This is a genomic window from Terrabacter sp. R4-6 (assembly GCF_057529065.1).
The window spans coordinates 853,496-911,166 of record NZ_CP197224.1 but is presented as its reverse complement, the minus strand read 5'-3'; the positions used below and the strand labels follow the sequence as shown (position 1 = coordinate 911,166).

50 protein-coding genes and 1 tRNA gene (2 of these 51 running past the window's edge) are annotated in these 57,671 nt (G+C 71.6%); 39 read left to right on the top strand and 12 right to left on the bottom strand.

The window, feature by feature from the left end; all coding sequences use genetic code 11:
* The 8 genes from ACSSS0_RS04270 to pruA form a co-directional block, all read left to right on the top strand.
* Window positions 1-1,061: the 3' portion of a WS/DGAT/MGAT family O-acyltransferase gene (locus ACSSS0_RS04270; protein ID WP_435985155.1), read on the top strand. It extends 361 nt beyond the left edge of the window; 1,061 of the gene's 1,422 nt are visible here — the last part of the coding sequence; the start codon falls outside the window, past its left edge; it ends in the stop codon at window positions 1,059-1,061.
* Window positions 1,061-1,501: a DUF6912 family protein gene (locus ACSSS0_RS04265; RefSeq protein WP_435985156.1), complete on the top strand. Its 441-nt coding sequence runs from the start codon at window positions 1,061-1,063 to the stop codon at window positions 1,499-1,501. Before ACSSS0_RS04270 ends, ACSSS0_RS04265 begins: the two co-directional genes overlap by 1 nt.
* 7 nt (window positions 1,502-1,508) lie before the next feature.
* Complete coding sequence (locus ACSSS0_RS04260; protein ID WP_487230173.1) at window positions 1,509-2,828, top strand: phosphotransferase; 1,320 nt, start codon at window positions 1,509-1,511, stop codon at window positions 2,826-2,828.
* 51 nt (window positions 2,829-2,879) lie between these two features.
* Window positions 2,880-3,482 carry a TetR/AcrR family transcriptional regulator gene (locus ACSSS0_RS04255; RefSeq protein ID WP_435985158.1) on the top strand — a complete coding sequence of 201 codons (603 nt, stop codon included), beginning with the start codon at window positions 2,880-2,882 and terminating at the stop codon, window positions 3,480-3,482.
* A 144-nt stretch (window positions 3,483-3,626) separates the two neighbouring features.
* A complete protein-coding gene (locus tag ACSSS0_RS04250) occupies window positions 3,627-4,556 on the top strand; it encodes an alpha/beta hydrolase (protein WP_487230172.1) in 930 nt (309 codons plus the stop codon).
* Between the two features lie 60 nt (window positions 4,557-4,616).
* Window positions 4,617-5,330, top strand: a complete 714-nt coding sequence (locus ACSSS0_RS04245) for an SGNH/GDSL hydrolase family protein (protein ID WP_435985160.1) — start codon at window positions 4,617-4,619, stop codon at window positions 5,328-5,330.
* A gap of 183 nt (window positions 5,331-5,513) precedes the next feature.
* Window positions 5,514-5,912 carry a DUF4870 domain-containing protein gene (locus ACSSS0_RS04240; protein WP_435985161.1) on the top strand — a complete coding sequence of 133 codons (399 nt, stop codon included), beginning with the start codon at window positions 5,514-5,516 and terminating at the stop codon, window positions 5,910-5,912.
* A gap of 124 nt (window positions 5,913-6,036) precedes the next feature.
* Window positions 6,037-7,665, top strand: a complete 1,629-nt coding sequence (gene pruA, locus ACSSS0_RS04235; RefSeq protein ID WP_487230171.1) for an L-glutamate gamma-semialdehyde dehydrogenase — start codon at window positions 6,037-6,039, stop codon at window positions 7,663-7,665.
* Window positions 7,666-7,751: 86 nt separating this feature from the next.
* Here pruA and ACSSS0_RS04230 read toward each other — a convergent pair whose 3' ends face one another.
* From ACSSS0_RS04230 to ACSSS0_RS04220, 3 genes are all read right to left on the bottom strand, one after another.
* On the bottom strand, window positions 7,752-8,249 hold the full coding sequence (locus tag ACSSS0_RS04230) for a DUF2505 domain-containing protein (protein ID WP_487230170.1): 498 nt from the start codon (window positions 8,247-8,249) through the stop codon (window positions 7,752-7,754).
* Between the two features lie 96 nt (window positions 8,250-8,345).
* Entirely contained in the window at window positions 8,346-8,837 is a 492-nt protein-coding gene (locus tag ACSSS0_RS04225) for a hypothetical protein (protein WP_487230169.1), read from the bottom strand.
* The gene (locus tag ACSSS0_RS04220; RefSeq protein ID WP_435985165.1) at window positions 8,834-9,142 is read right to left on the bottom strand and encodes a hypothetical protein; all 309 of its coding nucleotides are present in this window, start codon (window positions 9,140-9,142) and stop codon (window positions 8,834-8,836) included. The genes ACSSS0_RS04225 and ACSSS0_RS04220 overlap by 4 nt, the downstream gene beginning before the upstream one ends.
* A gap of 236 nt (window positions 9,143-9,378) precedes the next feature.
* Between ACSSS0_RS04220 and ACSSS0_RS04215 the strand changes: the two genes are divergently transcribed.
* Entirely contained in the window at window positions 9,379-14,553 is a 5,175-nt protein-coding gene (locus ACSSS0_RS04215) for an NAD-glutamate dehydrogenase (RefSeq protein ID WP_487230168.1), read from the top strand.
* A 131-nt stretch (window positions 14,554-14,684) separates the two neighbouring features.
* Here the strand turns inward: ACSSS0_RS04215 and ACSSS0_RS04210 are convergent, their stop codons facing one another.
* Window positions 14,685-15,920, bottom strand: a complete 1,236-nt coding sequence (locus ACSSS0_RS04210) for an IS30 family transposase (RefSeq protein WP_487228385.1) — start codon at window positions 15,918-15,920, stop codon at window positions 14,685-14,687.
* Window positions 15,921-16,010: 90 nt separating this feature from the next.
* On the opposite strand from ACSSS0_RS04210, the gene ACSSS0_RS04205 reads away from it, so the two are divergent.
* Entirely contained in the window at window positions 16,011-17,498 is a 1,488-nt protein-coding gene (locus ACSSS0_RS04205; RefSeq protein ID WP_487230167.1) for a sensor histidine kinase, read from the top strand.
* Between the two features lie 98 nt (window positions 17,499-17,596).
* On the opposite strand, the gene ACSSS0_RS04200 is transcribed toward ACSSS0_RS04205, so the two are convergent.
* Complete coding sequence (locus ACSSS0_RS04200) at window positions 17,597-17,845, bottom strand: WhiB family transcriptional regulator (protein ID WP_020142976.1); 249 nt, start codon at window positions 17,843-17,845, stop codon at window positions 17,597-17,599.
* A gap of 343 nt (window positions 17,846-18,188) precedes the next feature.
* Here ACSSS0_RS04200 and ACSSS0_RS04195 point away from each other — a divergent pair, with 343 nt between their 5' ends.
* Entirely contained in the window at window positions 18,189-18,626 is a 438-nt protein-coding gene (locus ACSSS0_RS04195; protein WP_435985168.1) for a hypothetical protein, read from the top strand.
* On the opposite strand, the gene ACSSS0_RS04190 is transcribed toward ACSSS0_RS04195, so the two are convergent.
* The 5 genes from ACSSS0_RS04190 to ACSSS0_RS04170 all read right to left on the bottom strand — a co-directional run bounded on the left by ACSSS0_RS04190 (window position 18,619) and on the right by ACSSS0_RS04170 (window position 25,759).
* Entirely contained in the window at window positions 18,619-19,470 is an 852-nt protein-coding gene (locus ACSSS0_RS04190) for a GDSL-type esterase/lipase family protein (RefSeq protein WP_487230166.1), read from the bottom strand. The genes ACSSS0_RS04195 and ACSSS0_RS04190 overlap by 8 nt on opposite strands.
* A gap of 3 nt (window positions 19,471-19,473) precedes the next feature.
* On the bottom strand, window positions 19,474-19,650 hold the full coding sequence (locus ACSSS0_RS04185) for a DUF6104 family protein (protein ID WP_020142973.1): 177 nt from the start codon (window positions 19,648-19,650) through the stop codon (window positions 19,474-19,476).
* A 187-nt stretch (window positions 19,651-19,837) separates the two neighbouring features.
* Window positions 19,838-23,752: a multifunctional oxoglutarate decarboxylase/oxoglutarate dehydrogenase thiamine pyrophosphate-binding subunit/dihydrolipoyllysine-residue succinyltransferase subunit gene (locus ACSSS0_RS04180; RefSeq protein ID WP_487230165.1), complete on the bottom strand. Its 3,915-nt coding sequence runs from the start codon at window positions 23,750-23,752 to the stop codon at window positions 19,838-19,840.
* Between the two features lie 157 nt (window positions 23,753-23,909).
* Window positions 23,910-24,713, bottom strand: coding sequence for an ABC transporter permease (locus ACSSS0_RS04175; protein ID WP_435985171.1), 804 nt, complete (start codon window positions 24,711-24,713; stop codon window positions 23,910-23,912).
* Entirely contained in the window at window positions 24,710-25,759 is a 1,050-nt protein-coding gene (locus ACSSS0_RS04170) for an ABC transporter ATP-binding protein (RefSeq protein ID WP_435985172.1), read from the bottom strand. The genes ACSSS0_RS04175 and ACSSS0_RS04170 overlap by 4 nt, the downstream gene beginning before the upstream one ends.
* A 258-nt stretch (window positions 25,760-26,017) precedes the next feature.
* Between ACSSS0_RS04170 and ACSSS0_RS04165 the strand changes: the two genes are divergently transcribed.
* Complete coding sequence (locus tag ACSSS0_RS04165; protein WP_487230164.1) at window positions 26,018-27,406, top strand: hemolysin family protein; 1,389 nt, start codon at window positions 26,018-26,020, stop codon at window positions 27,404-27,406.
* The gene (locus ACSSS0_RS04160) at window positions 27,403-28,440 is read left to right on the top strand and encodes a hemolysin family protein (RefSeq protein ID WP_487230163.1); all 1,038 of its coding nucleotides are present in this window, start codon (window positions 27,403-27,405) and stop codon (window positions 28,438-28,440) included. The genes ACSSS0_RS04165 and ACSSS0_RS04160 overlap by 4 nt, the downstream gene beginning before the upstream one ends.
* Before the next feature lie 27 nt (window positions 28,441-28,467).
* Here the strand turns inward: ACSSS0_RS04160 and ACSSS0_RS04155 are convergent, their stop codons facing one another.
* Entirely contained in the window at window positions 28,468-29,163 is a 696-nt protein-coding gene (locus ACSSS0_RS04155) for an ASCH domain-containing protein (RefSeq protein ID WP_487230162.1), read from the bottom strand.
* 156 nt (window positions 29,164-29,319) lie between these two features.
* On the opposite strand from ACSSS0_RS04155, the gene ACSSS0_RS04150 reads away from it, so the two are divergent.
* The 11 genes from ACSSS0_RS04150 (at window position 29,320) to ACSSS0_RS04100 (ending at window position 42,810) form a co-directional block, all read left to right on the top strand.
* Window positions 29,320-29,394: transfer RNA gene (locus ACSSS0_RS04150), tRNA-Arg, on the top strand.
* A 174-nt stretch (window positions 29,395-29,568) separates the two neighbouring features.
* Complete coding sequence (locus ACSSS0_RS04145; RefSeq protein WP_487230161.1) at window positions 29,569-30,363, top strand: DALR anticodon-binding domain-containing protein; 795 nt, start codon at window positions 29,569-29,571, stop codon at window positions 30,361-30,363.
* Window positions 30,364-30,365: 2 nt separating this feature from the next.
* On the top strand, window positions 30,366-31,784 hold the full coding sequence (gene lysA / locus ACSSS0_RS04140) for a diaminopimelate decarboxylase (protein ID WP_435985177.1): 1,419 nt from the start codon (window positions 30,366-30,368) through the stop codon (window positions 31,782-31,784).
* An 84-nt stretch (window positions 31,785-31,868) separates the two neighbouring features.
* On the top strand, window positions 31,869-33,185 hold the full coding sequence (locus ACSSS0_RS04135; protein WP_435985178.1) for a homoserine dehydrogenase: 1,317 nt from the start codon (window positions 31,869-31,871) through the stop codon (window positions 33,183-33,185).
* Window positions 33,185-34,279 carry a threonine synthase gene (thrC, locus tag ACSSS0_RS04130; RefSeq protein WP_435985179.1) on the top strand — a complete coding sequence of 365 codons (1,095 nt, stop codon included), beginning with the start codon at window positions 33,185-33,187 and terminating at the stop codon, window positions 34,277-34,279. The genes ACSSS0_RS04135 and thrC overlap by 1 nt, the downstream gene beginning before the upstream one ends.
* A gap of 4 nt (window positions 34,280-34,283) precedes the next feature.
* Window positions 34,284-35,261, top strand: a complete 978-nt coding sequence (locus ACSSS0_RS04125) for a homoserine kinase (protein WP_487230160.1) — start codon at window positions 34,284-34,286, stop codon at window positions 35,259-35,261.
* A 272-nt stretch (window positions 35,262-35,533) separates the two neighbouring features.
* Complete coding sequence (gene rho, locus ACSSS0_RS04120; protein ID WP_487231184.1) at window positions 35,534-37,651, top strand: transcription termination factor Rho; 2,118 nt, start codon at window positions 35,534-35,536, stop codon at window positions 37,649-37,651.
* A gap of 117 nt (window positions 37,652-37,768) precedes the next feature.
* The gene (locus ACSSS0_RS04115; protein ID WP_051535183.1) at window positions 37,769-38,170 is read left to right on the top strand and encodes a response regulator transcription factor; all 402 of its coding nucleotides are present in this window, start codon (window positions 37,769-37,771) and stop codon (window positions 38,168-38,170) included.
* Window positions 38,171-38,183: 13 nt separating this feature from the next.
* On the top strand, window positions 38,184-39,242 hold the full coding sequence (locus tag ACSSS0_RS04110) for a HEAT repeat domain-containing protein (protein ID WP_487230159.1): 1,059 nt from the start codon (window positions 38,184-38,186) through the stop codon (window positions 39,240-39,242).
* Window positions 39,239-40,687, top strand: a complete 1,449-nt coding sequence (locus tag ACSSS0_RS04105) for a glycosyltransferase family 2 protein (protein WP_435985183.1) — start codon at window positions 39,239-39,241, stop codon at window positions 40,685-40,687. The genes ACSSS0_RS04110 and ACSSS0_RS04105 overlap by 4 nt, the downstream gene beginning before the upstream one ends.
* On the top strand, window positions 40,684-42,810 hold the full coding sequence (locus tag ACSSS0_RS04100) for a sensor histidine kinase (RefSeq protein ID WP_487230158.1): 2,127 nt from the start codon (window positions 40,684-40,686) through the stop codon (window positions 42,808-42,810). The genes ACSSS0_RS04105 and ACSSS0_RS04100 overlap by 4 nt, the downstream gene beginning before the upstream one ends.
* A gap of 26 nt (window positions 42,811-42,836) precedes the next feature.
* Here the strand turns inward: ACSSS0_RS04100 and ACSSS0_RS04095 are convergent, their stop codons facing one another.
* Window positions 42,837-43,880, bottom strand: a complete 1,044-nt coding sequence (locus ACSSS0_RS04095; RefSeq protein ID WP_487230157.1) for a hypothetical protein — start codon at window positions 43,878-43,880, stop codon at window positions 42,837-42,839.
* A 253-nt stretch (window positions 43,881-44,133) separates the two neighbouring features.
* Here ACSSS0_RS04095 and rpmE point away from each other — a divergent pair, with 253 nt between their 5' ends.
* The 15 genes from rpmE to atpD all read left to right on the top strand — a co-directional run.
* The gene (rpmE, locus tag ACSSS0_RS04090) at window positions 44,134-44,349 is read left to right on the top strand and encodes a 50S ribosomal protein L31 (protein ID WP_435985186.1); all 216 of its coding nucleotides are present in this window, start codon (window positions 44,134-44,136) and stop codon (window positions 44,347-44,349) included.
* Between the two features lie 89 nt (window positions 44,350-44,438).
* The gene (gene prfA / locus ACSSS0_RS04085; protein ID WP_435985187.1) at window positions 44,439-45,527 is read left to right on the top strand and encodes a peptide chain release factor 1; all 1,089 of its coding nucleotides are present in this window, start codon (window positions 44,439-44,441) and stop codon (window positions 45,525-45,527) included.
* On the top strand, window positions 45,524-46,393 hold the full coding sequence (prmC, locus tag ACSSS0_RS04080) for a peptide chain release factor N(5)-glutamine methyltransferase (protein ID WP_487230156.1): 870 nt from the start codon (window positions 45,524-45,526) through the stop codon (window positions 46,391-46,393). The genes prfA and prmC overlap by 4 nt, the downstream gene beginning before the upstream one ends.
* An 80-nt stretch (window positions 46,394-46,473) precedes the next feature.
* Window positions 46,474-47,436 carry an L-threonylcarbamoyladenylate synthase gene (locus ACSSS0_RS04075; RefSeq protein ID WP_487230155.1) on the top strand — a complete coding sequence of 321 codons (963 nt, stop codon included), beginning with the start codon at window positions 46,474-46,476 and terminating at the stop codon, window positions 47,434-47,436.
* A gap of 48 nt (window positions 47,437-47,484) precedes the next feature.
* Window positions 47,485-48,762, top strand: coding sequence for a serine hydroxymethyltransferase (locus ACSSS0_RS04070; RefSeq protein ID WP_487230154.1), 1,278 nt, complete (start codon window positions 47,485-47,487; stop codon window positions 48,760-48,762).
* 44 nt (window positions 48,763-48,806) lie between these two features.
* Complete coding sequence (locus ACSSS0_RS04065; protein WP_435985191.1) at window positions 48,807-49,904, top strand: glycosyltransferase family 4 protein; 1,098 nt, start codon at window positions 48,807-48,809, stop codon at window positions 49,902-49,904.
* 144 nt (window positions 49,905-50,048) lie between these two features.
* A complete protein-coding gene (locus ACSSS0_RS04060; protein WP_487230153.1) occupies window positions 50,049-50,558 on the top strand; it encodes a Cg1360 family ATP-synthase-associated protein in 510 nt (169 codons plus the stop codon).
* 14 nt (window positions 50,559-50,572) lie between these two features.
* Window positions 50,573-50,875, top strand: coding sequence for a hypothetical protein (locus ACSSS0_RS04055; RefSeq protein WP_487230152.1), 303 nt, complete (start codon window positions 50,573-50,575; stop codon window positions 50,873-50,875).
* A gap of 148 nt (window positions 50,876-51,023) precedes the next feature.
* Entirely contained in the window at window positions 51,024-51,806 is a 783-nt protein-coding gene (gene atpB / locus ACSSS0_RS04050) for a F0F1 ATP synthase subunit A (protein ID WP_435985194.1), read from the top strand.
* Between the two features lie 125 nt (window positions 51,807-51,931).
* Complete coding sequence (gene atpE, locus ACSSS0_RS04045) at window positions 51,932-52,141, top strand: ATP synthase F0 subunit C (RefSeq protein ID WP_020142944.1); 210 nt, start codon at window positions 51,932-51,934, stop codon at window positions 52,139-52,141.
* A 56-nt stretch (window positions 52,142-52,197) separates the two neighbouring features.
* Window positions 52,198-52,800 carry a F0F1 ATP synthase subunit B gene (locus ACSSS0_RS04040; protein ID WP_256792623.1) on the top strand — a complete coding sequence of 201 codons (603 nt, stop codon included), beginning with the start codon at window positions 52,198-52,200 and terminating at the stop codon, window positions 52,798-52,800.
* Window positions 52,800-53,612, top strand: coding sequence for a F0F1 ATP synthase subunit delta (locus ACSSS0_RS04035; protein WP_487230151.1), 813 nt, complete (start codon window positions 52,800-52,802; stop codon window positions 53,610-53,612). The genes ACSSS0_RS04040 and ACSSS0_RS04035 overlap by 1 nt, the downstream gene beginning before the upstream one ends.
* Before the next feature lie 69 nt (window positions 53,613-53,681).
* A complete protein-coding gene (gene atpA, locus ACSSS0_RS04030) occupies window positions 53,682-55,313 on the top strand; it encodes a F0F1 ATP synthase subunit alpha (RefSeq protein WP_020142941.1) in 1,632 nt (543 codons plus the stop codon).
* 105 nt (window positions 55,314-55,418) lie between these two features.
* Complete coding sequence (locus ACSSS0_RS04025; RefSeq protein ID WP_487230150.1) at window positions 55,419-56,357, top strand: F0F1 ATP synthase subunit gamma; 939 nt, start codon at window positions 55,419-55,421, stop codon at window positions 56,355-56,357.
* A gap of 27 nt (window positions 56,358-56,384) precedes the next feature.
* A protein-coding gene (gene atpD / locus ACSSS0_RS04020; protein ID WP_435985198.1) for a F0F1 ATP synthase subunit beta crosses the window boundary here: on the top strand, window positions 56,385-57,671 show its 5' portion. The gene runs 174 nt beyond the window's last position; 1,287 of the gene's 1,461 nt are visible here — the first part of the coding sequence; its start codon is at window positions 56,385-56,387; the stop codon falls past the right edge of the window.

Genomic DNA, 57,671 nt, shown 5'->3' with positions numbered 1-57,671 from the left:
TCGTCGAGGGGCTGCACGACGGCCGGTTCGCGATCGTCACGAAGACCCACCACGCGCTCATCGACGGGGTCAACGCCCTCGACATCGCCCACGTCATCGTCGACGCCGTCAAGGGCGAGGACCAGGACGACGTCGTCGTGCCGTGGGAGCCCAGCCGGTCGCCGTCATCGGTCGAGCTCGTCACCGGTGCCGTCATCGACGCGGTGCGGCGCCCGACCCAGGTCGTCGACCTCGTGCGCGGCGGCCTCAACGACGCCCTCAACGTCGGCCTGCGTGCGGTCGAGTCGGCCGGTCAGGTGCTCTCGACGGTCGCGCGCACCGCGGCGCGCCCTGCGCCGGACTCACCCCTCAACGCCGAGATCGGCTCGGCCCGTCGATGGGTCATGATCGCGACCGATCTCGAGGACTACCGCCTCGTGCGCAAGCGGCTGGCCCGCGGTGCCTACGCCGAGGACGTGACGATCAACGACGTCGTGCTGGCGACGATCGCCGGCGGCTTCCGGGCGTGGCTGCTCGGGCGCGGCGAGGCGGTGAGCCCCCACACGTCGGTGCGCGCCATGGTGCCGGTGAGCATCTACGGCGACGACCCGGCCGGGATGTACGCCAACCAGGTCATGGCCTGCGTCGTCAACCTGCCGGTCGGCGAGCCCGGGGCCTCGATGCGTCTGCACCAGATCGCCTTCGCCATGCGCCAGCAGATGGAGGGTGGCCAGGCCGTCGGCGCGACGTCGCTCGCCAACCTCGCGGGCTTCGCCCCTCCGACGCTCCACGCGCTCGGTGCGCGGCTCGGCTCGGCGATGTCGCGCCGGCTCTACAACGTCATGATCACCAACGTGCCGGGCCCCCAGACGCCGCTCTATGCCGGTGACGCCGAGATGCTCTCGACCTACCCGGTGACGCCGCTCGCCAAGGGCCAGGCCCTCTCGATCGGGATCACGTCGTACAACGGCGGCGTCTACTTCGGTCTCAACGCCGACCGCGACGCGATGCCCGACGTCGACGTGCTCGGCCAGTCCATCGTCGAGTCGCTCGCCGAGCTGACGAGCGGGAGGGAGTCCTGATGCCGGTCGTGCGCGTCTACGTGCCGCTGGGACGGGCCGGCCTCGAGGAACTCGCCACCGCAGGCGCGCTCGCCGCCGGCCCGGGTGCCCCACGGACGGCGTATGCCGTCACGTCGGGTCTCGAGCAGGCCGCGCCGGGTCTCGACGTCGAGGATCTCGAGTACGCCGCCTTCAGCGACGCCGTCGAGGCGGCGGCCGGGCTCCGGTCGGCGCGCTCGGACCGGAGGGTCGTCGCGTCCGCCGACGCGGACGCGGCGTGGGTCTCACCGCGCGACGGCGCCCCCGTGTCGAAGGTCGTGCTCACGTCTCCGGTGCCGCTCTCGCGGGTCGCGTCCTTCCACGTCGACGACGAGGTGACCGGCGCGGTCGACGAGGAGGCCGACGAGCTGCTCTGGTACGACGTCACCGAGCTCGACGACGTGCGCTCCTTCTTCGGCTGACCCCGTCATGGCCGACGACGAGGTGGTCGCGCTCTACGACGAGGCCGGCCAGGTGTCCGGGTCGGCGCCGCGCTCGGTCATGCGGGGGCGCAACCTGCGCCACGCGGCGTCGTCGGTCGTCGTGCGCGACCCTCTCGGGCGGGTCTACCTGCACCGCCGCACGACGACGAAGGACGTCTACCCGGGTCTGCTCGACCTCGCCGCCGGTGGCGTCGTCCTGGCGGGGGAGGACCCGGCCCTCGGCGCGGTGCGCGAGGTCGAGGAGGAGCTCGGGGTCTCGGGCGTCCGGCTCGAGCCCCTCGGCGTCGCGGACTACGCGGACGCGCACACGCGCTACCGCGCCTTCCGCTTCGTCGTGACGTGGGACGGCCCGATCCGGTGGCAGCCGGAGGAGGTGTCGTGGGGAGAGTGGGTCACCGTCGAGGAGCTCGTGCGCCGCTTCGACGACGAGGCCGACAGCATCGTGCCCGACAGCGTGGCGGTGTGGTCGCAGATCGTGCGCGGGTGGCACGCCGACCGGGTCCCGCTGCGGCAGGGTTGGGACAGCGTGACGACGCTCGTGGAGCAGCGCTGGATCGACCGCACGGCGCGCCGGCCGGAGGTCGGGACGGCACTGCTCGCCGAGGCGGTCCTGCTCCCCGCGATCGCGGACGGGTTGCCGCTGGAGGTGCCCCGCCCGGTCGTGCTCGACCGTGAGCCGCTGCGGGTGCGGCACGTCGTCGTGCCCGGCGAGGCGGTCGACCCGGCACGCCTCACCTCCGCCGACGGAGAGGTCTTCGCCGCCTTCCTCGCGGCGCTCCACGCCGTGCCCCTGCCCCTGGCAGCCGGCGCGGGCTGCCCGTCGGCCGTCGACGACCACGCCGGACGGGCCGCTCAGGTCGAGCGCTTCCGGCACGTCGTGCTGCCGCTGCTGCCGCCCGAGCACCGGTCCACGGGGGAGGCGCTGCTCGAGCGGGTCGGCGCCGTGGGTGAGCAGGCACTGTGCCACGGCGACCTCGTGACCGAGCACGTCCTCGCCCACGAGGGTCGGCTGTCCGGTGTCATCGACTGGGGCGACGCCCGGGTCACCGACCCGGCCCTCGACCTCGCGTGGGCGCTCAACGCGACGTCACCCGCGTTCGCCGAGACCGTCGCGTCCACCGTGGACGACGACACGGGGGCCAGGGCCCGGGCCTGGTGGGCGCTCGCACCGTGGTTCGACGCCCACCGGGGCGCGACGTACCCCGATGCGGTGGACGGTGGCGACCCGTCAGGTGTGCTCGCGCACGACCTGGAGGTCGTGGCGGCGCGGCTGCGCTCGTGGCGCGAGCGTGACGACGGTGCGTGACGGAGGCGTCGACCTCTTGTCACGACCGAACGATCGTGCTTTTATGGTCACATGAGCAAGGGTGACGACACGAGGACGGCCATCCTCGACGAGGCGACGGGGCTCGCGTCGCTCGTCGGGCTCGGAGGCCTGACCATCGGCACGCTCGCCGCGGCGACGAAGCTGAGCAAGAGCGGGCTCTATGCGCACTTCGCGTCCAAGGAGGCGCTGCAGGTCGAGGTGCTCCAGCACGCCCGCGACCGGTTCACCGACGTCGTCATGCGCCCGACCGTGGCCGCTCCCCGGGGTGAGCCGCGCGTGCGCGAGTTCTTCGACCGCTGGATCACGTGGCAGTCCACGGCCTTCGACGGCGGCTGCATCTTCGTCGATGCAGCAAGCGAGTTCGACGACCAGGAGGGCCCGGTGCGTGACGAGCTCGTGCGTGCCGAGCGCGACAAGCTCGAGTCGCTGACCCTCATCGTCGGCACCGCCGTCAGTGAGGGGCACTTTCGCGACGACGTCGACGCCGAGCAGTTCGCCTACGAGCTCGAGGGCATCGTGCTCGCGCACCACCACGCGCGCCGGCTGATGCGCGATGGTCGGGCCGAGGAGCGCGCGCGCCGCGCCTTCGACCGGCTCGTCGACGACTGCCGCCCCGCCGCCCGGTCGGCCTGACCACCCACACGCCTGGTCCGTCCGGACCGCCAGTCCCACCCGCAAACCCGAGGAGGAGTCATGGTCAGCCCATCTCCGCAGAAAAGCACGAACGATCGGTTTATTCAACGTCGCGCCTGCCCGGCGGTCTTCCGCGCGGCCGAGGTGCTCGCACCCCCTCTCGGAGCGCGAGTCGCCGAACGCCTCTGGTTCCGGCTGCCGACGGCCCGCCCCTCGGCTGACGCGGCCGCCGGGGCCCCGCCGATCGGTGAGCTGCTCGGCTCGGCCTTCGAGGTCGGCCTGCGCGGGTACGCCGTGCGGGGCTGGGTGTGGGGCGAGGGACCGGTCGTCTACCTCGTGCACGGCTGGGGCGGGACGCTCGAGCAGCTGACGCCGCTCGTCACACCCCTGCTCGACCGGGGCCTGCAGGTCGTCGCCTTCGACGGCCTCAGCCACGGTCGCTCGGACCCCGGTGTCCACGGCGCCGACTCCTCCGACGCCGTCGAGCTCGGTCGCTCCCTCGACGCCGTCGCCGCACGCTTCGGGCCCGCCCGGGCCGTCGTCGCGCACTCGATGGGCGCGCTGTCCACGCTCCTGGCGATCCGTGACGGCTGGGTCGCCGCAGAGCGGCTCGTGCTCGTCGCCCCGCCGAGCGGCATACCCGATCTCCTCGTCCACCTCCGGAGCGAGCTGGGGCTGGGCGAACGGACGACGCAGCGGCTCGTCGAGCGTGTCCGACGCCGCACCGGCTACGCGCCCGACGATCTCGACCTCGTGACGATCGCGACCGCCCTCGAGCTGCACGAGCGGCCCGAGCTGCTCGTCGTCCACGACCTGCTCGACCGGGAGGTGCCGCACGCGCCGTCGGTCCGCCTCGTGCAGGCGTGGCCGGGCGCGGCGCTGCTCTCCACCGCCGGGCTCGGGCACCGCCGGGTGCTCGCGGACGCCGCGGTCGGGGGAGCCGTCGCCCGCTTCGTCGACCGCCTGCCGGTGGAGGCCAGCCTGCACGGCGACGACCGACCCCAGCCATGGCCGGGCGAGGCCGCCGACGCCGGCTCGGCCGCCGCCGCCGAGGCCCGCGCCGGGGCGGCCTGACCGTCCCACGTGCTGGTCCGGGGGAGTCGCGGGCGCGTCATCCCTTGTTACGTTGCGCGGATGGACTTCACCGCTGACGAGTACGCCCGCCGCGATGCCGACCGCCTCCGCGAGATCCTCTCGGGACCACCCGTGACGTGGGTCTTCCTCGGCGACAGCATCACGCAGGGTGTCGTGCACACGCACGGCCACCGCGGCTACGTCGAGCACTTCGCCGAGCGCGTCCGCGGCGAGCTCGGTCGGCGTGGTGACGCCGTCATCAACTCCGGAGTGTCGGGCGCCACGACGGAGGACCTCCTGCCCGAGTTCCACTGGCGTGCAGGGCGTTTCGCGCCCGACGTGGTCTTCGTGATGTTCGGCACCAACGACATCCTGGCGGGCGACGACGGGGTGCGCGCCTTCCGCTACCGCCTCGACCAGATCGTCCAGCGCTCCCGAGACGTCGGCGCCACCGTCGTGCTCCAGACGCCGCCGCCGGTGCTCGAGGACGGTGGTCGCGGCCCTCGCCTCATCGCGCTCTACGCCGAGGCGGTGCGCGAGGTCGCACGCGACCTCGGGGTCCTCGTCGTCGACCACGCCGCCGCGTGGGAGTCGGCCGCGTCCGCCGCCGGTGAGGACGTGGCCCCCGCCGGCTGGCTCGACGACACCTTCCACCCCGGCGCGCGAGGGCACCACGAGCTCGCCCTGACCCTCCTGTCGACCATCGACATCGCCGACTCGACGAGCGAGGTCTGCTCCCTCGTCGTCGACGACACCGTGGGCGCCCACGCCTGACCCTCCGGCCGACGGTGCAGCCACCCCCCGCACAACCTTCGGCGCCGCCGTCACCCCCCTGACCCCCCGTCAGGACCCCTGACCCCACCCCGACGCCGGTCATCGCGGGTCAGGGGTGGGTCAGGGTCCGGTCAGGGCGCTCCCCAGCAGCGGAACGGGCCACGGTCACGACACCATGGGGTCATGACACAACCGATCCCCAACCCGTCCGGCCAGTCCCTGACCCCGACGAGCGACGAGCGCACGTGGGCCGTCCTCGGCCACCTCGCCGCCATCGTCGCCGCCGTCATCTCGGTCGGCTGGCTCAGCTTCGTCGGCCCGCTGCTCATCTGGGCCGTCTACAAGGACCGCAGCGCCTTCGTCCGCAAGGCCGCGGCCGACTCCTTCAACTTCAACCTCGCCGTCTGGGCCGCGATCATCGTCGGCTGGGTCATGCTCTTCACGGTGATCCTCATCCCGGTCGCCATCATCGTGTGGATCGTCGCCGTCGTGGCCGCGCTGTGGTTCCACATCCGGGCGGCGATGGCGGCGAGCCGCGGCGAGTCCTTCCGCTACCCGTGGAGCATCCCCGTCCTGCACTGAGCACGGAGGCGGCACTGACGGGCACCGCGGGAGGCATGGAACGATGGGGTGGCCCCGCCCACGAGGCGGGCCACCCCGCTCGCCTGCACCGGGCGAGACCCCGTGCCAACCGCAGGAGAACTTGATGGACGCCGTGACCCACGTGCCCGCACCGGCCAACGAGCCGGTGCTCGACTACGCGCCGGGCTCGCCCGAGCGAGCCGCGCTCGAGGTCGCCCTCGCCGAGCTCGGGTCGGCCCAGACCGAGCTGCCCCACACGATCAACGGCGAGCGCGTCACCGGCACCGGTCGCACGATCGCCGTCCGCCAGCCGCACGCGCACCGCAAGGTCCTCGGTACCCTGCGCAACGCCACCGTCAAGGAGGGCCAGGCCGCCGTCGACGCCGCCAAGGCCGCTGCCCCGATGTGGCGCGAGCTCTCCTTCGACGACCGTGCCGCCATCCTCCTCAAGGCCGCCGAGCTGCTCTCCGGTCCGTGGCGCGCCCGGCTCAACGCGGCGACGATGCTCGGGCAGAGCAAGACCGCCTACCAGGCCGAGATCGACGCCGCGTGCGAGCTCATCGACTTCTGGCGCATCAACGTGCACTTCGCCCGCCAGATCCTCGAGCAGCAGCCGCCGCTCAACGCCAAGGGCATCTGGAACCGCTCCGACTACCGCTCGCTCGAGGGCTTCGTCTACGCCATCACGCCGTTCAACTTCACCGCGATCGCCGGCAACCTGCCGACCGCCCCGGCGCTCATGGGCAACACCGTCGTGTGGAAGCCGAGCCCCACCCAGCAGCTCGCCGCGCAGCTGACGATGGAGCTGCTCGAGGAGGCCGGCATGCCCCCGGGCGTCATCAACATGGTGACCGGCGACGGCATCAACGTCAGCAAGGCCGCGCTGCGCGACGAGGACCTCGCCGGCATCCACTTCACCGGCTCGACGCCGACGTTCAAGCACCTCTGGCAGGAGGTCGGCACCAACCTCGACCGCTACCGCACCTACCCGCGCCTCGTCGGCGAGACCGGCGGCAAGGACTTCATCCTGGCCCACCCGAGCGCCGACCCGGCCGTCCTGCGCACCGCGATGATCCGGGGCGCCTTCGAGTTCCAGGGCCAGAAGTGCTCGGCCGCCTCGCGCGCCTACGTCCCGGCCTCGGTGTGGAAGCAGATCAAGGGCGACCTCGTCGACATCACGAACGGCCTGACGCAGGGCGACGTCACCGACCTGTCCAACTTCATGGGTGCCGTCATCGACGACCGCGCGTTCGCGAAGCACAAGGACGCCATCGACCGGGCCCATGCGACCAAGGGCATCGACGTCGTGGCCGGCGGCACCTACGACGACTCGGTCGGCTACTTCGTGCGGCCGACGGTCCTCGAGATCAAGGACGCCACCGACGAGTCGTTCCGCACCGAGTACTTCGGCCCGATCCTGTCGGTCCACGTCTACCCCGACGCGCAGTACGACGCGGTGCTCGACCAGATGGAGCGCTTCGCGCCGTTCGGCCTCACCGGCTCGATCATCGCCCAGGACCGTCGCGTCATCGCCGACGCCACGAAGCGCCTGCGCTTCGCCGCCGGCAACTTCTACGTCAACGACAAGCCGACCGGCGCCGTCGTCGGCCAGCAGCCGTTCGGTGGCGGCCGCGCGTCCGGCACGAACGACAAGGCGGGCGCCGCACAGAACCTGCTGCGCTGGACGAGCGTCCGCTCGATCAAGGAGACCTTCGTCCCGCCGACCGACCACACCTACCCGCACATGGGCTGACCGTCCCGAGCACGTATGCCGCTGGGCCCGTCTCCGTCAGGAGGCGGGCCCAGCGGCTTGTCGGGTCCGGGTGCCCGGTGTCGGGATCAGGCGCGCTCGGAGAGCCACGCGTTGCCGGTGCGCTGCTCGCTGCGGATCGCGTCGATGACGGCCGGCGCGGCCGCCTTCTCGACCTTGCCGCCGAAGAGCGGGATCGACGCCTTGAGGTCGCCGTCGATGGTGATCTGCGTGCCGCCACCGGCCGGGGCGAGCCGGATCGTCGACCGCATCGCGACCGGGGCGCCTGCCACCTCGACCGTGAGGGTGCCGGTGCGCGTGCCGTCAGCGGCAGTGGCACCCCACTCGTAGGTCTCCGTCACCGAGAGGGTCGAGCCCACGATCGACTTCGCGAAGTCGGGGAGGTCGTCCGCCGGCAGGTCGCGCTTGGTGACGACGCGGGCGCCGTCACCCGCCGGGCTGACCGCGGCCTCGTGCCGGTGGGCGTGGGCCTCGACGCACTTGCGCTCCTGGAAGGCCACGTCGGTGACCATGGCGTAGACCGTCTCGGGCGGGGCGGCATACGTGATCGTCTCGGAGATCTTCATGGCCGACACGGTATTGCACCACCCACCGGACCCCGAGGACGCGTGCCGTCCGTGTGCCGTCCCACCGGTTCAGCCGTCCGGACACCGGGGTGCAGGTCAGGGACCCGACCGGGCGCGGTCGGACAGGGCCGCGAGTGTCGTGCCGGACGCCTCGAGCTCCCGGCGGAGGCGGGCCAGCTCGCGCGAGCGCACCGCGCTCACGCGGTTGAGCAGCTCCTGGAGCCGGTCGCGCTCGGCGAGGCGCTCGCCCGGTTCGACGCGGCTCGGTCCCGAGCGCTCGACGACGAGCCGGCCGTCGATGACGAGGTCGCAGCGCCTCAGGGCCGGCTCGAGGGCACGGACGCGCGCTGCCGACTCGACGGCGGTCGTGGTCCACGACTGGAGGAGGCCGCCGACGCGGTCGAGCTCGGTGGCGGCTCGGGTCACGAGGTCTCGCTCGTGCCCGGTGGGGTCGGGCGCCCCGGTGCGACCCGCCCGACGCGCGGCCGCATCGAGGTCGACGACGAGGTCGGCGAGCTGGTGCGCCTGGGTGCGCAGTGCCCCGCCGAGCGCCGACGTCGACCCGGGGTCTCCGGGGGAGAGGCTCACCGGGCGTCACCCGCCTGCGTGGGCGGTCCGGCGGCTCCCGAGGTGCGGTCGTCGGCGCCCTCGTGCGGCCGCCCCGGGGCGCCGAGGTCGAGCAGCCGCTCCTCCAGCGCCTCCGAGAGGGCCCTGAGGGTGTCGGCGGCCTGCTCGACCCACGTGTCGAGCGCGCGCTGCGTCGGGAGGTCGCCGAGGTCGGGCAGGTGCGTCAGCAGGTCGTCGGAGAGAGCGCGCGTCGTCGACCTGCCGGCGGCGAGGGCCCGGAGCGTCGCAGGGTCCGCAGCGCCCGCCACCCGGCTCCCCTCGGTCATGGCACCACTCTAGGGACTGCCCGGACCGGCGCCCGGAGTTCTCCACCGGCTGTCCCGTCCGTCACTCGCGTCCCAGCGGCGGAGTGTCCGGCGGGGGTGGTTCGGGCTCGGACGCCGACGGGGATAGGCTCACATGGTGAGATGGGCGGCACAACGACGTGTCGCCGTACGGGCCACACGGTGAGGAATCCGACGACCGCATGTCAGCGTCACTCGAACAGACTCGAATCGACGTCATGAAGGCCGCTGCCGCGGCCGTGGCGCCTCCCCCTCGACGGGGTCGAGGCCGATCCGGCCAGGCGGCCTCCCGCGATCTCGAGGAGTTCCTCCTCGCCTACTACCGCCTCGTCGCGACCGAGGACCTCCTGGCCCGCCCGGCGCGTGAGCTCGCGACGATCGCCACCGAGCACCGCGCCTTCGCCGAGGAGCGCCAGGACGGCACGTTCAACGTGCGCGTCTTCAACCCGACGGCCGACGACGAGGGCTGGTCCACCGGGCACTCGGTCGTCCAGATCGTCGTCGACGACATGCCGTTCCTCGTCGACTCCGTCGTCGCTGCGCTCGGCGGCTTCGACCGAGGCGTGCACCTCATCGTGCACCCGCAGATGACGGTGTCGCGCACCATCACCGGCGAGCTCAAGTCGGTCATCACCGACGGCTCGACGACCGTCCGGTCGAGCTCGCTCGGTCTCGTCCGCGAGTCGTGGATGCACCTCGAGATCGACCGCCTGCCGGCCGACGCCCTGCCCGACGTCGAGGCCCGACTGCGCCACGTCCTCGAGAACGTCCGCGACTCCGTCGAGGACTGGCCCAAGATGCGCGCGCACGCGCTGACCATCGCCAGCGAGCTCCGCTCGGCGACGCCGCCCGGCACCGACCCGCACCAGGCGCGTGAGGCCAGCCGCTTCCTCGAGTGGCTCGCGCACAACAACTTCACCTTCCTCGGCTACCGCGAGTACTCCCTCTCGAACGAGAACGGCAAGGACGTCTCGCGCCAGGTGCCCGGCACCGGTCTCGGCCTCCTGCGCTACGACCGGCCTTCTGCCGGAAAGGGACTCGTGCTCACGCCGGCAGCCAGCCGAGCAGCTCGCGACTCCACGATCCTCATCATCACCAAGGCCAACTCGCGCGCGACGGTCCACCGCGACGTCTACCTCGACTACATCTCGGTCAAGCGCTTCGACGCCCGCGGTGAGTGCGTCGGCGAGCAGCGCTTCCTCGGCCTCTACGCCTCGGCCGCCTACAACGACACGATCCACGACATCCCGCTGCTCGACGTGCGCGCCCAGGAGGTGCTGCGCCTCACCGGGCTCAGCGCCGACAGCCACTCGGGCAAGGACATCCTCCAGATCCTCGAGACCTACCCGCGGGACGAGCTCTTCCAGACGAGCTCCGCGCAGCTGGCCGAGATCGCGACGAGCGTGCTGCACCTGCAGGAGCGCCGCAAGACCAAGCTCTTCCTGCGCCGCGACGAGTTCGGCCGCTTCGTCTCGTGCCTCGTCTACCTCCCGCGCGACCGCTACAACACGACGGTCCGCCTGCGCATCGAGGCGATCCTGCTCGAGGCCTTCGGCGGCGAGAACATCGACAACACGACCCGCGTCAGCGAGTCGACGCTCGCGCGCCTCCACTTCGTGGTGCGCATGCCAACGGGCACCGACATCCCCGACATCGACGAGGCCGACCTCGAGAAGCGCGTCATCGACGCGACCCGCACGTGGGACGAGGACCTCTCCGAGGCGCTCGGCCAGGCGCGTGGCCTCGAAGGGGCGGCACGGACGATGGCGGCGTACGCCAAGGCCCTGCCCGAGGCGTACAAGGAGGACTTCGGCGTCGAGACGGCGGTCGAGGACCTCGACCGGATCGACGCGCTCGGCGACGGCGACCGCACGACCGGCCTGCACCTCTACGACGACCCCGCCTCCGACGACCCGCGCGAGCGGCGCTTCAAGCTCTACCGCCGCGCCGACCTGTCCCTGACGCAGGTGCTGCCGCTCTTCACCCACCTCGGTGTCGAGGTGACCGACGAGCGCCCCTACGAGGTGCCGGGTCCCGACGGCCGCACGCTGCACATCTTCGACTTCGGCCTGTGCGCCGACGCCCGCACGTGGGGGTCCGGCGACGCTGCCCTCTCGGCCGACGTCCGCGAGCGCTTCGAGGAGGCCTTCCGGGCCGTCTGGGACGGCCGGGCCGAGTCCGACGGCTTCAACGCGCTCGTGCTCGCCGCCGGCCTCACGTGGCGCCAGGTGGTCATCCTGCGCACCGTGGCGAAGTACCTCCGCCAGACCGGCTCGACGTTCTCGCAGGACTACGTCGAGTCGGCGCTCGCCGCCAACACCGGCATCGCCCGGAGCCTCGTCGAGCTCTTCGAGGCGCGCTTCGACCCCGACGCCTTCCCCGAGACCGAGGCTGGCCACGACAAGCGCGCGTCGCGCCAGAAGCAGGTCGTCACGCGCATCAAGGAGGCGCTCGACGACGTCGCGAGCCTCGACCACGACCGCATCGTGCGAGCCCTGCTCGGGGTCATCCAGGCGAGCCTGCGCACGAACTTCTACCAGCCCGACGACAACGGCCGCGACAAGTCGTACGTCTCGCTCAAGCTCAACCCCAAGAAGGTCCCCGACCTGCCGGCCCCGCGACCGATGTTCGAGATCTGGGTCTACAGCCCCCGGGTCGAGGGCGTCCACCTGCGCTTCGGCAAGGTCGCCCGCGGCGGCCTGCGCTGGTCCGACCGACGCGAGGACTTCCGCACCGAGGTCCTCGGTCTCGTCAAGGCGCAGATGGTCAAGAACGCCGTCATCGTGCCGACCGGCAGCAAGGGTGGCTTCTACGCCAAGCAGCTGCCCGACCCCTCTGTCGACCGCGCGGCCTGGATGGACGAGGGCATCGCGTCCTACAAGCTCTTCATCTCCGGGCTGCTCGACCTCACCGACAACCTCGTCTCGGGCGCGGCCGTGCCGCCCCACCGGGTCGTGCGCCACGACGAGGACGACACCTACCTCGTCGTCGCCGCCGACAAGGGCACCGCGAAGTTCTCCGACATCGCCAACGGCCTCTCGGCCGACTACGGCTTCTGGCTCGACGACGCCTTCGCGTCGGGCGGCTCGGCCGGCTACGACCACAAGGGCATGGGCATCACGGCGCGGGGCGCGTGGGAGTCGGTCAAGCGCCACTTCCGCGAGATCGGCGTCGACACCCAGACCCAGGAGTTCACCGTCGTCGGCGTCGGCGACATGAGCGGCGACGTCTTCGGCAACGGCATGCTCCTGTCCGAGCACATCCGCCTGCTCGCGGCCTTCGACCACCGGCACATCTTCGTCGACCCCTCCCCGGACGCCGCCACCTCGTATGCCGAGCGCCGGCGGATGTTCGACCTGCCGGGCTCGTCGTGGGCCGACTACGACGAGACGCTCATCAGCAAGGGCGGCGGCATCTTCCCGCGCTCGGCCAAGTCGGTGCCGGTGAGCCCCGAGATGGTCGCGGCCCTCGGGCTGCGCTCGGGCACGAAGTCGATGACGCCGGCCGAGCTCATGAAGGCGATCCTGCTCGCGCCGGTCGACCTGCTGTGGAACGGCGGCATCGGCACCTACGTCAAGGCCGCCGCCGAGACCAACTCGGAGATCGGCGACCGTGCCAACGACGCCATCCGCGTCAACGGCAGTGACCTGCGCTGCAAGGTCGTCGGCGAGGGAGGCAACCTCGGGGCGAGCCAGCTCGGTCGCATCGAGGCCGCGCTGGCGGGCGTCCGGATCAACACCGACGCCATCGACAACAGCGCCGGCGTCGACACCTCCGACCACGAGGTCAACATCAAGATCCTGCTCACCGAGCTGACCCGCTCCGGCGAGCTGACGACGAAGCGCCGCAACACGCTCCTCGCCTCGATGACCGACGAGGTCGCCGAGCAGGTGCTGCGCGACAACTACGAGCAGAACGTCCTCCTCGGCAACGCCCGCGCGCAGCAGCACGCGATGCTCGGCGTGCACGAGCGCCTCATCCAGTTCCTCGAGGCCAACGGCGACCTCGACCGCTCGCTCGAGTTCCTCCCGAGCGACGCCGAGATCGCGCGCCGCCAGAAGGACGGGCTGGGCCTCGTGTCCCCGGAGTTCTCGGTGCTCGTCGCCTACGCGAAGCTCTACCTCAAGAACCAGCTCATCACGACGGCCCTGCCCGACGACCCGTGGTTCGAGTCGACCCTCGCCGAGTACTTCCCGAAGCCGTTGCGGAGCAAGTACGCCGACGAGATCGCCGCCCACCCGCTGCGCCGCGAGATCATCACGAACTCGGTGGCCAACTCCATGGTCAACCGTGGCGGCATCACCTTCGCCTACCGGGCGGGGGAGGAGACCGGCGCCACCCCCGAGCAGGTCGCCCGCGCGTACGTCGTCTGCCGTGAGGTGTTCGACCTCGCCGGCTTCGTGCGGGGCGTGGAGGCCACCGACAACGTCGTGAGCACCGGGGCGCAGACGGCGCTCTACCTCGAGTTCCGCCGGCTCATCGACCGCTCGGTGCGCTGGTTCCTCACCTCGCGTCCCGCGACGCTCGACATCGCGGCCGAGGTGGCTCGCTTCCGCCCCGGCATCGAGGCCTTCTCCGGCCGCATCGCCGAGCTGCTCCAGGGCAGCGAGCGCACCCGCCTGCAGCGGCGGGCCCGCGAGCTCGAGGGCAAGGGCGTGCCGGAAGAGCTCGCGCTGTCCGCGGCCTCGCTGCTCGACCTCTACTCGCTGCTCGACTGCATCGAGATCGCCGAGGACACCGGTGAGAAGCTCGACGACGTCGTCGGGGTCTACTTCCTGACCTCCGAGACGTTCTCGATCGACGCGATGCTGACGCGGGTCACGATGTTGCCGCGCGACGACCGCTGGGACGCCATGGCCCGCGGTGCGCTGCGCGACGACCTCTACGCCGTCCTCGAGAGCCTGACCCGGTCGGTGCTCGAGGTGAGCAACCCGCGGCACGACGCCGTCGCCCGGCTCGCCGAGTGGTCCGAGCTCAACGCCGACGCGCTCGGTCGGGCGCGGGCCGCGCTGGGCGGGATCGAGCGGATGAGCCACGCCGGCATCGCGGCACTCTCGGTCGCCCTGCGCACCCTGCGCACCGTGACGAAGCCGGCCTCCTCGGGTGCTCCCGCTCCCGCCCCGACGGCCTCCTCGGACCAGCCCGCCCTGACGAAGCAGGCCGCGACGAAGAAGGCCGCCACCAGCAAGGCCGCCACCAGGAAGGCCGCCGTGAAGGCGACGACGAAGAAGGCGGCGACGAAGACCGCGAAGAAGACCGCTACGAGGAAGGCGGCGCCGAAGCTCGAGGTCAAGCAGCCCGCGACCAAGACGGCGGCCAGCAAGAAGGCGCCGGCGACGAAGCAGGCGGCGCGCGCCCGGGCAGCTCGAGTAGCCGCGGAGACCCGCAGCTGACGCACCGCCTCGTCGAGTGAGCGGCTGACCCCACACGCGTGAGCGCGTCGTCCCACCTGTCACGCGGCAGGTGGGACGGGGCGCTCACTGGTGCGGGGCGCTCACTCGACTGGGACGAGGGCACGGCGGTTTCAGGGCGTGTGCGCAACGGTGAGTAGTTCGTTGAGTTTAGAGGCGGGGGTCTGGAAGCCGAGGGTGGCTCGGGGCCGGGTGTTGAGCAGCTGCTCGACGCGGGTGATCTCCTCGTCGGGGACGGTGGTGAAGTCGGTGCCTTTGGGGAAGAACTCGCGGATCAGGCCGTTGGTGTTCTCGTTGGTGCCGCGCTGCCAGGGCGAGTGCGGGTCGCAGAAGTAGACCGTGCAGTCGGTGGCGACGGTGAACCGGGCGTGGTCGGCCAGTTCGGCGCCTTGGTCCCAGGTCAGGGTCTTGGCCAGGTGGGCCGGGAGCGTGGTGATCATCGTGGTGAGCCGGTCGGTGACGGTGGCAGCGTCGCGCCGGCCCGGCAGCCGCGCGAGCATCAGGTACCGGGTGGCCCGCTCGACCAGCGTGATCACGGCGCTGGAGCCGCGGGCGCCGATGACCAGGTCGCCTTCCCAGTGCCCGGGAACGGCGCGGTCGGCCGCTTCGGCCGGGCGGGCGGTGATCGCGGCGTCCCCGACCCAGGACTTCCCCCGGGGCCGGGCGGCCAGCTTCGAGGCCGGCACCCGCGAGGTGCGCCCGCTGCGCAGCGCCTTCTCCCGGGCCAGCTCGGCGCGCAGGCTGCCGCGGCCCTGCACGTAGAGGGCCTGGTAGAGAGTTTCGTGACAGATCCGCATGGACTCATCGTCCGGGAAGCGCAGGACCAGCTCGCCCTGGATCTGCTGCGGGGACCAGTGCGAGGTCAACCCGTGCAGGACGACCGCGCGTAGCGCGGCGTGCTCGGGCCGGTCCAGCTTCCGCGGCTGGGGACGGGCCCGGTTGGCGCGGGTGCGGGCCTGCGCGACCCGCACCGAGTACACCCCGGCGACGCGGTTGCGGTGCAGCTCCCGGGTCACGCTCGAGCGGTGCACGCCCAGCTCGGCCGCGATCCGGGCCGGGCACCGGCCCTCACGCAGCCGCAGCGCGATCAGGCCCCGACCGGCCTCGGTCAACCGGCCCCGCGGGTCGGTGAAGTCACCGCGCACCGACGGCGCCGCCAAGGTCGGGTTGACCATCCCACCGACCGGTCCGATCCGCATCCTCATGCCGGCCACCTTGGCCCACCGGGCCACCGCGAACCGGTCCACCCCGACCTGCCGGGCGACCTCCAGCCCCGACAGCCCCTGCTCGAGCAGCCCCAACGCCTGCTCCCGCTGAGATAGCGAATACCTCCTCAGTCCACCAGCCATCGTCCCGCCTCCACACGACATCCGTGTTGCGCAGACGATCTGAGACCGCCCACTCGACGGACGAGCAGGCCGGCTCACTAGGCTCGAGACGTGGCAACCCTGAGCGAGCTCCTGCGCGGCCGGACGAACCTGCCCGACCACGACGTCGAGTGGCTGCAGCTGCTCGTCGGTGACTGGCAGCTCGTCGCCGACCTCTCGTTCGCCGACCTCGTGCTCTGGGTCCGGTCGATCAGCGACCGCTGGGAGGCGGTCGCGCACGTGCGTCCGACGACGGGCCAGCTCGTCTTCGTCGAGGACCAGGTGGGCCGCATCGCCGATCCCGGCCGCACCCGGGACCTGCTCGACGAGGCCGCCGCCGAGCAGCGCATCCTGCGGGTCCGCCAGGTCGTCGTCCCCCACGAGCACGGAGCCGACCAGTCGGTGCGCGAGGAGTACATCCCCGTCGTCCGCGGCGGTCACGTCGTCGCCGTCCTGACCCGCCACACGAACCTCTGGACGACTCGCACGCCCAGCCGCCTCGAGCTGACCTACCTCGCCACGGCCGACGCCCTGTGCCGCATGGTCACCGGGGGCGAGTTCCCGCACAGCGGCGCCCCGACGGGCCTGCGGCGTGGTGCGCCGCGCGTCGGCGACGGCGTCATCCGGCTCGACGTCGACGGCATCGTCACCTACGCGAGCCCGAACGCCGTCTCCGCCCTGCACCGCCTCGGGCACCTCGGCGAGGTGGTCGGGGCGAGCCTGGCCCAGATCGTCACCGACAACGTCCGTGAGTCCTACCCCGTCGACGAGGGGCTGCCGCTCGTCGTCACCGGCCGACAGCCCTGGCGCACCGAGGTCGTCGCGGGCGGCACGACCGTCTCCATGCGCGCCATCCCGCTCACCGAGGCCGGGCAGCGGTTCGGCGCGATCGTGCTCATGCGCGACGTCGGTGAGCTGCGCCGGCGCGAGCGTGAGCTGATGACGAAGGACGCGACGATCCGCGAGATCCACCACCGGGTCAAGAACAACCTCCAGTCCGTCGCCGCCCTGCTGCGTCTCCAGTCGCGCCGGCTCCCCGACGGCGAGGCCAAGATCGCGCTCGCCGAGGCCGAGCGTCGGGTCGGGACCATCGCCATGGTGCACGACCAGCTGAGCCAGGGCTTCGACGAGACCGTCGAGTTCGACACGATCGCCCAGCGCGGCCTCAACGCCGTCGTCGAGGTCTCGGCGAACGGCGCGCCCGTCCACACCGTCACGCAGGGCTCGTTCGGGCGCCTGCGGGCCGAGGACGCGACGTCCCTCGCGATGATCATGAGCGAGCTCGTCCAGAACGCCATCGAGCACGGTCTCGGCGACGCCGGGGGAGAGGTCCGCATCTTCATCGAGCGGCAGTCGGACGAGCGCGGTCAGCAGATGGTCGTCGTCTCGGTCGAGGACGACGGCAAGGGGATCGACCCCGCGCGCCGGCCGGGCTCGGGCCTCGGGACCCAGATCGTCCAGTCGCTCGTCAGTGACCTCCAGGGCCGCATCTCCTGGGAGGCCGTCGTGCCGCACGGCACCCGGGCCCGGTTCACCGCGAGCCTGCGCCCGATCTCCTGAGCGTGGCCGCGGCCGTCAGGGGACGGCATACGCGGGCAGCCAAAAGCCCGGCGACCTGAGAGGGTCACCGGGCTCGACGACGATGGTCGTGCGGGGGCTCAGCCTGCGCGGCGGGCCCGCGCGTTGCGGCGCTTCAGGGCTCGGCGCTCGTCCTCGGAGAGGCCGCCCCACACGCCGGCATCCTGGCCGGTCTCGAGGGCCCACTTGAGGCAGGTGTCCATGACCGGACAGGTCCGGCACACAGCCTTCGCCTCCTCGATCTGCAGGATGGCCGGGCCGGTGTTCCCGATGGGGAAGAACAGCTCCGGATCGGCCTCCAGGCAGGCAGCGCGGTCGCGCCAATCCATGTGGATCGTGCTCCTTCATGTATCTCGGTTGGCACCGACGCCGGGTGTCGGGCGGTGCATGTGCTCGGGGCGCCAGCGTCGTTGTCGGAGCCAAGTCATGGTGTCGTCGTGCGGGGGGATGACCCCCTGACCAACGGAAACGCGCACGAAGTTGTTCCGTACGCGTTGAGGGCCATGATCCAGTGTGACCAGCAACCATGTCCGTGTTCAACGCCTTGGGCGCGGATCACACCAAGGATTGAGTCTATCGGCAGACGGCTCCCAGTTCCATACCTCCGGGCGGTCGGTGGGGCCCGCGACCCGCCGCGACGGCCCGGGACAGCCGGATCGCTAGGCTGACGAGGTGACCGAATCGACCTCCCCGAGCCGCCAGGTGCACGGATCCCACCGTGCCGCAGGGCTGCTCACGCTCCTCGAGGCCCTCGCAGTCCTCGGCTTCGCCGGCTTCTACGTCTACGAGATGGTGACGGGCGCCACAGACGACGTCACGCGGGCGGCGACCTCCGGCGCGCTGATCCTCGTCTTCGGGCTCGGCCTGCTCGCGCTCGCCCGGGGCTGGGCCCGCGCCGCCGACTGGCCGCGCACGCCCACCGTGCTCTGGAACGCGCTCCTGCTGCCCGTCGCGTGGTCGCTGCACGAGTCGGACCGCACGCCCGTGGCCCTGGCCGTGGGGCTCGTCGCGGTGGCGAGCATCGTCGCCGCCGTGTCGGCACCGGGGCGCCGGGCCGACGAGGGCCCCGAGGGTCCCGACGGCGAGCGCGACACCGACGTCGTCAGCTGAGCGAGAGCCAGTCGTTCCAGCCGTTGTGGAGCACGAGCCAGGCGATGAGGCCGTAGCCCGCCTGCCCGGGGTGCGCGCGGTCCGGGCTCGCGGCGAGGTCGGCCATCCACTGATCGTGGGTGGCGAGCGGGCGGTAGCAGTCCACGTAGGTGATGCCGCGTCGTGAGCACACGTCGGCCTGGGCCTCGGCGAGCGCCTCGATCTTGCGGTTCATCTCGTCGTCGAGCGTCGGCGTCAGGCCGACGACGAAGACGCCGATCCCCGCGTTGGTCGCCTCGTCGAGGACGTTGGCGAGGTTGAGCCGGGAGCGGGCCATCGTCATGCCCGACAGGAGGTCGCCGGTGCCCACGCTGAGCACGAGACGGCGCTCGGCGCGGCCCTTCCAGCGCGGGTGGCACTCGGCGCTCCAGCGGGCCACGACGTCGCCGGAGGTGTTGCCGCGCACGCCGAGGTTGTAGGCCGTGAGGTCGAGGTCGGGGTGCTGCGTGCGGGCCACGACGCGCCCGACCCAACCCAGGCCCTTGGGGTCGCCGTAGCCGGCCGTCATCGAGGCGCCGACGAAGACCATGCCGACGTCACGGATCCCCTCCGCGACGGTGAACTCGGCGCTCGGGGCGTAGTACGGGTCGTCCGTAGGGGCGTCGGCAGGGGCGGCCTGGGAGGCCGCAGGCGCGGCGGCGGCAGGTGCGGTGGGCGCGGCGGGCTCGGGAGCGGGCGCGGCGGCATACCGCCCCGGGGCGTCGGTGGTGAACTGGGTGTGGGACGAGGGGTAGGCCGGGCCCACGCCGTAGGGCTCCCTCGGCGCGTCGGCGTGCGTCTCGGCCCTGTCGCTGCGGTCGCTCACTGCTCAGTCCTCGTCGTCGTCCAGCCGGGCGAGCCACGTCGCGAGTCGCTCGACCGGCACCTCGAACTCGGGGTTGAGGTCGACGAACGTGCGCAGCTGCTCGGCGAGCCACTCGATGGTGACCTCGTCCTCGCCGCGGCGCGCCGCGAGCTCCTCGATGCCCCTGTCGGTGAAGTACACGTGGGGAGGTTATCGCGTGCCGGGGTGGGGCTTGCGGAGGCGGGCCGAGGACCGGGCACATCGGCGCCTCCCGAGGCGACGACGACAGCGTGCGTATGCCGTCTCGCGGGGGATGCGGCGAGGGACCCCGCCGTCGTGGCGGGGTCCCTCGGGTGCTCGGTCTGCGGTCGAGCGCGGGCAGGTGGGCTCAGCGCCCGAATGCGCGCTCCATGAGCTCGGCCTGCTCGGCCGCGTGCTTCTTCGACGAGCCGGTGGCCGGGGAGGCCGCAGCCTTGCGGGCCACGACGCGCCACGGCCGGGTCTCGCCCAGGTCGCAGAGGTCCTCGTGGAGCCACTGGGCCATGAGCGGCCACGCGCCCTGGTTGCGCGGCTCGTCCTGGACCCACACGAGCTCGGCACCGGGGTACTTCGCGGCGACGTCGACGATCTCCTGCTCGGGGATGGGGTAGAGCTGCTCGACCCGGATGACGGCCGTCGAGGTGTCGCCGCGCTTCTCGCGCTCGGCGTCGAGCTCGTGGACGATCTTGCCGCTGGCGAAGAGCACCCGCGTGACGTCCTTGGTGACGCCCTCGTGGTCGGCCAGGACCGGCTGGAAGCCACCCTGCGTGAAGGCCTCGACGGGGCTGGCCGCCGCCTTGCTGCGCAGCATCGACTTCGGCGTGAAGACGACGAGCGGGGTGCGAGGACGGGCGTAGGCCTGTCGACGCAGCAGGTGGAAGTAGCTCGCGGCCGTCGACGGGTAGGCGACCGTCATGTTGTTCTCGGCGCAGAGCTGCAGGTATCGCTCGATGCGCGCCGAGCTGTGGTCGGGACCCTGGCCCTCGTAGCCGTGCGGGAGCAGCAGCACGACCGAGCTGCGCTGGCCCCACTTCTGCTCGGAGCTCGAGATGAACTCGTCGACGATCGTCTGCGCGCCGTTGCCGAAGTCGCCGAACTGCGCCTCCCACAGCACGAGCGCGTCGGGACGCTCGACGGAGTAGCCGTACTCGAAGCCCATCGCGGCGTACTCGGACAGGAGCGAGTCGTAGACCCAGAAGCGGGCCTGTCCCTCGCCGAGGTAGAGCAGCGGCGTCCACTCCTCCGCGGTGTTCTTGTCGATGAGCACCGCGTGGCGCTGCACGAACGTGCCGCGGCGGCTGTCCTGCCCGGCGAGCCGGATCGGCGTGCCCTCCTTGAGGAGGGTGCCGAAGGCGAGCAGCTCGGCCATCGGCCAGTCGATGCCGCCCTCGTGGACCATCTGGGCCCGCTTGTCCATCAGCTGCTTGAGCTTCGGGTGGATCGTGAAGCCCTCGGGCGGGCTCGCAAAGGTCTCGCCGATGTGGACGATCTCGCTGGCCGGGACGCCCGTCTCGGTGGCCGAACGCACCGGTGCCTCGTCGTCCTGGACCTGCGCCGTCGGGCGCTCGAGGCCGGCGTTGTCGGGGGCGTCGGAGTCGCGGTCTCGGTCACGGGCCGGCGCCGGCGTGTCGGCCTGCGCCTTCTTGGCCTCACGGGTCTCGACGAAGACGCGCTCGAGCTGCTGCTGGTAGTCGCGCAGCGCGGCCTCGGCGTCCTCGACGCTGATGTCGCCGCGGCCGATGAGCGACTCGGTGTAGAGCTTGCGGACCGAGCGCTTGGCCTCGATGAGGTTGTACATGAGCGGCTGCGTCATCGACGGGTCGTCGCCCTCGTTGTGACCGCGTCGGCGGTAGCACACCAGGTCGATGACGACGTCCTTGTTGAACTCCTGGCGGAACTCGTAGGCCAGCTCGGCCACGCGCACGCAGGCCTCGGGGTCGTCACCGTTCACGTGGAAGATCGGCGCCTGGATCATCCGGGCGACGTCGGTCGAGTAGACCGACGAGCGCGAGCTGCTCGGCGAGGTCGTGAAGCCGACCTGGTTGTTGATGACGACGTGGATCGTGCCGCCCGTGCGGTAGCCGCGCAGCTGCGAGAGGTTGAGCGTCTCGGCGACGACGCCCTGGCCGGCGAAGGCCGCGTCGCCGTGCATGAGCACGGGCAGGACGGTGAAGGACTCGCCGGCGAGGTTGAGCCGGTCCTGCTTGGCGCGGACGATGCCCTCGAGCACCGGGTTGACGGCCTCGAGGTGGCTCGGGTTGGCGGCGAGGTAGACCTTGGTCTTGCTGCCGTCCTCGGAGACGAACTCGCCCTCGGTGCCGAGGTGGTACTTCACGTCGCCCGAGCCCTGGACCGACTTGGGGTCCTGGGTGCCCTCGAACTCGCGGAAGATCTGGCCGTAGGACTTGCCGGCGATGTTGGCCAGCACGTTGAGGCGGCCACGGTGCGGCATCCCGATGCAGACCTCGTCGAGGTTCTCGCTCGCGGCGCGGCACAGGATGCGGTCGAGCAGGGCGATGACGGACTCGCCGCCCTCGAGCGAGAAGCGCTTCTGCCCGACGAACTTCGTCTGGAGGAACGTCTCGAAGGCCTCGGCGGCGTTGAGGCGGCGCATGATCCGCATCTGCTCGTCGCGGTTGGCCTTCTCGTAGGGCCGCTCGACCTTGTTCTGGATCCACTTGCGCTGCTCGGGGTCCTGGATGTGCATGTACTCGATGCCGACGGTGCGGCAGTACGAGTCACGCAGGATGCCGAGGATCTTGCGGAGCTTGAGGAACGGGTAGCCGCCGAAGCCGCCGGTCGCGAAGGTGCGGTCGAGGTCCCAGAGGCTCAGGCCGTGCGTCGTGACGTCGAGGTCGTGGTGGCGACGCTGCTTGTACTCGAGCGGGTCGGTGTCGGCCATGAGGTGACCGCGCACGCGGTAGGCGTGGATGAGCTCCTGGACGCGGGCGACCTTGTTGATGTCGTCGTCGTGCGAGGAGTCGACGTCCTGGACCCAGCGGATCGGCTCGTAGGGGATGCGGAGCGACTCGAAGATCTCGTCGTAGAAGCGGTTGTCGCCGAGGAGCAGCTGGTGGATGACCCGCAGGAAGTCGCCGCTCTGGGCGCCCTGGATGATCCGGTGGTCGTACGTCGAGGTGAGCGTGAGGATCTTGCTCACGGCGTTCTTGTTGAGCGTCTCGTTGCTCGCGCCCTGCCACTCGGCGGGGTAGTCGAGGGCGCCGACGCCGATGATGGCGCCCTGGCCCTTCATGAGGCGCGGGACCGAGTGCACGGTGCCGATGCCGCCCGGGTTGGTCAGCGAGATCGTCGTGCCCTGGAAGTCCTCGACGGTCAGCTTGTTGCCGCGGGCCTTGCGGACGACGTCCTCGTAGGCGGTCCAGAAGTGGACGAAGTCCATCTCCTCGGCCGACTTGATGGAGGGCACGACGAGCGTGCGGCTGCCGTCGTCCTTCTGCAGGTCGATGGCGAGGCCGAAGTTGACGTGGGCCGGCACGACGAGGGCGGGCTTGCCGTCCTTCTCGGTGAAGCCGTTGTTCATCTCGGGCATGAGCGCCAGGGCCTTGACCATGGCGTAGCCGATGAGGTGCGTGAAGCTCACCTTGCCCCCGCGCGAACGGGCGAGGTGGTTGTTGATGACGACGCGGTTGTCGATGAGCAGCTTGGCCGGGACGGCGCGCACGCTCGTCGCGGTCGGGACGGTGAGCGAGACCTCCATGTTGGCCACGACGCGCGAGGACGCGCCGCGCAGCGGGGTCACCTGGTCGTCGTTGACCGGCCCGGTGCCCTTGACGGCCGGGATGTCGCGCGGCTTCGGGGGCTCGGCCGCCGGCTCGTCCTTGGGGGCCGCCTTGGCCTCCGTCGTGGGCTCCGCCTTGGGCTCCGCCTTGGGCTGGGCCTTCGCAGCCGGTGCAGCAGGCGCGGCGGGGGTCTTCATGGGGGGCGCGGGCGCCACCTTCGGCGCGCTCTTCGCAGCCGGTGCGGGGCTCTGCGACGGGGCCTGGGCGGAGGTGCCGTTGGGCGAGCCGTTGGTCGAGGACCCGTTGGCCGGCGCGCTGGTCGTCTGCGGCTTGGTCGCGGTCGCCGTGCGGCCCGGGGCCGCGCTCGTGTCGGCCTCACCCGGCCGGTAGTCCTCGAAGAACCCCCACCAGGCCTTGTCGACCGAGGTCTTGTCGGTCAGGAACTGCTGGTAGAGCTCGTCGACGAGCCATTCGTTCGGCCCGAATGCTGCAATCGGGTCACCGGACGTGGACTGATCGGACACGGCGAATGCGCCTCTTTCGTTTGGCTCGGGTGCGTCGTTGCCTATACAGGGGTCAAGCCTAGACCTGAATGCTCTGATACCGGACGGCGGCTCGGATGTCGAGCCCGAGGTTCCGCGAGGCGTTCGTCACGTCTGCCGGGGCCACGCCGGGGGAGCGTCAGCTGATGTCGGCGCGCAGCGTGCGCCACGTGCCGAGACCGGCCATCACGGCGGCATACGCCATGAGCACGAGCGCGCCCGCCCACCAGGAGAGCTGGTCGACGGGCTGGCCGTCGAAGCCGCCGCTCGTCGACTCGAGCATGGCGCTCGTGGCCCGGCTCGGCAGGTACGGCGAGATGCTCTTGCCCCAGTCGGTCAGGGCGAGCACGAGACCGAGCACGGGCTCGACGATCCACGCGACGGCGACGGAGATGAGCAGCGCGGCGACCTGGTTGGGGATGAGGATGCCGGCGCCGAGACCGATGAGGGCCCAGAGGCCCAGCACGAGCAGCGAGAGTGCGAGGGTGCGCCAGATGGCCGGGTCGGCGAAGGGGGCGATGCCCTTGGACGTGAGCACGAGGGTGCCCGCGCCGACGGCGCCCGCGAGCGAGAGAAGGCCGTAGAGCACGCCGATCGCGAGCAGCGAGATGACCTTGGCGGCCATGACGCGACCGCGGCGCGGGATCGCCAGGAAGGTCGCCGTGATCGTCTGGTGGCGGTACTCCGAGCCGATCGTGAGCACGCCGATCGACAGCGTCAGGAGGTAGCCGACCTGCAGGCCGCCGGTGAAGACGGCCTTGGCGATGGCGACGTCGGTCGTGGGCGCCGCCGCGGCCTGGGGGCCCTGCAGGGCGTCGCTCGTGAAGACGAACGCGAAGAGCACGGCGAACGCCGCGCCGCTGAGGAACACGGCGATGGCCATGCCCCACCACAGGCGGGTCGTGAAGAGCTTGCGGAGCTCGGCCCGCACCGCCGCGGTCATCGCGGGTCTCCTTCGTGGTCGGCAGGGCTCGGCGGCGTGGGCTCGGCGAGCAGGGCGGGATCGACGGGGGGCCCGCTCGGCGGCGGGAGGTCGGCGGGCACACCTCCTCCTGCCGGGGCGTCGAGCCCCAGGTTGCGGTTGCGGTGCGCCTCGCTCTCGGTGAGGTTGAAGAAGAGCTCCTCGAGATGGGTCTGCTCGCTGCGCAGCTCGTGGATGGCGACGTCGCTGGCGTGGGCCACGTCCCCGACGACGGCGAGGTCCTCGGTCGTGACACGCAGACCGCGCCCGCTGGGCGTGACCGTGAGCCCGCGACCGCGCAGCGCCTCGGAGAGGCGGTCCGGGTCGGACGTGCGGACGTATGCCGTGGGCTCGCCCCGCAGCTCGGCGACGGTGCCCTGGGCGACCCGCTGGCCGTTGGCGATGATGACGACGTCGTCGACCGTCTGCTCGACCTCGGAGAGCATGTGGCTCGAGATGAGCAGCGTGCGGCCCTCGTCGGCGAGGTGGCGCAGGAAGCCGCGCAGCCAGCGGATGCCCTCGGGGTCCAGGCCGTTGGCCGGCTCGTCGAGAATGATGACGCGGGGGTCGCCGAGCAGGGCGCCGGCGAGGCCGAGCCGCTGGCGCATGCCCATGGAGTAGCCGCCGGCCCGCTTGCGCGCGGCCGCGGGGATGCCCACGAGCTCGAGCAGCTCGTCGACGCGCGAGTCGGGCACGCCGGCGACGGCGGCCTGGACGCGCAGGTGGTTGCGCCCGGTGCGGCCGGGGTGGAAGTTCGTCGCCTCGAGCGCGGACCCGACGACCGTGAGCGGGTTGGGGATCTCGGCGTAGCGGTGGCCGTCGATCGTCGCCGTGCCGTCGGTGGCGCGCACGAGACCGAGCAGCATGCGCAGGGTCGTCGTCTTGCCGCTGCCGTTGGGGCCGAGGAATCCGGTCACGCGGCCGGGCTCGACGTCGAAGTCGAGGTGGTCGACGGCCGTGAAGGAGCCGAACCGCTTCGTCAGCCCGCGCACCTCGATGCGTCCGGTGAACTCCGGTCGTCCGTGCACCACCGTGCTCCCTCCGTCGGCCCGCGCGGGCGCCACGGCCCCCGCCGTGATGGGCCCAACTCAACCACACCGCACACCCCCTCCACACGGAGGTCGGTGCAGGCAGTCCGGGCCGCCGTGGCCGCCGCGTCTCCCTATAGTTGGGCGCACCATGACCTCCCTCCGCGACCAGGGTCCGGCCACCCCCGCCACCACCCCCGCCACCAGCCAGGTCACCACTGACGTCACCGCACGCACGCCCCGACGGGTGGTTCGCACGTGACCGAGTGGCTCCTCGTCCTGGGCGCCGTGCTGCTCACGGCGGGCACCGCGCTCTTCGTCGCGGCCGAGTTCTCCCTCGTGGCCCTCGACCGGCCCACGGTGCAGCGGGCCATCGACGAGGGTGACTCGCGGGCCCGCGTCGTGCTCCAGTCGCTCAAGCAGCTCTCGACGCAGCTGTCGGCGGCCCAGGTCGGGATCACCCTCACGACCCTCGTCGTCGGCTACCTCGCGCAGCCCTCGATCGGGGTCCTCGTCGCCGGTCCGCTCGAGGCGCTCGGTCTGAGCACGGGCATGGTCGAGGCGGTCTCGAGCGCGCTCGCCCTCCTGCTGGCGACGATCTTCTCGATGGTCTTCGGCGAGCTGCTGCCGCAGTTCCTCGGCATCTCCGCACCGCTCGCGACGGCCAAGGTCGTGGCGCTGCCCGTCCGCGTCTTCGCCGTCGTCGCCAAGCCGCTCATCATCGTGCTCAACGGCTCGGCGAACGCCTTCCTGCGCGCGCTCGGCATCGAGCCGCAGGAGGAGCTGTCGGGCGCCCGGACGCCGCAGGAGCTCGCGAGCCTCGTCCAGCGCTCGGCCGAGGCCGGCACCCTCGACGTCACGACCGCACGGATGCTGACGCGGTCGCTCGGCTTCGGTGAGCGCACGGCCGACGACGTCATGACGCCGCGCGTGCGGTGCACCGGCATCCACCGCGAGGAGTCCGCCGACGACGTGCTGCGCCTGTCGCGGCGCACCGGCCACTCGCGATTCCCGGTCCTCGGTGAGGACTGGGACGACATCGACGGGGTCGTCCACGTCAAGAAGGCGATGGCCGTGCCCCACGAGCGCCGCAAGGACGTCCCCGTGTCGGCGCTGATGTCCGACCGCCTCGTCGTCCCCGAGACGATCCGCCTCGACCCGCTCCTGCGCGAGCTGCGTGAAGGCGGCTTCCAGATGGCCGTCGTCGTCGACGAGTACGGCGGCACCTCGGGCATCGTCACGCTCGAGGACGTCGTCGAGGAGATCGTCGGCGAGGTCTCCGACGAGCACGACCGCAGCCGGCAGGGTGGGCGCGAGCTCATCGACGGGTCGTGGACCGTGCCGGGGCTGTGGCGCCCCGACGAGGTGCGCGACGCCTTCGACGCCGACGTCCCGGACGGGTCGACCTACGAGACGATGGGCGGCTTCGTCATGACCAGCCTCGGCCGGGTCCCCGTCGTCGGTGACGTCGTCCGGCTGCCCGGCTGGCGCATCAACGTCGTCGGCATGGAAGGGCGCCGGGTCGACCGGCTGCGCTTCGTGCCCGACCCGGAGTCGCTGCCGCCGGGCGGACCGGACGCGTCTGACGCGTCGTCGGACCGAACCGGTCGTATGCCGTCCGCCCCGGACGCGGGGGAGCGGTCGTGAGCGGCGCCTGGGTCTACCTCGTCTCGGTCCTCCTGCTGCTCGGCAACGCCTTCTTCGTCGGCGCCGAGTTCGCCGCCATGGCGGTGCGACGCTCGACGCTCGAACCCCTGGCCGACGCGGGCAGCAAGCGCGCGCAGTCCTGCCTGCTCGCCCTGGAGCGGCTCGGGTCGATGCTCGCGACCGCCCAGCTCGGCATCACCGTGTGCTCGGTCGGCCTGGGTGCCCTCGCCGAGGCGGCGCTGCACCACCTGCTCGAGCCGATCTTCCACGGCTGGGGCCTCTCCGACGCGTGGGCGAGCGGCGTGGCCCTCGCGGTCGCGCTGCTCATCGTGTCCTACCTGCACGTCGTCGTGGGCGAGATGATCCCGAAGAACCTCGCGATCGCCGGCCCCGACCGCGCGGCCCTCGTCCTCGTGCCGGCGCTGTTCGTCATCGCGAGCGCCCTGCGCCCGATCATCCACGCCATGGAGGTGATCGCGAAGGCCCTGGTGCGCCTCTTCGGGGTCGAGCCCAAGGACGAGATCACGTCGGCGTTCACCGTCGAGGAGGTGGCCCACATCGTCGGGGAGTCCCGTCGCGAGGGCCTCATCGAGGAGGAGCGGCACGGACTCGTGGCCAAGACGCTCGAGTTCTCCGACAAGCGGGCCCGCGAGGTGGCGGTCGACGTGCGCTCGCTGACGACCGTCGAGCTGGGCGCGACGCCCGCCGACATCGAGCGCCTCGTCGCCAAGCAGGGCTTCTCGCGCTACCCGGTCCGCGACGCGGCGGGCGAGATCGCCGGCTACCTGCACCTCAAGGACATCCTCTACGCCGACGACGAGCGGCACGAGCAGCCGATCCCGCCCAAGCGGGTCCGTCGGCTCGCCACCGTGCGCGAGGACGACGACATCGAGGACGTGCTCGCCACGATGCAGCTGACGGGCGCCCACCTCGCGCGCGTCATCGACGACGCCGCCGTGGTGACAGGGGTCGTCTTCCTCGAGGACGTCCTCGAGGAGCTCGTCGGCGAGGTCACCGACACGACCCAGCGCTGACGGGTCGTCACCGTCGTGGTGGTCGCCTCAGCCGGGCTGTCGGTCGAGCCACTCGAGGTATGCCGTCCCGCGCGGTGAGAGCTCGTAGCCGACGTCGTGGCTGATGGTCAGCCCGAGGGCCTTGAGCTTGCGGATGTCGACCTTCATCGGGAGCAGCTCGACACCGCGCAGGCCCGCCAGCTCCTTGGAGACGACGCGCGGGTTGTCGCGGATCCACTCGAGGATGTCGCGGGTCCACGCTCCCGTCGGGCGGGCGTCGAGCCGACGGAGACGGGTCGCGATGTCACTCAGCGACTCGTCGTCGGGCAGGCTCTCGCGCAACGCGACGCGCGGGTCCTCACCCGCCCAGCTGAGGCGGATGCGATACACCGTGTCCCCGCCGCGGCCCCCCCGGGGTGAGGGCTTGCGCTCCCTCGGGGCGAGGAAGCGCTGGAGGGTGGCGAGGTCCTTGACCCCGGCCCTGCGCGCGTCGCGCTCGGTGAGCTTCTCGGGGTCACGCACCCGGCTCACGCCGTCGAACCGGACGAGCCCGGCCGCCGTCAGCTGCAGCCCGCCGACCTTGACCCGCGGGGCGTCCCACCGGCGGAAGGCCTGCGTCACCGTGCCGGCGCGGATGGCCTCGGCGACCGGCTTGGAGATGAGCACGACCTCATCGTGGCACGCGCACTGCCCCTCGGGCAGGACGAAGGAGCCGGGCGTGGGCTGGAGACGGACGGCCGTCACGGACGCCATCGGGACCGTGAGCTCGAGCGCCTCCTGCGCACACTCGTGGAGCCGATCGGCGGTCGTCGACGTTGTTGATGCCGCCCCGAAACGTGGTGCATTCCGCGTCGGCGTCCGTCTGCTGCTAATCTCACCGGGCGCACGAAAGTGCGTGCCGCCCCCGTAGCTCAGGGGATAGAGCACCGCCCTCCGGAGGCGGGAGCGCAGGTTCGAATCCTGCCGGGGGCACCAACCGACATGAGGCCTTGAGACGCGCTAAGCGCCGTCTCGAGGCCTCGTGTCGTCCGTGCCCCCTGTCGACCTCGGGGATGCGTTCTCCGAGGAACGAGGATGACGTGGGGAGGACACCGGAGTCCCGCCGGGGGCGTCCCGGGAGTCGCCCGGCGGGCTCGTAGACTCGGCCGCATGACGCCGGACCAGCTGCGCGCCCTCCTCGAGGAGGTCGCCGCGCAGGCGGCCCGCACCGGGGAGCTTCCCGACGAGGCGCAGGCAGGGCCGCCGGCCGGGCCACTCTTCCGCCCCACCGACACCCGGGTCTCCGGCGTCGTCGCCGACTGGGTGACCCCGGTGGCCCAGCGCTGGGCCCCGCAGATCGACCTCGAGCCGCGCGACCTGGCACGCGTGCTCGCGCAGGGCCTGACCCTCCAGAAGCCGGTCGCGGCCGTGGAGGTGGCGCCCAGCGGCCTCATCGCCCTCACCCTCGAGGACTCGGCGCGGTCGGCGATCGTCCCGCTCGTCATCGAGGAGCAGGACCACTACGCGCTCGCTGCCGGCGAGCGTCGATCCGACCTCGTCGATGAGCCAGGCGCCCACGCCGCCGACGACCTCGTCCGCTCCGCCCAGCTCGCGCACGCCCGGATGTGCCGCATCATCCGCAACGCCGAGGCCGCGGGGGTCGAGCGGCGTCCGTCGACCCGGCTCGGCGAGCTGACCCACGTGGCCGAGCGCCACCTCCTCGTGGCGCTCGCCGACCTCCCGCAGCGCCTCGCGACCCACGCCGGCGACGAGGTCCAGCAGCGTCGAGCGGTGACCGACCTCGCGGCGCTCGCCGACGCCTGGGACCACCCCGTGCGGCCGACGGTCGTGGGGGTGCACCCGCAGTCGGTCCACGGGGCCCGGCTGCTCCTCGCCGACGCCGTTCGGATCGTCTTGCGCAATGGACTCGCGCGCCTCGGCACGGCAGCCCCCGAGAGGATGTAGGCATGCGCGCACACGAAGCAGGAGCGCTGCACGCGGAGGGCTATCGCGGCCCCGCGTGGCTCCAGACCCCCGTCGACGTCAACGCCCTCGTCCCGTCGCTGTGGGCGACCTCCGTCGGCCGGGGCGGTGACGGCGTCCTCACGGTCGGCGGCGTGAGCGTCACCGAGCTGGCGCGCGAGTTCGGCACACCGGCATACATCATCGACGAAGACGACTTCCGTTCGCGCGCAAGGGATTTCAAGCGGACGTATGCCGAGGTGTTCGACGGGCTGTCGGGCGGTGCCGACGTGTTCTACGCCGGCAAGGCCTTCCTCTGCACCGAGGTGGCCCGATGGGTCCACGACGAGGGCCTGCACCTCGACGTCTGCACGGGCGGAGAGCTCGCGGTGGCCAAGCGCGCCGGTGTCCCCGGTGACCGCATCGGCCTGCACGGCAACAACAAGAGCGTCGCCGAGATCCGCGACGCCCTCGACTACGGCGTGAGCCGCATCGTCATCGACTCCTTCGACGAGATCGAGCGCGTCGCCGCGGTCGCCGCAGAGCTCGGCGTCGTCGCGCCGGTCCTCATCCGCGTCACCGTCGGCGTCGAGGCGCACACGCACGAGTTCATCGCGACGGCGCACGAGGACCAGAAGTTCGGGCTGTCGCTCTCCGGCGGGCACGCGTTCGAGGCTGCGCGCCGCATCCTCGACCGGCCCGAGTCGCTGCGCCTGCTCGGCCTGCACAGCCACATCGGCTCGCAGATCTTCGACACCGCCGGCTTCGAGGTGTCGGCGCGCCGCATCCTCGGGCTGCACACGAGGATCGCGCGCGAGCTCGGCGTCGAGCTGCCCGAGCTCGACCTCGGGGGCGGCTTCGGCATCGCCTACACGACCGAGCACGACCCCCTGCCGCCGAAGAACCTCGCCGCCGGCATGGCCGAGATCATCGAGCGCGAGTGCCGCGCCGACGAGGTCGCCGTGCCGCGCATCTCGGTCGAGCCGGGCCGCGCCATCGCCGGGCCCACGACCTTCACGCTCTACGAGGTCGGCACGGTCAAGCCGGTCGACCTCGACGGCGGTGCGCAGCGCGTCTACGTCTCCGTCGACGGGGGCATGAGCGACAACGTCCGCACCGCGCTCTACGACGCCAACTACTCGTGCACGCTGGCCAACCGGGCCTCGACGGCGCCTCCGGTGCTCGCCCGGGTCGTCGGCAGGCACTGCGAGAGCGGCGACGTCGTCGTCAAGGACGAGTTCCTCCCGTCCGACGTCGGCGCGGGCGACCTCATCGCCGTCCCGGGTACCGGGGCCTACTGCCGCTCGCTGTCGAGCCAGTACAACCACACCCCGCGGCCGCCCGTCGTCGCGGTCCGCGACGGGGTCGCCCGGGTCATCGTGCGGCGCGAGACCATCGACGACCTGCTCGCCCTCGACGTCTGATGGATCTGCAGATCCTGCGCCACGGATGTCCGGATCGCGAAACAATGACCGTCCAGCACCCGGACAGACGGCAGGATTCGCACCGTGGACAGCGCCGTGAGTGACACCCAGCCGTTGCGCGTCGCCCTGCTCGGGGCCGGCGTCGTGGGCGGAGCCGTCGCGCGCCTGCTCACCGAGCACGCGGACGACATGGCGGCCCGCGTCGGCGCGCCGCTCGAGATCGTCGGCGTCGCGGTCCGTCGCGCCGGCCGCGACCGTGGCGCCCTCGGGGTCGACCCCGCCCTCTTCACGACCGACGCCGAGGAGCTCGTGACCCGGGCCGACGTCGTCGTCGAGGTCATCGGCGGCATCGAGCCGGCCCGGTCGCTCATCCTGCGCGCCATGGAGCACGGTGCTTCGGTCGTCACGGCCAACAAGGCACTCCTCGCCGAGGACGGCCCCGCCCTCTACGACGCCGCCGCCCGACACGGCGTGGACCTCTACTACGAGGCCGCCGTCGCCGGGGCGATCCCGCTGCTGCGCCCGCTGCGCGAGTCCCTCGCCGGCGACGAGGTGCGCAAGGTGCTCGGCATCGTCAACGGCACGACCAACTACGTCCTCGACAAGATGGACACGACCGGTGCCGGCTTCGCCGACGCCGTCGAGCAGGCCCAGGCGCTCGGCTACGCCGAGGCCGACCCGACCGCCGACGTCGAGGGCTTCGACGCCGCGGCCAAGGCCGCCATCCTCGCCTCGCTCGCGTTCCACACCCGGGTCTCGGGCACCGACGTCTACCGCGAGGGCATCACCGAGGTGTCGGCGGCCGACGTCGCGGCGGCGCGCGAGATGGACTCCGTCGTCAAGCTCCTCGCGATCTGTGAGCACACCGACAAGGGCGTCAGCGTCCGCGTGCACCCGGCGATGATCCCGCGGTCGCACCCGCTGGCCGGGGTCCGCGAGGCCTTCAACGCCGTCTTCGTCGAGGCCGACGCGGCCGGTGAGCTGATGTTCTACGGCAAGGGCGCCGGCGGCGACCCGACGGCCTCGGCGGTCCTCGGTGACCTCGTCGCCGTCGCCCGCCACCGGGTCGGGGGTGGCCTCGGGCCGGGGGAGTCGAGCTATGCCGACCTTCCCGTCCTGACGATGGGCGACGCCCAGACGAGGTACCACATCAGCCTCGACGTCGAGGACCGCTCGGGTGTTCTCGCGCAGGTCGCGGCCGCCTTCGCCGACCACGACGTGTCCATCGAGACGGTGCGCCAGCAGCTCGTCCCCGCCGGTGACGGCGAGGCGGCCCGGGCCAACCTCATCATCGTCACCCACACCGCGAGCGACGCGGCCCTCTCGTCCACGGTCGAGCGCCTGCGCACGCTCGACGTCGTCCGTGGTGTCAACTCCGTGATGCGCGTGGAAGGTTCGTGATGGCCCACCAGTGGCGCGGAGTGATCCGCGAGTACGCCGACCGCCTCCCCATGCTCGAGGGCGCGCCCGTCGTCACGCTCCACGAGGGTGGCACGCCGCTCATCCACGCCGAGAAGCTCTCCGAGCGCGTCGGCGCCGAGGTCCACCTCAAGTACGAAGGCCTCAACCCCACCGGCTCGTTCAAGGACCGCGGCATGACGACCGCGATCAGCGTCGCCGCGCGCAAGGGAGCCAGGGCCGTCATCTGCGCGAGCACGGGCAACACGAGCGCGTCGGCCGCCGCCTACGCCACCAAGGCCGGCATGACGTGCGGCGTCCTCGTGCCCGACGGCAAGATCGCCATGGGCAAGCTGAGCCAGGCGATCGCCCACGGGGCGACCCTGCTGCAGGTCGACGGCAACTTCGACGACTGCCTGACCCTCGCGCGCAAGCTCGCCGAGGCCTACCCCGTCGAGCTCGTCAACTCGGTCAACCCGGCGCGCATCGAGGGCCAGAAGACCGCGAGCTTCGAGGTCGTCGACGCGCTCGGCGACGCCCCCGACATCCACTGCCTCCCGGTCGGCAACGCCGGCAACATCACGGCGTACTGGAGGGGCTACCGCGAGTACCTCGCCCACCCCGTCACCGACGCGCCCGCAGGTCCTGCCACGCACCTGCCGATGATGTGGGGCTTCCAGGCCGCGGGAGCGGCCCCGATCGTCCTCGGTCACCCGGTCGACCACCCGGAGACCATCGCGACCGCGATCCGCATCGGCAACCCCGCGTCGTGGGAGCAGGCCGTCGCCGCGCGCGACGAGTCCGGTGGGCGCATCGAGGCCGTCACCGACGAGCAGATCCTCGACGCGCACCGCTACCTCTCGTCGCAGGAGGGTGTCTTCGTCGAGCCCGGTTCGGCCGCGTCCGTGGCGGGCCTGCTGGCGAGCCACGCCGCGGGTCTCGTGCCCTCGGGGGCGCGGATCGTGTGCACCGTGACCGGCCACGGGCTCAAGGACCCCCAGTGGGCGCTGCGCACCGCCGACGGGAGTGACGTCGTGCCGACCCGCGTCTCGGTCGACGCCTTCTCGGCGGCCCAGGCCCTCGGTCTCGAGGGCTGACCGCGTGAACCGGGTGCCCGCGGGCCGTTCCGTCAGCGTGCGGGTGCCGGCGAGCAGCGCCAACCTCGGTCCCGGCTTCGACTCCGTCGGACTGGCGCTCGGCCTCTGGGACGACTACGTCGTCACGACGTCCGAGCACGTCGGCCTCGTCGTCGAGGTGACCGGGGAGGGCGCCGCCGACGTGCCCACGGACGAGCGGCACCTCGTGCACGCGACGATGCAGCACACGTGGCGCGCGCTCGGCGTCGAGCCTCCGACGGGCCTGCGGATCGAGGCCGCCAACGGGGTCCCGCACAGTCGTGGGCTCGGCTCGTCGGCGACCGCGATCGTCGCGGGTGTCGTTGCCGCACAAGCACTTTCGTGGGGTCTGACTGAGAGCGCGTATGCCGCGTGGCCGTCTCCCGGTGCCACCGTGCCCGTCGACCTCGGGCTGGCGACGCACGTGTCGAGCGAGCTCGAAGGTCATCCCGACAACGCCTCGGCGAGCGTGCACGGCGGCCTCACGGTGAGCTGGATGCCGGACGGGACGGGGCTCGACCGCGGTGAGCGCACCGTCACGGCCCGCCTCGACCTGCATCCCGACGTCGAGGTCGTCGTCTTCGTCCCCGAGACCCAGCTCGCGACGCGCACGGCCCGTGCCGTGCTGCCCGAGACGGTGCCCCTCGCGGCGGCAGCGGCCGGGGCGGGGCGCGCGGCCCTGCTCGTGCACGCGCTGACGGTGGACCCGTCGCACCTGCACGCCGCCACCCGTGACTGGCTCCACCAGGAGGCGCGCCGACCCTCCTACCCGGCCACGATGGAGCTTGTCGACCTGCTCCGCTCCCAGGGGCACGCCGCCGTCGTCTCGGGGGCCGGCCCGAGCGTCCTCGTCCTCACGACGCGTCAGGTCGCGCAGGACGTGCGGGCGGGGCACCTGGCATCGCACTGGGAGCGGCTGACGCCGGTCGTGCCCGCGCACGGCGCGACGGCGCACGCGCGCTGAGCAGCGAGAACCGAGCCGTCCCTCACCCGTCCGAGGGCCTCTGGGTGGTATCCTGAGCCCGCACCACTCGCCGCGACACCGCAGGCCGGTGCATCACCCCCACACTGAGACGAAATCCTTTGTCTCTGGGCGCGTTCTGCGCCGAAGTGGATCTCAGACGGCCAGGTCACCTGGTCCAAGTCCGGCCCGCTGGAATGTCCCGGGCCGCAAACGAGGGGGAAGGATCCTTCGTGTCAGAAACAACCACCCGTCCGCTCTCTGGCCTGTCGGCCATGAAGCTGGACGAGCTCAAGGGCGTCGCGTCGTCGATGGGCATCACCGGCACGACGAAGATGCGCAAGAGCGACCTCGTCGAGGCCATCAAGGCGCGCCAGTCGGGCGGCTCGTCCGCTCCTGCCGCCCCGGCCGCAGCGACGGGCACCACGGGACCGTCGGGCTCGACGGCCTCCGACGCCGCGACCGCCCCCGAGGCGGCTCCGGCCCGTGCCTCGCGCCGGGTCAGCCGCCCGGCGGGGTCCGCCACGACGTCCGAGGCGTCCACCGAGGCGTCCACGGAGGCGTCCACCGCGTCGTCGACGGAGGCGCCGTCCGAGGACCGGGCGCCGCGTGCCGAGCGGGGTGCCCGCAGCTCCCGTGAGAGCCGGTCGGCTCGTGCCGACGCACAGGAGGCCACGGCGTCCGAGCGGACCGACGCGGGAGACCAGCAGGCCTCCGACGCCGACGACCGCGACAACCGCGAGGGGCGTCAGCGCGACCGGGGTCGCGGACAGCAGTCCGACCGTGGCCAGCAGGGTGACGGTCAGCAGGGCGCCCGGGGTGACCGTGCGGACCGTCAGCAGGGCGGCCAGCAGTCCGACCGCCAGCAGTCGCGCCAGCAGGACCGTCAGGAGCGCCAGGACCGCCAGCAGGGCGAGCGCCAGCACGACCGCGGCCAGCAGGGTGACCGTCAGCAGTCGCGCCAGCAGGACCGCCAGCACGGCGAGCGCCAGCAGGACCGCCAGCACGGCGAGCGCCAGCAGGACCGCCAGCAGGATCGTCAGGACCGCCAGCACGGCGACCGTCAGCAGGGCGACGCGAACGACCAGAACCGTGGTCAGCAGTCGCCCTACGACGACGAGGGTGGCAGCCGTCGCAGCCGCAACCGCCAGCGCAGCCGGGACCGCAAGCGCGGCCGCGGCCGTGAGGGCGGCCAGGACTGGAACGACGCCGACCTGCAGGTCGGCGACGACGACGTGCTCGTCCCCGTCGGCGGCATCCTCGACGTCCTCGACAACTACGCCTTCGTCCGGACGTCCGGCTACCTCGCCGGCCCGAACGACGTCTACGTGCCGCTCGGCATGGTCAAGAAGAACGGCCTGCGCAAGGGCGACGCGGTCACCGGTGCCGTCAAGGCGCTGCGCGACGGCGAGCAGCCCTCGGGCAACGTCGGCCGCCAGAAGTTCAACGCCCTCGTGCGCCTCGACACGGTCAACGGTCAGACGCCCGAGGAGGCCGCCAAGCGCGTCGAGTTCGGCAAGCTGACGCCGCTCTACCCGCAGCAGCGACTGCGGCTCGAGACCGAGCCCAACGTGCTCACGACGCGGATCATCGACCTCGTCGCGCCCATCGGCAAGGGCCAGCGTGGCCTCATCGTCGCCCCGGCCAAGGCCGGCAAGACGATGATCATGCAGACCCTCGCCAACGCGATCACGACGAACAACCCCGAGTGCCACCTCATGGTCGTCCTCGTCGACGAGCGCCCGGAGGAGGTCACCGACATGCAGCGCGCCGTCAAGGGCGAGGTCATCTCCTCGACCTTCGACCGGCCGGCCGAGGACCACACGACGGTCGCCGAGCTCGCCATCGAGCGGGCCAAGCGTCTCGTCGAGCTCGGCCACGACGTCGTCGTGCTGCTCGACTCGATCACCAAGCTCGGTCGCGCCTACAACCTCGCCGCACCGGCGAGCGGGCGCATCCTCTCCGGTGGTGTCGACTCGGCCGCGCTCTACCCGCCGAAGAAGTTCTTCGGTGCGGCGCGCAACATCGAGAACGGCGGCTCGCTCACCATCCTGGCGACGGCCCTCGTCGAGACCGGCTCGAAGATGGACGAGGTGATCTTCGAGGAGTTCAAGGGCACCGGCAACATGGAGCTCCGCCTCAACCGCGAGCTCGCCAACCGCCGGATCTTCCCGGCCGTCGACATCAACAGCTCCGGCACGCGCCGCGAGGAGATCCTCCTCGCGAGCGAGGAGCTGAAGATCATGTGGAAGCTGCGTCGGGTGCTCGCCGCCCTCGACCCGCAGCAGGCCATCGAGCTGCTCATCGACCGCCTCAAGAAGACGCGGACAAACTACGAGTTCCTCACCCAGGTCCAGCAGACGAGCGGCTCCAAGCTCGACGACGAGTCCTGACCGACCACCGACGGGGACGGCGCCACATCGGCGCCGTCCCCTTTCGGCGTTTCATGGGCTATTCGGGTCAAATGTTCCTAAAATGGACGCACCACCCCGAACCCACCATGGAGAACCATGTCTGCGCCTGCCGGCGACCCCGATGCCAGCCCCGTCCGTGTCCTCGTGGCCGATGACGACGCCGACATCCGAGACCTCGTCGAGTTCAAGCTGACCCAGGCGGGGTATGCCGTCGAGGCCGTTCCCGACGGCATCAGCGCCTGGGAGGCGTTCGCGGCCAACCCGCCGCAGCTGGCGGTGCTCGACGTCATGATGCCCGGCCTGTCCGGCATCGACGTCCTCCGCAAGATCCGCGAGAGCGAGTTCTCGTCGGTGCCGGTCCTGCTCCTCAGCGCCAAGTCGCGCGACTCGGACGTCGACACCGGCTTCGCGGTCGGCGCCGACGACTACGTCATCAAGCCGTTCAGCCCGCGCGAGCTGCTCCACCGCGTCAACGGCATGCTCGCCCGGGCCCGATGAAGGGCGGGGCGTCGTGATCGTCGGGGCGGCGCTGCTCGTCGGCGCCACGGTCGTCATCCTCGGCGCGTGCGTGCTGCTCATCCTCGCCGTCGTGGCGGTCCGCGCGCGACGGCACAGCCGCACCCAGCGCGACGAGATGCTGCTCTCCCCGCTCCGGCCGCCCCTCATCACCGTGGCCTCGGGTGAGGACGACGACGGCGCGGCCGCCGAGCAGCTGACCTGGGCGACCGGCGTCTCGCGCGCCGTGCTCGACCGCAACATCGTCGAGATGCTCACCAAGATCCGCGGCGTCCCCGCCGAGCAGCTCGTCCACGTGCTCGAGGTCCACGGCGCGGTCGACACGGCCGTGGCGGAGATGTCGAGCCGTTCCACCGTCAAGCGCGCCCGGGCCGCCCAGCTGCTCGGGCTCGCACGTGCCGGGCACACGGTCCCGCTCCTCATCGAGGCCCTGGGCGACGAGGCCGTCGAGGTGCGCAACAGCGCCGCCTACGCCCTCGGTCTCATCGGCGACCCCGTGGCCGCCGGCCCGGTGCTCGCCGCGATCGGCGCGCCGGAGCGTGGGCTGCCCGCGGCCACCGCGGCCGAGGCGCTGCAGTCGATGGGCGTCGGCATCTCGGAGGTGCTGCGCGACGGCATGGCCGACGCCAACGCCCGCACCCGCATGGTCGCCGCCCACCTCAGCGGCGAGCGCAGCTTCACCCGGGGGCTGCCCGAGCTGCGCCGACTGCTCGACGCCGACCCCGACCTCACGGTCCGCGAGACGAGCGCCACGGCCATCGGCCGCCTCGGCCGTGGTGAGGACGCCGGCATCCTCGTGCGCCACACGGTGGCGTCCGAGCCGCTGGCCCTGCGCCGGGCCTGCGTCATCGCCCTCGGCGACCTCGGCGAGGCGGAGGCCATCCCGGCGCTCGCCGTGCTGCTCGACGACTCGGACCCGCGTCTGGCCGAGCTCGCCGCGACGGCGCTGCTGTCGATGGGGCCCGACGGCCGGGACGCCCTCGCGGGGCACGAGGACGAGCCCGCCGTCCGCTCCGCGCGCCTGATGGCCAGCCTGCAGAAGGCGTCTGCATGAGCTGGGACGGTTTCGTCGAGGGGCTGCGGTCCTTCGTCCTGTGGAGCATGGACGTCACCGCGGTGCCGATCATCATCTACTTCATCCTCATCAACACCTCGCTGCTCGTGCTCATCGTGCTGGCCTACCTCGAGTTCCGGGCCCAGCAGCGTCGCCGGTCGACGGCCGTCGCGTGGCAGGGCGCTGGCCTCGCCCCCGGGGTGTCGCTGCTCGTCCCGGCCTACAACGAGGAGGCCGGCATCGTCATGGCGGTCAAGTCCTTCCTCACGCTGCGCTACCCGCGGCACGAGGTCGTCGTCGTCGACGACGGCAGCAGCGACCAGACCTTCGCCCGGCTCGAGGAGGCCTTCGACCTCGTCCAGGTCCCGCGTGAGCTGCCGCACGAGATCCCGATCCGGGCCACGGTGCTCGGCATCTTCGTCCCGCGCGACGGCCGCACCCGTCTCGTCGTCGTCCGCAAGGAGAACTCCGGGCGCTCGGAGGCGATCAACGTCGCCATCAACGCCGCGAGCGAGCCGCTCGTCGCCATGATCGACGGTGACTCCATCCTCGAGCCCGACGGGCTGCTCCACGTCACCCGTCCCTTCGCCGACGACCCCACGCGCATGGTCGCGACCGGCGGGGCCATCCGGCCGGTCAACGGCAGCCGCGTCGTGTCGGGCCGCATCGTCCGCGTCGAGATGCCGCAGACGTGGATCCCACGCATCCAGCTCGTCGAGTACCTCCGCGCCTTCCTGCTCGGTCGCACCGGGTGGTCGCGGCTCGGCGGGCTCATCCTCATCAGCGGCGCCTTCGGGCTCTTCCGGCGCGACGTCGTCGTCGAGGTCGGCGGCCTCGACCCGAACAGCATCGGCGAGGACTTCGAGCTCGTCATGCGCATCCACAAGAAGCTGCGCGACGAGGGCCGCGACTACTCCATCGAGTTCGTGCCCGAGCCGGTCTCGTGGACCGAGGTCCCCGTGACCGCCAAGGTCCTGCGCAACCAGCGCCGTCGGTGGCACCGCGGTCTCTGGGAGACGCTCTGGGCCTACCGCTCGATGCTCTTCCGCCCGAAGTACGGCCGCATCGGCTGGCTCGCGCTGCCCTACTACTGGCTCTTCGAGCTCTTCGCGCCGCTGCTCGAGCTGTTCGGCATCATCATCGTGCCGCTCGCGCTGGCGCTCGGGGTCGTCAACGTGCCCTTCGCGATCCTCTTCCTCGTGCTGGCCTACGGGTATGCCGTCCTCGTGACGCTCGCCGCGATGGTCGTCGACGAGTGGGCCTTCCACAAGCACGACCGCTGGCGTGCCATCTGGCAGACCATCGCGGCGTCCGTCCTCGAGAACATCGGCTACCGCCAGGCCACCGTGTGGTGGCGCCTCGAGGGGTGGTGGTCGAGCCTGCGCGGGAAGAAGCACGTCTGGGGAGTCATGACCCGCACGGGCTTCGACGAGGACCCGGCGTGACCGGCGGGCTGCCGGTCGTGTCGAGACGCTCGGTCGGCAGCCAGATCCGGCTGCTCATCGGCATCCTCGTCGTCCTCGTGCCGATCGGCGCCATCATCTCCGTGGCCACGATCCACTCCCAGGGAGCCTCGGTCCGGGCCCTCACGCTCGCACTCGGTCCCGCCCGCGAGGCCAACAGTGCGGTGCTGCTCGACATGACCCGGGCCGAGGGAGCCTGGAGCGAGAGGGTCGTCGGCGCGCCGGCCCCGATCGACCCGCTCTCGCTGCGCAGCCGGGTCGAGAAGGAGCTGCGCGTCGTCGAGGGCGCCACGCAGAGCCAGGAGCTCTCGCCCGACGACCGCGCCGTCTTCGCCCCGCTCGTTGCCGCGCAGGACACCGCCGTGAAGACCTGGTTCACGGCCGCGGCGGCCTCGCTCGAGAACGTCCCGACCGGCCCGTCGACGCAAGCCCCGCCGGGGAGCGCCGACGCGCCGACCACCCTCGAGACGCAGCAGCGCACCCGCGTCGAGACGGCATACGCCACCTTCCTGCGCGCCAACGGCACGCTCGAGGAGGCCATCCGCTCCCAGCGCGACGCCGCCCGGGTGGAGTCGCGCGAGGCGACCGGCATCACGTCGGGCGTCATCATCGCCGTGGCGGCCGTCGTCGTGCTCGTGCTCGTCGCGGCCGGCTTCGGGATGGACCGCGCCGTCGGCCGCCCGCTCGCGCGCCTGCGCGAGGTGGTGCGCCGGCAGGCCGAGGAGGACGTCATCGCGATGGCGAACCAGGAGGAGGGGGCGCTCGAGGTCCGGATGCTCGCGCGCGACTTCAACGACCTGACCCGGGCCAACGCGCGCCTCGTCGACCAGCAGGCCGCGGTGCTCGAGATGCAGGAGCTCGTGCTCGACGTCGGCCGGGGCGCCCGGTCGGCGCTCGACGTCCACGAGGCGCTGCAACGGGTCACGACCAAGCTCGGCGCGGGCCTGGGCGCCGACCGGGTGCTGCTCTACACCCTCGGCGACGACGGCCAGACGATCGAGGACCGCCTCCAGTGGCACACCGACGACCTGCCCGACCTGCCACCCCTCCCTCGCTCGCTCGCCCAGCAGGTGGGGGCCGTCAACGACGAGCTCCGCCGCGACGTGGGCTTCTTCGACCTCGGCGACCTCCTGGCCCACCAGGCGTACGACGACGAACGCGCCCGGGCCTTCCACCGGGCCACCGGTGCGAGGTCGCTCCTCATGCTCCCGGTCGGCACCGGCGGCCGGGGCCTCGGCATCCTGTCGGTGATGATGGTCGGTGCGCCGCGCCGCTGGCACCGCCACGAGATCCAGGCCGCGCAGCAGTGCGCGGCCATCGCCGCCCAGTCGATCGTGGCCCTGCGGCTGTCGCAGATGCAGGAGGAGCAGGTCCGGCGGCTCACCGAGCTCGACCGGCAGAAGACCGACTTCATGGCGACCGTCAGCCACGAGCTGCGCACCCCGCTGACCTCGATCAGCGGCTACCTCGAGCTGCTCGTCGACGGCGACTTCGGCGACGTCTCCGACGGCCAGCACGTGGCCCTCGACATCATCGGACGCAACGCGACCCGGCTGCGCGGGCTCATCGAGGACCTCCTCGTCCTCAACAAGATCGAGATCAGCGGTCTGCAGGCCGTGTCCGAGGAGGTCGCCGTCCGCGACCTGCTGCGCACGGTCACCGAGACGATGGAGCCGGTGGCCGCCGCCGGCGGAGTGCAGCTGATCTGCACCGACGTGCCCGACGACCTCGTCGTCCGGGTCGACCGCGGCCAGGTCGAGCGGGCCCTGATCAACCTCGGCTCCAACGCCGTGAAGTTCACCCCCGAGGGCGGGCAGGTCCTCCTGTCGGCCGAGCGCGCGGGCGACTCCACGATCATCTCCGTGCACGACACCGGCATCGGCATCCCCGCGGGCGACCTCGCGCGCCTGTCCGAGCGCTTCTTCCGGGCCGGCAACGCCACGGCCGCAGCCATCCCCGGCACGGGTCTCGGCCTCGCGATCGTGCGCGCCATCGTCGAGGGCCACGGCGGGGAGCTCGTCATCGCCTCGGTCGAGGGGGAGGGGACCACGATGCAGGTGGTGCTCCCCGTCGCCCAGCCGGCGAACGTCCCGGCGCGCCGGTGACCTCCGGCGCGCCGGCGTCGCGACCGTCAGAAGCAGCCACCCTGGGGCTGGTCCCGCAGTCGCTGCGTGACCGTCCAGCCGCTCACGGGGTCGCGCAGCACGTCGTCGGCCGGTGCCGACGACCGCGACCTCGTGCCGGTGCTCGTCACCCGGGGTGACCGGATCTCGCCGGTGCGGGCGTCGAGCGACCAGCGCTCGGTGACCCAGACGGCCTCGCCGGTGATCGCCGCCGCCGTCGTCCGCGGGTACCAGACCTCCACGGCCACGTCGCGGCCCTCGCGGCGCACGCTCACACCCGCGGGGACGTCGGGTCGGGTCGGCAGCAGCCGCCAGGTGACCGACCGGGAGGCGAGGTCGACTCCGAGCACGGAGCCGTCCGAGCCGGGGACGACGACGTGGGAGTCGTCGGCCGCCACGACGGTCTCCCTCGGCCAGGCTCCGACCGGAAGCGCGACCTCGAGCGACTCCCACGAGCGCGACGCCGGCGACCCTGTCGACGCCGGCGACCCTGTCGACGCCGGCGACGCCGGCGACCCCGGCGAGCCCGGCGACCAGGCGACGAGCGCCTGCCGGCGCACGCCGACGACCCCGGCGGACGTGACGACCGCGGACGCCCGGTAGGCGCGGTCGGCCTTCGCGTCCACCGGCGACTCTCGCCACGACCAGCCGCCCCGGCCGCCGTCGAGCCGCTCGGCGACGAGGACCGCGTCGCCCTCGTCAGGCGACCCCACGGCATACCCCTGGACGACGCCGAGGACGTCGGCGAGGCCCGTGGGGGTCGAGACCGAGCCCGTCACCACGTCGACGACATGTGTGGCGTGGCAGCCGACGACGACGACGTGGCCGTTGCTGACGACCGGCGGCTCGGACAGCAGGTCGGCCACCGTCGTCGTCCAGCGGACGGTCCCCGACGGGTCGGTGCCGGTGACGCGTCCTGCCTCGGCGGCGGGCACGTCGGGGCAGTCGTCGAAGGAGCAGTCGGCGCCCGAGCACGCCGCGGTCGCGAGCAGCGCGGCGACCGCGCCGGCCACCGCCACGCGTCGCCCGTCCACCCAGTCCCCGATGCCCATGTGAGCCTCCCCGTCGTCCGCCTGAGCTGGGTCCGTCCCGTCGTGGAGGAAGACACCCCACTGAGCCCGAACGATGCATGTCAGGACCCACGTCGCGAGGCGTCGGTCGGGGGAATGCCGGGGCGCTAACGCGCGTTTGGGAGGAGGTGCGCCTTTCTGGCACACTCTTCCTTTGGACCGGTTCACGGGAGAGCAGCTCCCCAGCGTGAGCAGCGATGACACCGACCCGGCCGACTACCTCTAGGAGACTACGTTGAAGAAGGACCTTCACCCCGAGTACGTCGAGACCACGGTGACCTGCACCTGTGGCAGCACGTTCGTCACGCGCAGCACCCAGACGTCCGGCAAGATCGCCGCCGACGTCTGCTCGCAGTGCCACCCGTTCTACACGGGCAAGCAGAAGATCCTCGACACCGGTGGCCGCGTGGCCCGGTTCGAGGCCCGTTACGGCAAGAAGGCCGCCAAGTAGGTCTCCCGCACGCCGGCTCCCACGACTTCGGTCGTCGGGGGCCGGCGTTCGCTTTACCCCGACCCGTCCCCTGAGCCGAAGGGCCTGCCGTGCTCGATTCCGTCCAGTCGATCCTCGACGAGTACGCCGAGCTCGAGCTGCAGCTCGCCGACCCGGCCGTGCACGGTGACCAGGACCTCGTCCGCACGCTGAACAAGCGGTATGCCGCCCTGGCGCCGACCGTCGCGGCCGCCCGCGAGTGGACGGCGGCCGGTGACGACCTCGCCGCGGCGAGGGAGCTCGCGGCCGACGACGAGTCGTTCGCCGAGGAGGTGCCCTCGCTCGAGGCGCGTCTCGCCGTGGCGGAGGAGCACCTGCGACGGATGCTCGTCCCGCGTGACCCCGACGACGACCGCGACGTCATCCTCGAGGTCAAGGCGGGAGAGGGTGGCGACGAGTCGGCGCTCTTCGCGGGCGACCTGCTGCGGATGTACCTCCGCTACGCCGAGCAGCGCGGCTGGCGCACCGCCGTCGAGGACGCGACCGAGAGTGACCTCGGGGGCTACAAGGACGTCCGCGTGTCGGTGCGCTCCAAGGGCGCTCCCGGCCTGGGCGAGGGCCCGTGGGCCCGCCTCAAGTACGAAGGCGGCGTGCACCGCGTCCAGCGCGTGCCCGTCACCGAGAGCCAGGGGCGCATCCACACCTCTGCCGCCGGAGTGCTCGTCATGCCCGAGGCCGAGGAGGTCGAGGTGACGATCGACCCCAACGACCTGCGCATCGACGTCTACCGCAGCAGCGGCCCCGGCGGGCAGAGCGTCAACACGACAGACTCCGCGGTGCGCATCACGCACCTGCCGACCGGCCTCGTCGTGTCGTGCCAGAACGAGAAGTCGCAGCTGCAGAACAAGGAGGCCGCGATGCGCGTCCTCCGGGCGCGGCTGCACCAGCTCGCCAAGGACGAGGCCGACGCGGAGGCGAGCGCCGCCCGCCGCTCGCAGGTGCGCACCGTCGACCGCTCCGAGCGCATCCGCACCTACAACTTCCCCGAGAACCGCATCTCCGACCACCGCACGGGCTACAAGTCCTACAACCTCGACTCGGTGCTCGACGGCGACCTCGACCCTGTCGTGCAGTCCGCGCTCGACGCCGACGAGGCCGCCAAGCTCGCCGCGCTCGCCGACGACGGGTCGCGGGCGTGACGGACCTGCGCGACGACGTGCGGGCCGCCGCCGCCCGACTGCGCGACGCCGGGGTCGCCTCCGCCGACGTCGATGCCGTCGAGCTCGCGGCCCACGTGCTCGAGGTCGACGCCTCCGAGGTCCGTCGGCTCATGGTGCTCGGCGGACGCACGCTCCCGAGGTCGTATGCCGTCCTCGTCGACGAGCGCGCCCGCCGGGTTCCCCTGCAGCACCTGACCGGCCGCGCCCACTTCCGCCGGCTGACGCTGTCGGTCGGGCCCGGGGTCTTCGTGCCGCGGCCCGAGACCGAGGTGCTCGTGGACCTCGCGCTGGGCGAGGTCGACCGGCTGGAGGCGGCCGGCGCCGTCGCCGTGCGGGTCGTCGACCTCTGCTCGGGCTCCGGAGCGATCGCCCTCTCCGTCAAGGCAGAGCGGCCGGACGCCGACGTGCGCGGACTCGAGCTGTCGCCCGACGCGTACGCCTGGGCCGTGGCCAACCGCGACCGCCTGGCCCTCGACGTCGGTCTCGAGCAGGGCGACGCGACGCGACCCTGCTTCGAGGACTGGTCGGGCGCCGTCGACGTCGTGACCGTCAACCCGCCCTACATCCCCGTCGGTGCCGTTCCCGTGGACCCCGAGGTCCGCGACCACGACCCCGACGTCGCGCTCTACGGGGGCAGCGAGGACGGGCTCGCGATCCCGCTGGCGGTGGCCCGGACGGCTGCCCGCCTGCTCCGGCCCGGCGGTCTCGTCCTCGTCGAGCACGCCGACTCGCAGGGCGAGAGCCTGCCCCGCCGGCTCGCGGCGACGGGGGAGTGGACCGGCGTCGCCGACCACGACGACCTGTCCGGACGCCCCCGGGTCACGACCGCGCGCCGCTCCCACTGACGCCGGCCCGGCCGACCGCGTCGGTCCGACGGGCCGGGACCGGCGCCCGGCGCCGCCCGTGTCCCCATTAGGCTCTGCCCGTGAGCGAGCGCTACGACTGCACCGACCCCGAGGGGCGTGCCGAGGGCATCCCGGCCGCGGCCTCAGCCGTCCGACGCGGCGAGATCGTCGTCCTGCCGACCGACACGGTCTACGGCATCGGCTGCGACGCCTTCGACGCCACCGCCGTCGCCTCGGTCCTCGCGGCCAAGGGCCGCGGCCGCGACATGCCGCCGCCGGTCCTCATCCCGACCGCGCGCACGGCCCAGGGCCTCGCGTCGCAGGTGCCCGACTACGCCCAGCGGCTCATGGAGAAGTTCTGGCCCGGACCGCTGACGCTCGTCCTCAAGGCCCAGACCTCGCTGCACTGGGACCTCGGCGAGACCAACGGGACCGTGGCGCTGCGCGTTCCGGCCCACGAGATCACCCTCGAGCTGCTCGGCGACATCGGTCCGATGGCGGTCACGAGCGCCAACACGACCGGCGACCCCGCGGCCCGCACGGTCGAGGAGGCCGTCGGGATGCTCGGTGAGTCCGTCGGGGTCTACCTCGACGGTGGCCCGGCCGGTGACGGCCTTGCCTCGACGATCGTCGACTGCACGGGCGAGACCCCCGTGACCCTGCGCCTCGGTGCCATCACCCAGGACGAGCTCGACGCGGCCCTCGTGCCCGAGCCCGTGCTCGAGGCGCCCGAGCCCGACGCCGAGCCGGCTGCCGAGGCCGACGCGACGCCCGCCGCCGACCCCGTGACCGAGCCGGACCCGGAGGCCGACGTCGAGCCGGGAGCCGAGGCGGCGGCCGGCGACGCCGTCCCCGAGGAGCAGCCTGCGCCCGTCGAGGACGTGCCGGCCGAGGACGAGTCCGGCGGGACCGAGTCCGGCGGGACCGAGTCCGGCGACGCCGACGAGACCGCCGAGACCGCCGAGACCGCCGAGACGCTCGGGGAGTGGCACGACGTGTCCACGACCGAGCGCCCGTCCGACGGTCCTGGCACGACGCAATAGAGTTGGCTCGCGCTCGCGCCCCACTCCCGACCCACCCGGAGAACTCCCATGGCTGACGACACGTTCTACGGCTCCGACTTCGGTGCCCTGCAGTCCTTCGACCCTGACATCGCGGGGGTGCTCCTGTCGGAGCTCGACCGCATCCGTGGTGGACTGCAGCTCATCGCGAGCGAGAACATCAGCTCGCCCGCCGTGCTGACGGCCCTCGGGTCGACGCTGTCGAACAAGTACGCCGAGGGCTACCCCGGGCGCCGCTACTACGGCGGCTGCTCCGAGGTCGACAAGGCCGAGACCATCGCGATCGAGCGCGCCAAGGCCCTCTTCGGCGCCGACCACGCCAACGTCCAGGCCCACTCCGGCGCGAGCGCCAACCAGGCCGTATACGGCGCCTTCATGGCCCCGGGCGACACGATCCTCGCGATGGCGCTGCCGATGGGTGGCCACCTGACGCACGGCACCAAGGTCTCCTTCTCCGGCAAGTGGTTCAACGCCGTGCACTACGGCGTCGACAAGCAGAGCGAGGACATCGACTACGACCAGGTCGAGGCCCTGGCCCGTGAGCACCGGCCCAAGGTCATCTGCGCCGGCGGCTCCGCCATCCCGCGCCTCATCGACTTCGAGCGCTTCCGCGCCATCGCCGACGAGGTCGGCGCGATCCTCTGGGTCGACGCCGCCCACTTCATCGGTCTCGTCGCCGGCAAGGCCATCCCCTCGCCCGTGCCGTACGCCGACGTCGTGACCTTCACGACGCACAAGGTCCTGCGTGGCCCGCGGTCGGGTGCCCTCGTCTGCAAGGCGGAGCACGCCGCGGCCATGGACAAGGCGATCTTCCCGATGATGCAGGGCGGTCCGCAGATGCACACCATCGCGGCCAAGGCGGTCAACTTCAAGGAGGCCGCCACCCCCGAGTACGCCCAGTACGCCACCGACGTCATCGCCAACAGCCAGCAGCTCGCGGCGAGCCTGCTCGAGCTCGGCATCCGTCCGACGACGGGTGGCACCGACACCCACCTGTCGCTGCTCGACCTCCAGGGCGTCGGCGTCACGGGCAAGGAGGCCGAGGAACGGGCCGACGCGGCCGGCATCGTGCTCAACAAGAACGCCATCCCGTTCGACCCGCAGAAGGCCAACATCGCCTCGGGCATCCGCGTCGGGACGCCGTCGGTCACGACCCAGGGCATGGGCCTGGAGGAGATGAAGCAGATCGCCTCGCTCATCCACCGGGCCGTCACCCAGGGTGACGCCGACCCCGACCACGCGGTGAGCAAGGACGTGCGCGCGCAGGTCACCGACCTCGTGACCCGCTTCCCGGCATACCCTCGCTGAGTCAGTCCCCACGCCAGCGTTGGCGCCCGAGCGAAGGTCGGTAGGTGCACGAGTACGTCCTCGTCCTCATCGTGGCCGCTGCGGTCACGTACCTCGCCACACCCTTCGTGCGGAGCCTCGCCGTCGCGACGGGCGCCTTCACGGCCGTCCGCGAGCGTGACGTCCACAAGACGCCGATCCCGCGGCTCGGGGGAGTCGGGATCTACATCGGCTTCGTGGCGGCGGCGCTCGTGGCCCGGGCGCTGCCCTACCTGGGGACGCTCTTCTCGACGAAGCAGATCTTCGGCGTCGTCGCCGCGGCCGGCATCGTGTGCCTGCTCGGCGCCTTCGACGACATCCGTGAGCTCGACTGGCTGACGAAGCTGGCGGGACAGATGCTGGCCGCGGGCCTCATGGCCTACACCGGGGTGCAGCTGCTGTCGCTGCCGATCTTCGGCACGACCATCCTGCCGACGCCCGTCCTCGTGCTCTTCACCGTGCTCGTGGTCATCGCGTCGACGAACGCCGTCAACTTCATCGACGGTCTCGACGGGCTCGCCGCCGGGGTCGTCGGCATCGCGGCGTTCGCCTTCTTCGTCTACAGCTACATCGTGTCGCGCTCGTTCGTGCCGGCCAACGTGTTCTCGACCGCGACCTTCATCTCGGCCGCCCTCGTCGGGTGCTGCGTCGGCTTCCTGCCGCACAACTTCCACCCGGCCCGGCTCTTCATGGGCGACTCGGGAGCGCTGACGCTCGGTCTGCTGCTCTCGGCGGCGACGATCACCCTCACCGGCAACGTCGACCCCGGCCAGGTCAGCGCCAACGACGTGTCGGCCGCGTTCCTGCCGATCCTCGTCCCGCTCGCGGTCCTGCTGCTGCCGCTGCTCGACATGCTGCTCGCGGTGGTCCGGCGCACGCGCGCCGGCCTGCGACCGTGGCACCCCGACGCGATGCACCTGCACCACCGCATGCTGCGCATCGGCCACGGCCACCGCCGGGCCGTGCTCATCCTCTACCTGTGGGCCGCCATCGTGGCCCTGGGCTCGGTGTCCTTCGTCATCTGGGACGGACTCCGTCCGCTCGCGGTCGTGAGCGCGGCCGCCGCGATGGGTGTCGTGCTCACGGTATGGCTCCCGCGGTGGAGGCCGTCCGAGCGCTTGTGATAGCATTCACAAGCACCTGAGGGGAGTCTGGGAAGACCACCACAGGAGCCCGGAAGTCCTTTTCGCAGAACCGATCCGAGCACCATCCGGATCAGCCCGAACCCCGCCCGCACTACGCCTCACGACGCACCCAGGCAGGTTTTCTTGAGCGCCACACCGGCACGCGACGCATCACAGTCAGATGCCTTCGCGCAGCTCCTCCGGGGCTCCCTGCTGCCGACGGCCGTGGCGGGCCTGGTCTGCGTCGTCGTCGGGCTCTTCTCGAGCCCCAAGGCCGCGTGGTCGGCCGCACTCGGCGCCGCCATCGTCCTCTTCTTCTTCAGCCTCACGCTGCTCGTCATGAAGCGCACGGCCGACCTGCCGCCCACGACGACGATGATGATCGTCATGGTCACCTACACCTTCAAGGTGCTGGTGCTCGGCGTCGTCATGTTCGCTCTGCGCGACGTCACGTGGGCCTCGGGCTTCGCGATCGGCCTGTCGATCACGGTGTGCGCCGTCGTCTGGCTCTTCTTCGAGATGCGCGCCTACAAGCGGCTGCGGATCTTCGCGTACGACCCCGACGGCGCGGCCTCGCTCGACGCGACGCCCGACGCGTCGGCCGATGCGACGCCCGAGGCGGCACCCCACCGGGAGCCGCGTGATGAGCCGTGACACCGGAGGTCGCCATGACCACGCCACCAACACCAGCGCCCGACGAGCCGACGGAGCCCACCGAGCCCACCGAGCCCACCGAGCCCACCGAGCTCTCGGCGGAGGACAAGGCCGAGGAGCTGCGCCGGTTCAACACCCGCGAGCAGGACTCCGCCTGGCGTGCCGTCGCGTACATGCTCACCGGCCCGCTGATCTACGGCGGACTCGGTGCGCTGGCCGACCACTGGCTGGGTACGACATGGCTCGTCGGGGTCGGGATCGTGGGTGGAATGGCCCTGTCGCTCTACCTGATCTGGTTCCGATACGGTACCCATTGAGCCCGACGGCCTCCGTGCCGCCCGTCAGCGCGTCGCCCGCCGGCCCGCCGACCTGGGGTCCGACCGGGAGCACGCTCCCGAGCACCGACCCTCCACCCCTGACGCAGGTCGTCAGCCGAAGTGCCCAGAACCTACAAAGGAGTAACCCGTGAGCATCGTGGCCGCCGCCCCGACGGACTACACCGCCCCCGGCGTCGAGGAGTTCTGGCAGCCCCTCTTCGGGACCGACGGCCCCTGGGCGGTCACGCGGCCCATCCTCCTCATGGTCGTCGCGACCGGCATCGTCGTCTGGTGGCTGCTCGCCACGACGAAGAAGAAGGCGCTCGTGCCGGGTCGTGGCCAGATGGGCACCGAGGCCGTCTACGGCCTGGTCCGCAACGGCATCGCCCGCGACCTCATCGGCAGCAAGGAGTTCATGCGGTTCGTGCCGCTGCTCTTCGCGCTCTTCACGACGATCCTCGTCAACAACTTCTTCGGCGTCATCCCGCCGTTCAGCTACCCGACCTTCAGCCGCATCGGCTTCCCGATCGCCCTGTCGCTCATCGTCTGGGTCGTCTTCCACGTCGTGGGCATGCGCAAGCACGGCTTCATCGGCTACTGGAAGTCGCTCGTGCCCGCGGGCCTGCCCAAGGCGATGATCCCCGCGATCTTCTTCCTCGAGCTCATCACCGACCTCTTCACGCGACCGGTCACGCTCGCCCTGCGACTCTTCGGCAACATGTTCGCCGGCCACATCCTCATCGTGCTCTTCATCACCGGTGGCTGGTACATGCTCAACTCGGGCGGCGTCCTCGTCGTCGCCGGTGGCGTCACGTGGATCTTCGCCTTCGTGATGACGCTCTTCGAGCTGCTGGTCGAGTTCCTCCAGGCCTACGTCTTCACCCTGCTGGCCGCCCTCTACATCGGCGGCGCGGTCGCCGACGAGCACTGAGGCCGCACCACCTCGCGCCTCCGGCGCACCACGAACTGCACCACCGCACGAGCACCACGAACCAGCTTCGCCCCCGCCCGTCTGGTAACCGCCAGCCGGACAAGACAAGAAGGAATGGAATAAACATGACTGGCAACATCGCCATCCTCGGTTACGGCCTCTCCGCCATCGGCCCCGGTATCGGTGTCGGTCTGATCTTCGCCGCCTACATCAACGGCGTCGCCCGTCAGCCCGAGGCTCGCGGCATGCTGCAGCCGATCGCCTTCCTGGGCATGGCCATCACCGAGGCGCTCGCCATCTTCGGTATCGCGCTCGCGTTCGTCTTCAAGGGCTGACGCCCCTCCCCGGGGCAGCCCGAAGCACCGATCGTCTTTCTCTCTAGGAGAACCTCATGCAAGCAGTGACCGTGACCGCCGAGGGCGGCGAGGGCGGCTTCTGGGCCACCGCGGCACCGATCATCCCGCACCCGCTCGAGTTCTTCTTCGGCCTGGCGTGCTTCGCGATCCTCTACGTCGTCGTGAAGCAGAAGGTCGTGCCGCGCCTCGAGCAGATCTACGCCGAGCGCACTGCTGCGATCGAGGGCGGGATGAACAAGGCCGAGGAGGCCCAGGCGCAGGCCCAGGCCGCGCTCGAGCAGTACCAGGCGCAGCTCGTCGAGGCTCGTTCCGAGGCCGCCCGCATCCGTGAGGACGCGAAGGCCCAGGGCGCGCAGATCATCGCCGAGATGCGCGAGCACGCGGCGTCCGAGGCCTCTCGGATCACCGAGACGGCGCACAAGCAGATCGAGGCCGAGCGCCAGCAGGCGGTCGTCTCGCTCCGCAGTGACGTCGGCCGCATCTCGACCGACCTCGCGAGCCGCATCGTCGGCGAGTCCCTCCACGAGGAGACCCGTCAGAAGGGCATCGTCGAGCGTTTCCTCGCCGAGCTCGAGTCGGGCGACGTCGTGCGTGAGAAGGTCGGCGGCGCCGCCGGCAGCCAGGGCGGGGACGCCTGATGCAGGGACCCTCACGCGCAGCAGCGGCGGCGAGCCGCGAGGCTCTCACCGGCGTCCTTGCTGCCGGTGCCGACCGTTCGCGGTTGGCCGAGGAGCTCTTCGCGGTCGTCGGGATCATCGACGGCAGCGCGACCCTGCGTCGCGCCGTGGCGGACCCGTCCCGCGAGGGCGTCGACAAGGCCCAGCTCGCCGAGCGGCTCTTCGCGGGCAAGGTCAGCGCCGAGACGCTCGTCGTGCTCAAGGGTGCCTTCGGGCAGCGCTGGAGCTCCGAGCGTGACCTGACCGACACGGTCGAGTCGTATGCGGTCGAGGCCGTCATCGCGCAGGCGGAGGCCGAAGGCCGCGCCGACCGCGTCGAGGACGAGCTGTTCCGCTTCGAGCGGATCGTGGCGGCCGACGCGCCGCTGCGTTCGGCGCTGGCCGACTCGCAGGCGCCTGCCGACAAGCGGGCCGACCTCGTGTCCTCGCTCCTGCTCGGCAAGGTCGCACCGGAGACCCTCGTGCTGGCCCGTCAGGCCGTGGTCGCCCCGCGCGGCCTGCGCTTCGACCGGGTCCTCGAGAAGTACCTCGAGACGGCCTCGAGCCGCCGCGAGCAGCAGACGGCCACCGTCACCTCGGCCGTCCCGCTCACCGACGACGACCGTGCCCGCCTCGCCGCGGGCCTGGCTGCCATCTACGGCGGCACGGTCCACGTCAACACCGTCGTGGACCCCCGGGTCATGGGCGGGGTCAAGGTCGAGATCGGTGACGAGCTCATCGACGGAACCGTCATCCGCAAGCTCGACGCGGCCCGCCGGGCCATGGGTGCCTGAAGCACCCACCACCAGCTGTGATCAACCACCGGCCCGCCCTGCGGGTCGAAACCGAGGAGAAGATCTGACATGACGGAGCTTTCGATCCGTCCGGAGGAGATCCGGGACGCTCTGGACTCGTTCGTCCAGTCCTACGAGCCCGGCGCGGCCTCCCGCGAAGAGGTCGGCCGCGTCACCGACGCCGGTGACGGCATCGCTCACGTCGAGGGTCTGCCCTCGGCCATGACCAACGAGCTGCTCCAGTTCGAGGACGGCACGCTCGGCCTCGCGCTGAACCTCGACGTCCACGAGATCGGCGTCGTCGTCCTCGGTGACTTCGCAGGCATCGAGGAGGGCCAGACCGTCAAGCGCACGGGCGAGGTCCTCTCGGTCCCGGTCGGTGACGACTTCCTCGGCCGTGTCGTCGACCCGCTCGGCAACCCGATCGACGGGCTCGGCGACATCAAGACCGAGGAGCGTCGCGCCCTCGAGCTGCAGGCTCCCAACGTCGTCCAGCGCAAGTCGGTCCACGAGCCGCTCCAGACCGGCATCAAGTCGATCGACGCGATGACGCCGATCGGCCGTGGCCAGCGCCAGCTCATCATCGGCGACCGCCAGACCGGCAAGACGACGGTCGCGATCGACACGATCATCAACCAGAAGCGCAACTGGGAGTCGGGCGACCCCGACGCCCAGGTCCGCTGCATCTACGTCGCCATCGGCCAGAAGGGCTCGACCATCGCGTCGGTCCGCGGCACGCTCGAAGAGGCCGGGGCGCTGGAGTACACCACGATCGTCGCGGCACCCGCGTCCGACTCGGCGGGCTTCAAGTACCTCGCTCCCTACACCGGCTCGGCCATCGGCCAGCACTGGATGTACCAGGGCAAGCACGTCCTCATCGTCTTCGACGACCTGAGCAAGCAGGCCGAGGCCTACCGCGCCGTGTCGCTGCTGCTGCGCCGTCCGCCGGGCCGCGAGGCCTACCCGGGTGACGTCTTCTACCTGCACAGCCGGCTCCTCGAGCGTTGCGCCAAGCTCTCCGACGACCTCGGCCACGGCTCGATGACGGGTCTGCCGATCATCGAGACGAAGGCGGGCGACGTCTCGGCGTACATCCCGACCAACGTCATCTCGATCACGGACGGCCAGATCTACCTGCAGGCCGACCTGTTCAACGCCAACGTGCGTCCGGCCATCGACGTGGGTGTCTCGGTCTCCCGAGTCGGCGGTGCCGCGCAGATCAAGGCGATGAAGTCCGTCGCCGGTCGACTCAAGCTCGACCTCGCGCAGTTCCGCGCCATGGAGGCCTTCGCGATGTTCGCGTCCGACCTCGACCCCGCCTCGCGAGCCCAGCTCGCCCGTGGTGCGCGCCTCGTCGAGCTGCTCAAGCAGCCGCAGAGCTCGCCGTACCCCGTCGAGGAGCAGGTCGTCTCGATCTGGACCGGTACGACCGGCAGGCTCGACGACGTCGCGGTCGAGGACGTCCGCACCTTCGAGACCGAGCTGCTCGAGACGCTGCGTCGCGACGGCAAGATCCTCCAGACGATCCGCGAGACCCTCAAGCTCGACGAGGACACCGAGACGGCCCTGGCCAAGGTCGTCGACGAGGTCAAGTTCACCTTCCGGGGCACCGGCAAGGACGGCCTCGAGGCCGGCAACGAGGAGTTCGACGAGATCGCCGACGACCAGATCACCCAGGCGAAGATCGTCAAGCAGAAGTGACCACCTTCCGTATGCCGCCCGGCCAGCCGGGCGGCATACGGAAGCGGGCGTGAGCCCACCCTGCAGGCAACCACAGACTTTTAGAGACCAAGAGAGGCGGAGCACATGGGAGCGCAGATGCGGATCTACCGCCAGCGCATCAAGTCCGTCAACTCCATCAAGAAGATCACCAACGCGATGGAGCTGATCGCGGCCGCACGCGTCGTCAAGGCCCGCCAGCGGGCCACCGAGGCGATGCCGTACACGACCGCGCTGACGCGTGCCGTGTCCGCGGTGGCGACCAACACGAACGAGGACCACCCGTTGACGACGGCGAAGGAGACCGCGAAGCGGGCCGGCGTCGTCATCATCACGGCGGACCGCGGACTTGCCGGTGCCTACTCCGTCGCGGCGATCAAGGAGAGCGCGGAGCTCATCGCCAAGCTGACCGCCGAGGGCAAGGAGGTCGTGCCCTACCTCGTCGGTCGCAAGGCCGTGAGCTACTTCAAGTTCCGCAAGCGCGACTACGCCGCCGAGTGGACCGGATTCTCCGACGCCCCGACGTTCGAGAACGCCAAGGAGATCGCCGACCGCATCACGGCCGACTTCCTCAAGCCCACGGAAGAGGGTGGCCACGACGAGATCCACGTCGTGTTCACCCGCTTCCGCTCGATGGTCCGCCAGGACCCGTTCGTGCTGCGCCTGCTGCCTCTCGAGGTCGTCGAGGCCGACGCGGCGGGCGACGACGAGAGCCTGGACCTCAGCGTGAACCGCTACGACGAGGGCCAGATCCCGCCGGAGTACTCCTTCGAGCCCAGCGCGTCCGAGGTCCTCGACCTGCTGCTGCCGAAGTACGTCCGCAACCGCATCTTCACCGCGCTGCTCAGCTCGGCGGCCTCCGAGCTCGCCGCCCGCCAGCGGGCGATGAAGTCGGCCACCGACAACGCGACGGAGCTGATCAAGACCTACCAGCGCCTCGCCAACCAGGCCCGTCAGGCCGGCATCACCCAAGAGATCAGCGAAATCGTGGGCGGCGCCAACGCCCTCGCCGACGCCAAGAAGTAACGCCCACAGGTAAGGAAGCAGACCACCATGACTGCAACTGTCAGCGACACCACGTGGACGGCCCCGCCCGCGGGCGGCGTCGGACGCATCTCCCGCATCATCGGCCCGGTCGTCGACGTGGAGTTCCCCGTCGACGCCATGCCCGAGCAGTACAACCTGCTCACGACCGAGGTCACCCTCGCCGGCGAGACGAAGAACCTCAACCTCGAGGTCGCCCAGCACATCGGCGACAACATGGTCCGTGCGATCTCGCTGCAGCCGACCGACGGTCTCGTGCGCGGCTCGGCCGTGCAGGACACCGGCGGCCCCATCACCGTCCCCGTCGGTGACGTGACCCTCGGCCACGTGTTCAACACGACCGGCGAGTGCATGAACCTTGCCGAGGGCGAGACGCTCGAGGTCAAGGAGCGGTGGGGCATCCACCGCAAGGCCCCGGCCTTCGACCAGCTCGAGTCCAAGACCACGATGTTCGAGACGGGCATCAAGGTCATCGACCTGATGACCCCGTACGTCCAGGGTGGCAAGATCGGCCTCTTCGGTGGTGCCGGCGTCGGCAAGACGGTGCTCATCCAGGAGATGATCGCCCGTGTCGCCCGTGACCACGGTGGTGTGTCGGTGTTCGCCGGTGTCGGTGAGCGCACCCGTGAGGGCAACGACCTCATGGTCGAGATGGAGGAGGCGGGCGTCCTCGGACAGACCGCCCTCGTCTTCGGGCAGATGGACGAGCCGCCGGGCACGCGCCTGCGCGTCGCCCTGTCGGCGCTGACGATGGCGGAGTACTTCCGCGACGTCCAGAAGCAGGACGTGCTCCTCTTCATCGACAACATCTTCCGCTTCACGCAGGCCGGCTCGGAGGTCTCGACCCTCCTCGGCCGCATGCCGTCCGCCGTCGGCTACCAGCCCACCCTGGCCGACGAGATGGGCACCCTGCAGGAGCGCATCACGTCCACGCGCGGCCACTCGATCACCTCGATGCAGGCGATCTACGTGCCGGCCGACGACTACACCGACCCGGCTCCGGCCACGACCTTCGCGCACCTCGACGCGACGACCGAGCTCTCGCGTGACATCGCGTCGATGGGTATCTACCCGGCTGTCGACCCGCTGTCCTCGACCTCGCGCATCCTCGACCCGCGCTACGTGGCGGCCGACCACTACAACACGGCCGTGCGCATCAGGTCGATCCTGCAGCGCAACAAGGAGCTCCAGGACATCATCGCGATCCTCGGTATCGACGAGCTCTCCGAAGAGGACAAGATCCTCGTCAACCGCGCCCGTCGCATCCAGCGCTTCCTGTCGCAGAACACCTACGTC

Coding starts and splice junctions, on each gene's coding strand:
- ACSSS0_RS04220 (WP_435985165.1), bottom strand. CDS start 9,142: ATGACCGAGGGGAGCCGGGTGGCGGGCGCTGCGGACCCTGCGACGCTC.
- ACSSS0_RS04245 (WP_435985160.1), top strand. CDS start 4,617: ATGGACTTCACCGCTGACGAGTACGCCCGCCGCGATGCCGACCGCCTC.
- ACSSS0_RS04215 (WP_487230168.1), top strand. CDS start 9,379: ATGAAGGCCGCTGCCGCGGCCGTGGCGCCTCCCCCTCGACGGGGTCGA.
- ACSSS0_RS04230 (WP_487230170.1), bottom strand. CDS start 8,249: ATGAAGATCTCCGAGACGATCACGTATGCCGCCCCGCCCGAGACGGTC.
- ACSSS0_RS04240 (WP_435985161.1), top strand. CDS start 5,514: ATGACACAACCGATCCCCAACCCGTCCGGCCAGTCCCTGACCCCGACG.
- ACSSS0_RS04145 (WP_487230161.1), top strand. CDS start 29,569: ATGACGCCGGACCAGCTGCGCGCCCTCCTCGAGGAGGTCGCCGCGCAG.
- ACSSS0_RS04200 (WP_020142976.1), bottom strand. CDS start 17,845: ATGGATTGGCGCGACCGCGCTGCCTGCCTGGAGGCCGATCCGGAGCTG.
- ACSSS0_RS04260 (WP_487230173.1), top strand. CDS start 1,509: ATGGCCGACGACGAGGTGGTCGCGCTCTACGACGAGGCCGGCCAGGTG.
- ACSSS0_RS04070 (WP_487230154.1), top strand. CDS start 47,485: ATGGCTGACGACACGTTCTACGGCTCCGACTTCGGTGCCCTGCAGTCC.
- atpA (WP_020142941.1), top strand. CDS start 53,682: ATGACGGAGCTTTCGATCCGTCCGGAGGAGATCCGGGACGCTCTGGAC.
- ACSSS0_RS04265 (WP_435985156.1), top strand. CDS start 1,061: ATGCCGGTCGTGCGCGTCTACGTGCCGCTGGGACGGGCCGGCCTCGAG.
- ACSSS0_RS04255 (WP_435985158.1), top strand. CDS start 2,880: ATGAGCAAGGGTGACGACACGAGGACGGCCATCCTCGACGAGGCGACG.
- ACSSS0_RS04040 (WP_256792623.1), top strand. CDS start 52,198: ATGCAAGCAGTGACCGTGACCGCCGAGGGCGGCGAGGGCGGCTTCTGG.
- ACSSS0_RS04175 (WP_435985171.1), bottom strand. CDS start 24,713: ATGACCGCGGCGGTGCGGGCCGAGCTCCGCAAGCTCTTCACGACCCGC.
- ACSSS0_RS04035 (WP_487230151.1), top strand. CDS start 52,800: ATGCAGGGACCCTCACGCGCAGCAGCGGCGGCGAGCCGCGAGGCTCTC.
- atpE (WP_020142944.1), top strand. CDS start 51,932: ATGACTGGCAACATCGCCATCCTCGGTTACGGCCTCTCCGCCATCGGC.
- ACSSS0_RS04105 (WP_435985183.1), top strand. CDS start 39,239: ATGAGCTGGGACGGTTTCGTCGAGGGGCTGCGGTCCTTCGTCCTGTGG.
- thrC (WP_435985179.1), top strand. CDS start 33,185: ATGGCCCACCAGTGGCGCGGAGTGATCCGCGAGTACGCCGACCGCCTC.
- ACSSS0_RS04095 (WP_487230157.1), bottom strand. CDS start 43,880: ATGGGCATCGGGGACTGGGTGGACGGGCGACGCGTGGCGGTGGCCGGC.
- ACSSS0_RS04025 (WP_487230150.1), top strand. CDS start 55,419: ATGGGAGCGCAGATGCGGATCTACCGCCAGCGCATCAAGTCCGTCAAC.
- ACSSS0_RS04210 (WP_487228385.1), bottom strand. CDS start 15,920: ATGGCTGGTGGACTGAGGAGGTATTCGCTATCTCAGCGGGAGCAGGCG.
- rho (WP_487231184.1), top strand. CDS start 35,534: ATGAAGCTGGACGAGCTCAAGGGCGTCGCGTCGTCGATGGGCATCACC.
- ACSSS0_RS04115 (WP_051535183.1), top strand. CDS start 37,769: ATGTCTGCGCCTGCCGGCGACCCCGATGCCAGCCCCGTCCGTGTCCTC.
- pruA (WP_487230171.1), top strand. CDS start 6,037: ATGGACGCCGTGACCCACGTGCCCGCACCGGCCAACGAGCCGGTGCTC.
- lysA (WP_435985177.1), top strand. CDS start 30,366: ATGCGCGCACACGAAGCAGGAGCGCTGCACGCGGAGGGCTATCGCGGC.
- ACSSS0_RS04055 (WP_487230152.1), top strand. CDS start 50,573: ATGACCACGCCACCAACACCAGCGCCCGACGAGCCGACGGAGCCCACC.